Raw genomic sequence first — 57,016 nt, 5'->3', positions numbered from 1 at the left:
TCGCGAGGAAGGCGCGTACTTGGTTCCAATCGAAGGAGATGGCCTGCCAGTTCATTCATGAGCGTATAGCAGGTGGACGGATTTAGGCAATCGACCTTTCATGAGCGCATGGATGATACCGACTGCGAAACGAGATCGGCCTGGTCTCGGCAATTGAAAGCGACACGATGCATTCCGCAGTTTCTTACGACTGGCGCATCCGCGTTGCTTCAAACCTGACATGCAACACGCAAAGGAAACCGACATGACTGCCCAAGCCTTCTGGGACCGGCATGCGCCCAAGTACGCAAGAAAGCCCATCGCCGATGTCAGCGCCTACGAAGAAAAGCTGGAATGCGTCGCTGCGCTTCTTCGATCGACCGATCGCGTTCTTGAAATCGGCTGCGGGACAGGCGGCACGGCGAGCAAGATCGCGCCTGTCGTCGCTCATGTGACCGCAACCGACCTCTCTGTCGAGATGATCCGGATCGCCCGGTCACGATCAGGCGGAGATGCCGCGGGAACACCAGAGTTCCTTCAGGCGGAGGCGGCGCAAGAAATTCCTGGCCAACCATTCGAGGTCATTTGCGCGTTCAACCTGCTTCACCTGGTGGATGACATACCCACCGTGCTGGATGCAGCATTCCACCAAATGAAACCCGGCGGTCACCTCATATCAAAGACGGTTTGTCTGAAGGACGCGCCGCGTTGGATGCGAGCCATGGTTCGCCTGCTCATGGCCGTGCGGATCGCGCCTAATGTGATCATCTTGAGTCGCGCTGAATTGACCCGGCACTTGATCCGGGCCGGGTTCGAAATCGAGCAGACACGGTACTTCGGAAAGAACCGACTGAGCCCCTTTATCGTCGCGCGCAAGCCCACCTGAGGCAGACCGACACCCTTGTTCTGAGAGACCGAAGCATGCACTTTATCAGCCGTCGCGAATGGGCGTTCCTTGCCCTCGTGTTCCTCTACTCTTTCATTCCGGCAGTCGTCGGGCTGGTCCGGCTTCCGGAACTTCTCGGCGCTCCGGCGATCATCCCGCCGAACCCGCGTGCGGTGATCGATCCCCTCCCGATCACGTTGCATATCCTCGGTAGTTCAGTTTTCTGCCTTGTGGGGGCTGTGCAGTTCCTGCCGAGCCTGAGGCGCTACCGCGCCGCCCTGCACAGGACCCTCGGGCGGATCGTGGCGGCAGCGGGATGCGTCAGCGCACTCACCGGTCTCTGGATGACCGTGGCCTTTGCATTTCCCGGCGCCCTGCAGGGACCACTGCTTTACGCGGCAAGGGTCACGCTCAGCCTCGCGATGGTCGCCCTTATCGCATGGGCGATCGTCGCGATCCGGTCGCGAAACGTCGCCGCGCACCGTGCAGCGATGCTGCGCGCCTATGCCATCGGCCAAGGGGCCTCGACGCAGACCGCGCTCTTTCTGGTCGCGATGGCCCTCTTTGAAACCGAACCGCTGGGGTTTTCACGAGACCTCCTGATGGTTGGGGCGTGGGCCTTCAACCTTGCGATTGCGGAACTCCTAATCCGCCGCGCCTTTGCGGCGCGCACATCCGGTGCCGTGATCTGAACCCGACCGTGCTCCCGGCCTGATACCGGCAAACTCCAGAAACAAAGAAAGAAGAAACCGAAATGAGACGGCTCGATCGCCATATTCTTCTGTCGGCTCTGTGGCTGTTCATACTGCTCAACATCATCTTTCGCGACATTCACCAGTTTGTCCTCGCGTCCCATATCGAGATGCTGCTGACAGGCCATTACAACGGCATCGAGATCACTGAAGGGCTGATGCTTTTGGGCGGTTTCCTCGTCCAAGTGCCGATTGCGATGGTGCTCTTTTCGCTCCTGCTAACCCGCAGGATCGGCCGCCCTGTCACCTTTCTTGCAGCTATCGTCATGGCGGGTACGCTCCTTTCCTCGCCCCCCACCGACATGGATGACACCTTTCACCTCGTCATCGAGATCGTGGCCCTAGTGGCAATTCTCTGGACCGCATGGATGTGGCCCGAGCACGAACACACCGCGCCGCAATCCGACGCAAGTTCTTCGTAAAAAACGTGTGCGCACCGCGGACACTATGAATGAGCAATAGGACCAAAGAGATGTTGGCAGAAACGCCTATAAGCGATGCGGTTGATCTTTATGACAAACTCGCACCTCGTTATGACAAACTTCATCATCGCTGGCTGCGTCATGCAGGCGGTGAGGCGCAGGCCGCTCTGGAAGGCCTGGTGCGTGCACTTGCGACGCCGAATTCGAAGTTTTTGGATGCTGGCTGCGGCACCGGCAATCTGGCACGTGCATTGATTGCCGAGGGTATGCCCCCGAATTTGATGACCCTTCTCGACCCGTCCGCGGCCATGCTTGCGCGCTGCGCCGACATTCCTGTGCCAAAGATACAAGGACGGTTGGAGTCCTTGCCGTTTGAGGATGGCACCTTCGATCTTGTGACCTGTGCTTGGGCTTTGGAAACCGTCCCCGATCCCTATCTGGCTTTGACTGAGCTTTGCAGGGTTGTTCGAGCCGGCGGCGCACTTTGTCTCGCGTTTTGCGCGGATGAGCCTGCCCGTGGCCTTGCCGACGGCCTGATGCGCCAGGCGCATTTGTTTCGCGGGACCGGCCGATTTATGTCCCGCTCCCGATTGATGCAGGCATTCGAGCGTTTCGAAAATTTTGAAGTGCGGGCAATTCCGAGCCATGGTCCGGCCTCGACCTTACTTGCAAGGCGGTCTGGCGCAGCAACCCAGGTGTCTTTGTAGCCGGGCTTAAAGTTGAAAATGACGCCCACAGAATTACGGAGATCAAGCATGATCGGATATGTTACCCTCGGAACCAACAACTTCGAGGCCGCGCTGAAATTCTACGACACCTTGTTTTCGAGCGTGGGCGCAAACCGCCTTTGGAAACACGGCGATATGGCCGCATGGGGCCGCTCAAGGGCCGAGCCTGCGTTATGCCTTGCTTGTCCATTCAATGGGGCACCGGCAAGCGTTGGAAACGGGGTGATGGTCGCTTTGAAAATGACCAACAGAAAAGCCGTCGATACGCTTCACGCCAAGTGCCTCGAACTTGGCGGAACAGATGAGGGACCCCCCGGCACACGCGGAGATCATGGTTTCTACGGAGGGTATTTCCGGGATCTGGATGGCAACAAACTGAATGCGTATGTCCCAGCGTGACAGCAGGCAAAGAGTTGGCTGTTGAAATATCGCGTCCAGCGGACAATGAGCGACGAGCACATCGAAAGACGCCGCAATGAGATCTGAAATAAAATTCGTCCGATTGTCGGAAATCGACCCAGCCGAAATCTTAGCGCACATGTCCGACCCTCGTGTCGCCGAGCATATGCCGCTTCTGAGATTTACTTGGAATGCCGAGACAGTGGCGCGGTTTGTCGCCAAAAAGGAAGAGTGTTGGCACCGTGACGGACTTGGACATTGGGCATTCTTGTCCGATGACCGATATGTCGGCTGGGGTGGATTTCAAAAAGAAGGAGCCGAGTGGGATTTCGGACTGGTCTTGCGGCCCGACACGTTTGGCCTCGGGCCGCGCATCTCGCGAAAGGCGATCGACTTTGCAATTTCCGATGAACGCATCCCGTATGTGACCTTCCTTTTACCACCGTCACGCACGAACCTGCGGGCACTCGACAGACTTGGTGCTTGGCGGGTTGGCGAAGTCGACTATGACGGGGCGACCTTCCTCAAATTTCAACTTGCGACAGAATGACAGAATTGTCCGATTTCTGGCACATCGCCAGCTTCAGAGTGTGTCGTAACTCGCGACCCAGACCGGACATTCATCGCAGCCATTGGCGCCGCGGTGCGGTATCCCAAGAGCGGACCTTCATTCATAGCGTAGCATTATCGGGTCGTTATCTTGCAAGATCAGATTCATTTAACTCTAGCCGATGCTCTTTACCGCCTACAGCAAGTGGGCGGGCGTCCATCGGAAGAGGCTTTTCTCATATTCAGTGATTGATTTCGAAAGCCATTTCACGAACAGCTTTGCCGCTGGTCGAACCGGACCGGGCAGCGTGACAAGGTAATAGCCGATCTGCGGTATTGGATCATCAAACAGTGCCACGAGTTGTCCGGACTTCAACTCGTCAGAGACAAAGGCCGGTACCGTCGCTCCGATCCCGTCACCTCGGCGGATGCCATCCAGCAGCATGTTGCCCGGCATGCGGACAACTCTCCGGTCGGCGTCGGGCGGAATTCCGACCTTTTCCAACCACAGGTCAAACTCGACTGACGCTTGTTCCTGAAGAAGAGTGAAATCAAGCAATTCTGCCGGATTCGTGAGCACCCGGTTTCCGATTAGTTCGCGGGACGCGACGACCGTCAGACAGCCTGGCAGCAGCATCTGCGAGACAAGCCCATTCCAGCGACCTGTTCCGTATCGGATGGCCATATCAATTCCGCCCGGCTTGAGGTCGACAGCCTGGATCGTTGAATCGATCCTCAATTCGATATTGGGGAATTCGTCAATAAACGTCGACAGACGCGGCATGAGGAACGCGCTTGAAAACATCGGAGTCGCGCTGACCACCAACGGTCGAACCGCCTCCGCACTCGATACGCTCTCGGTCACGGAGGCCATTTCAGCGAAGGCTTCAAGCAGGCCAGCCGACAGGAATTCACCTTGCGATGTCAGAGAAATGCCGTGCCGGGTGCGGGTGATAAGCCGGGTGCCGAGATGTTGTTCGAGCCCGCGGATTTGCTGGCTGACTGCAGAATGGGTCACGTTCAGTGCCTCTGCCGCCCGGGTCAGATTTCGAAACTTGGCAGCGGCGGCGAAGGCTCTGAGAGATGTCAAAGAGGGAAGCGTGCGCCAATCCATAAGTTAGATCATCTAACAATATAGAAAAATTTACAACTATGTGATCCCCCGATGCCGGCGCATGCTGGAGCAGGAATTTATTGGCGGGCACAGGAGACTAACATCATGAAACTTGCTGTATTGGGACTGGGAAACATGGGGGCAGCGCTGGCGCATTGCCTGCTCAAGGCAGGCCACGATGTCAGCGTTTGGAACCGCACGTCGGAAAAGGCAGAGGTTTTTGCTGAGGCTGGCGCCACGATCTGCTCTTCACCGGATGATGCCATTGCGGCGTCTGATTTTGTCATCATCTGTATCAAGAGCCACAAGGAAACTGTTGAACTGGTCAACGGGCTGAGTGTTTCGCTAAAGGGTAAGACCATCTGCGACATGAGCACGGGCGATACTTCGGATGCCGATAGACTGGTCGCAATCCTGGAGAAACAGGGGACTGGCTACATGCTGGGCATGATCAATGCCTACCCTTCCGGCATTGGCGGTGACGAAACCACAATCCTCACGGTGGGCAGTGCCGGAACCTGGGACTGTTATGGCAACATCATCAGTGAATTGGGTGGAAAGTCCGCCCATGTTGGAGAGAAACCAGCGGCACTTGCCGCGCTCTTTGCCGGCCTCTTCGCGGTTCGGCAGGGGTTCATGTTTGGAATGATCTACGGTGCACTTGTCTGCCAGAAAGCGGGCATCCCGATGCAGGTTTATGCAGACCAACTCCCTGCCACGATCAAATTGGTCAATGACTACCATGATCTCTTTGCCAGAACTGTTCCGACCGAAGACTACGACAATGCCGAAGCCTCGTTGAAAGTCTACGCATTGGCGCAAGAGGATGCGCTGAAGACTTTCCAGTCTGTAAATGCTCCAGCCGAGTTCATCCGGTTGATGCATGACCGCACCAAGTCGGCTTGGGACGATGGTTATCGTGACAGACAACTGACCTCACTGGTTCAGCATATGACGGATGCCTGATGTGATGGGGCTCTGAGCAGGCATTTGCCGCATCATTCGACCCCCATGATATTCTTTCCTGTCAACGTCGGGTTGTCGTTGTGGGAGGGCGTGGCGGATCGGAGGATCAATCATGGAAATACCAAACTTGCCTGCCATTCGTGCGCTCAGACCCGCCTGGAACAAAGGCCGCATTGTCGGCCAGAAACGTCCGCTCAAACCGAAGCATGTTTGGGCGATCCGCGTTCGACTTGAATTGGCGAAAAACCATCGGGACCTCGCGCTATTCAATCTGGCCATCGACAGCAAGTTGCGAGGCTGCGACCTGGTCAAAATGAAAGTTGTGGACGTCATGGCGACTGGTCAGATCAAAGAACGAGCATCCGTCCTTCAGAGCAAAACCAATAAGCCAGTTCGTTTCGAGATCATGGAGGGAACGCGGACATCGCTAGAACGCTGGATGGAAGATCCGCTGATGGTCGGGTCCGAATTTCTCTGGCCAGGACGGTTTCATGAGCGGCTTCACATCTCGACACGGCAATATGCACGGATTGTCAGGGATTGGGTTACGTCCATTGGACTAGAGGCTACTGCATACGGCACGCATTCGATGCGCCGGACGAAGGTCACCCAGATATACAAGAAAACCGGCAATTTGAGAGCAGTTCAGCTTCTACTTGGCCACACCAAGATGGACAGTACCGTCCAGTATCTGGGCGTCGAATTGGAAGATGCGCTAGCCATCGCAGAAGCCATCGAAATCTAAAGGGCTGGGCCGCCCGACAAGGGCGGCCCAAACCGGACATCAAAATGTACAATCACATGCTGCGTTGCAGCTGATCAAGAGCCGACGTTCGTACTAATCTCAGATTTTGGTCAACCTGAAATTCGGCCAATCCTACAAATCGTGCTCGAGATCTCTCGACTATTCAATGCAGCTACGCTGCTCCAGGATTGGACTTCAGCGGGCACTCTCAATTCCCACTGTATGTGTTGCACTCATCTGTTTGCTCCTGAATTCGAGCGTCTCCAGCGTAGTCGTTTAGTCCGAAGAAAAGGTAGATTTATATTCAGATTGGATTGAGTGTTAGGGTGCAGTCACAACAATGTACCCGCACCTTCAAGCAAAGGTGCTCTTGGATTTTGGGGGAGCGAGTGATCGAATTTTACAAATCTATCTTGAGAACTACGGGACATCGTCAGGTGGTCAACATTTTGCTGTCGCTGGCCATTGCCGCCCTGGCGGCGTTTCCACTGAACTACCAGAAGGAAATCGTGAATGGTCTGACCGAAAAGAACATAAGCCCCGGAGGCTTGCTGTGGCTTGGTACCGCTATGGGCGCGGTGATAACCCTGAGTCTCGCGCTGAAATGGGTGCTGGGGTATCTTTCGAGCGTCCTTGGCGAGGACATGATCCGCAAGCTGCGCAAGCGTATTTGCAATCTGTCTCGCGAAAACCCAGGGGGTTCCGAGAAAGTTGCCTATGGTGCCAAAGCAACAATGGTGTCGGCCGAAGCGGAACAAGTAGGAAAATTCTCTGGTAGCGCTCTGTCTGAACCCATCGTACAAGCCGGAACCCTTGTTGTGATTGTTGGGTATATTGCGGCCAATCAACCCTCTCTGGGGCTGATTGCAATTGGCATGATTATCCCTCAGGTGTTTATTGTTCTTCTCGTTCAGACGCGCGTGAACTCCCTTGTGTCAGACAGGGTTCACACATTGCGCAAAGCCACCAACTGGCTTGTTGACCCTGATCGCTCGGCCGCGGAGATCATTCCCAAATTTGACGAGATCTACGATACCCGTTCCCGGATATTCGTCTGGAAGCTGTCTTCGAAATTTGTACTAAGCGCCATTAACGGAGCCGGGACGGTGGGGGTTCTTGTCGTGGGCGGTTGGCAGGTCCTGGAAGGCAATACGGATGTCGGCACAGTCGTCGCCGCCACCGTAGGTTTGACACGTCTTCAGGGCCCGACGCGGCAGCTGATTGCCTTTTATCGACAGGTCAGTGCAACAGCTGTGAAGTTTGAACTGCTGCGGGAAGCAGGCGTGGATATGGCTGACGCGACCACCTGAAATTTGCACGCATGGATGGACGCCCTATCGTTTGAAGGGGGTAGTATAATGACGAATGAAGCCGGATTTGTGTTCGCTCTGATTGCCGTCGCGGGTGTGCTGATGGCAAGCAACCGTGTTCGCTATGACTTCGTTGCCTTGATAGTTGTTCTTGCGCTTGCCCTCAGCGGCACGCTGACAATTGGGGAGAGCCTATCGGGCTTTGGGAACAGCGTTGTAATCCTTGTCGCCTGCCTTCTTGTGCTGGGCGAAATGTTGGATAGAACCGGCGTTGCTCGCGCAGTAGGGGACGCCATCATGCGGCACGGTGGTCGTGGTGAAACTGGATTGCTGGTGCTTATCATGATCAGCACGGCGCTTCTGGGGAGCGTTATGAGCTCGACAGCCGTCGTAGCAATTTTCATACCGGTCATTCTGCGAATTGCTCAAGAAACGGCAAACGACAAGGCTCGTTTTTTGATGCCGATGTCCTATGCCGCGTTGATAAGTGGCATGCTGACCCTGATCGCCACGCCTCCGAACCTTGTCGTCAGTGATGAGTTGGTGGCGCAGGGATACCAGCCTTTCGGTCTGTTCTCCTTCTTTCTGATCGGTGCGTCGGTTCTGGTTGTTGCAGTCCTGTTTGTCTTGTTTTGGGGCCGCTACCGGTTGAAGACCAAGTCGACCCCTGATGAACAGGAGTTCGCAATTTCCGGAACGACGCTTGCAGGTATGTGGGAAACCTTTGGATTGGATGTACATTCCGCGACTTTCAGGGTCACTGGCAAGGTACTCTCAGAGGACGTTGACAAGCTGGCGGGAAGTGGCACGGCAATACTCGTTCGACTGAGGCCTGGCGCCAAAGGAAAGTACCTTGCAGCCATGTTTCGTGAAGGTATGGAACTGCTACCGGGTGACATAGTTTTCATTCGAGGAGCCCAAGACGCACTGGCGGAGTTATCAACCAATGCGTTGTTTGCCAAAACTTTGGGTTTTCAGAAATCAAGCGCTGTTTGGATCGATCAGTTGGGTCTTGCGGATGTATTGATCCACCCCGAGGCTAATGTGATTGGTCGACAAATGCATGATGCACCCGGGTTCGAATCCAAAGGGATTGAGATTGTTGGCCTGGTGAGAAACAGCGAGCCCGTCGAACACCCCAACACTACAGTTTTGCAATCAGGCGATCGTCTTATGCTTGCCGGATCATGGGAAGACTTGGATCGTGCGGTTGAAAGGCATGATATGTTGGTGCTTCTGTCCTTCCCAAATGAGCGGACATCCGTCCCACCGGCAGCTACGGGTTTTTGGGCTGCGATTGCCATCATGGTCACGATGGTTGCTCTAACGGTCTCAGAACTCGTCTCAATAACTACTGCAGTACTGATGGCCGCGGTAGCGGCAGTCTTGCTTCGCACTCTTTCCGCCGAAGACGCCTATCGCGCCGTAAAACTTCCAAGCCTCGTTCTTATCGCCGGGATGTTGCCACTTGCTGACGCGCTGCAGGCTACGGGCGGATCGGACATAATCGTTGACCAACTTCTTTACATTGTCGGAGAAGCCAGTCCGCGCGCAGTCATGGCGGCGATCTTTGTTTTAACGGCCCTATTGGGCTTAGTCCTATCCAATACTGCCTCTGCGGTACTTGTTGCGCCGATTGCTATTTCAGCCGCCGAAGCACTTGGGATTTCACCATACCCAGTTGCGCTGTGTGTTCTGATCGCTGCATCCGCGTCATTTTCGACTCCGATCTCAACACCTGTGGTCACATTGGTCGTTGCACCTGGGGGGTATAGTTTTGCTGACTTCCTCAAACTCGGTGTGCCACTCACAATTTTGACCGGCACTGTCGCGGTGGTCATCGCTCCAATGCTGTTCCCTTATTAACGGTTTACTCCCTAATTTATGTCGTTGTTTTAGTTGACACTTCGGGGGAAAAGTGAAGTCAATTGTTTACACACCCATACTGGAATCCAACATCGCAGTGAGCAACGAGGCGTTCTGTGTCTTTTTCAGTCCAGTTCTCGGGTGCAGTAACCTGTACCCACGGACCTATGTAATCCTCGGCAAAGTAGGCATGCCCATGTCCAGGTGGTGTCCCGAAAGATAATGCCATATCGAGCGCCAACTGAAACTTGGTCACAACCGGTATAAATGTAAGGTGTTCTGAAACATCTTCCGCGGGCGGTTCTTTCATCCATGGAGGAGCGCGCCAGAAGGAAAACGGATCGTAAAAGACAATTGGATCACTTGAATACTGCAAGAAGACAATTCGCATCTGGCCCCAATCAGCCGCAGCCTCAGACGCATCCGCAAAGTGGGAAGCGTAGCGAACAATCGAACCATCACCAATTGTAGGCAAAACCCAAGGGCTGCCCGGTTGTCGGGAATTCTGCACACGCTGCCAAAAGTCTGAAGGAAATGGCGGCCCCGCCCAGAACGCTCCGTCGATAGGATCACCAACCAGACGAAACAGGTTGGTTGCATACATCGACGACCAGGCCCCGAGACTTAGTCCGTGCGCATATAACCTGGGGCGGTCTTCTTTCGGGAGGGTTCGCCAATAGTCATGCACAACTTCCATAAGAGCGGTCGCCTGATCCAGGCCAGTGCGGGTTTCAAGAACCAAAGCAAGTGGTGATTGCATATAGGAATACTGGACGCTTACGGTCGCTATATCACCGTTGTGCATGTATTCGACGGGATCATGCGATCCCGGATCCATCCAACCGGTTCCGGTGGGGCTTGTAACAATCAGGATCTTTCGTTCAAATGCACCAAGGCGTTTCAGCTCCGCCAAGGCCAATTCCGCCCGCTCCATTGGTGTGTCGGCATTTGCCCGACCCACATAAACCCTTATTGGGTCCAAAGCGGGTCTGCCAGAAAATTTTGAAATAACTTCCGCATCCGGCCCGGTCTCGACAAAGTCGCGGCCCGGCTTGCCCATAGCCGCCCAATCGATGAGCGAGGCAGACGACCCGGTTTTGTTTGGATTGGCAGGCTTTGGTGGCGCGGTGTCAAAAAGTTCCTGAGCCGCCTCGTAACTTTCGTCGAGCGTAGCGACTACCCGATCGAAAACGCCATCTCGAGTTACGATAAACAGTACTGTGAACACTGTTAAAGCGCCGAGGATGTTGGCCCGCCTTGGCGGCATGAAGCGATAGAACTTAGCGCGCGTCCATCGAAACATGCCTTCAATCAATTTGCCGATCAGATAGGCGGCGGAAAATGTGAGCAAGGCGATGGGTAGCATTGTCATCAGGTATTGGGTTTCGGCCTCTGCAAGCCCCATCTTGCTACGCAAATCGTTCTGCCACTCAAGGTTAAGGGTGATCGACCAGACCGCGAGTGTCAGTACTGTACCCGTAAGCAACACATCACGCAGAACAGCCAGCTTACGTGGAATTACAGGCAGGTCGGCTGCAAGCCAGATCAAGCCAATCACTTTCCCTATCAAGTATCCAAGCGACATGACCAGGCCACCAAGAACGCCTTGCGCCATCGGCCCTCGGGGGATCATGGACGGTGTCAGTGACGCCGCAAACAAAATCAGACCAAGCAGAAAACAAGGAATGGACAATCCAGCAATAAAAGCGCGCAACCGAACCATTTCCCTAATCCTTCCTAATCGTACGGCTTGAGTCCGCCCTGCTTCAGCTAAGAAATTTGCGAAGTTTGCGGCGCGAGCCAGGAACGTTGTTGACTAACTGACCCGTCACAAAATTCACGACAAAACCTAAGCATATTGATATTCTTACATATAGAATACATTATCTTTTTGTTGCCGAGTGCCAGTCTTTGCATCGGCACGTGTTGTGTCCGTGCGACCTATCACGCGGTGCAATCGGGGATTTGGAAACAATGATCATTCGGGGGGAAGATCAACATGTCGTCAAACAACACCGATCCAAACGACAAGAATGAACGGCATCGGGCACCGCTTTTTGGTATGGCCGGCGTCGTAGGCTTTGTCGCAATCCTTTTTGTCCTGTTCATGGTCTATCTATTCACTCGTTCAGAGGGCCCGACCCGGATCGCTCCCGTCGGCGGTGATGCAACCCAAAGCGAATAAACTATCCAACCTTCACGGATCGGTTCTGTTCAGGAATCTCTCATTACAATCAGGAGCAATTTGATCATGCCCAGCGAACGGCCACATTTTCATGCCAAAGGCAATCCTCCGTCACAGCACACCAAATCCGTTCTGGAGGCCGCACACGATGCCTTGCCTTTCGACGATACCCGCGACTTCGACGAATGCGAACGCGGTCTGATCGCAAAAATGGAGCATCCTAAAATCATGGCGGATGCAGGCAACGTTGCGTGGGACATGGGGCAGTTCGATTTCATTGACGAGGCGGATAGCTACGAAAGCATTCACCCGTCGCTGTTTCGTCAGGCAAAGCTGAACCAGGACTACGGACTATATGAGGTCGTCGAGGGTATTTATCAAATCCGCGGTTTCGATCTGTCCCAGATGTCTTTTGTTCGCGGGAAAACTGGTTGGATCGTTTTCGACGTGATGGTGTCAGCGGAAACCGCACGCGCCGGGTTGGAACTGTTTCGATCACATATTGGCGGAGAGCTTCCCATTACCGCTGTGATCTACTCGCACAATCATGTGGATCATTGGGGCGGGATAAAGGGTATCATATCGGAAGAAGATGTGGCGGCCGGCAAAGTTGAAATCATCGCTCCCGTTGGCTTCATGGACAATACGGTGTCCGAAAACGTTTATGCTGGTAACGCTATGAATCGCAGGGCTTATTACCAGTACGGTATTCTACTACCCGTTGATCCACATGGCTATGTCACACAGGGTCTGGGGCAGGCTGCATCACGTGGCGCTGTGACACTGATTGCCCCTACGCGGATCGTCTCAAAAGACTATGAGGAATTCGAGGTGGATGGCATTCCGATGGTCTTCCAAAACACGCCGGATACTGAGGCGCCGTCGGAAATGAACACCTACATTCCCGGCATGAAGGCTTTGTGGATGGCCGAAAATGTCACCCACTGCTTGCACAATATCTATACCCTTCGCGGCGCTCCAGTACGCGACGCGTTGGTTTGGTCAAAGTACATAGCGCAGGCCTTGTACCGATTTGGTCAAGAGGCCGAAGTTATGTTCGCCGCGCACCACTGGCCGCGATGGGGAAATGCGAGGATTCAAGAGGTGCTGCGGGCGCAGCGCGATATCTACGCGAATATGAACAATCAGGTTCTTCATCACGCAAACAACGGCGTCACAATCAACCAAATCCATAACGTCTACAAAGTCCCCGAGGGTCTTCAGAAACACTGGCACGCTCGCGGTTACCATGGCTCACCTGAGCATAACAGCCGTGGTGTAATCCAGCGATACCTCGGATTTTGGGACTGTAATCCCGCAACACTGATTCCGCCTTCACCGGAAAACTCAGCGCCGGTTTACGTCCGAATGATGGGCGGGGCCGAGGCAATTGTCGCCAATTGCCGCGAAATGTACGACGCTGGTGACTATTTGATGGTTGCTGAAATTCTGAACAAGGTTGCGCTTGCCGAACCCGAAAACGAAGTCGCTCGTGATCTTCTCGCGGATGCCTTCGAGCAAATCGGTTATCAGCAGGAAAACCCTGGGCTTCGCAACTCATTCTTGGCGGGCGCTTTTGAATTGCGATCCGGTATCCCTTCCGGGCAGGCCGTCAAAACAACCAATCCTGACGTTATGCGCGCCATGTCGACTGAGCTGTTTCTGAACTTCCTCGGAATCCGGCTCGATAGCGAAAAAGCTAAGGGGCTGAGGTTTATGATCAATCTGAGAACTCCGGATAATGGAGAGGAATTTATTGTCGAACTGGAAAACGCGACGTTAACGAACACAAAGGGGTATCAGGCTGAAACTGCTGACCTGACGCTGGCGATTGACCGCGCAAAGCTGGAAGAAACTCTGGCCGGAGAGAAGAGTTTTGAACAACACATTGCCGAAGGGTCCGCGCAGATCACGGGTGACCCTTCCATTCTGAAAACACTGGCCAGTCTGCTGGTGGATTTCGACCCAAAATACGAAGTCTTTCCGGGCACACGCGCCAGTGATGAACAATCCATTGAACACGACCCCTATGACGCGGAAGAACTGAAGGGCGTGGTGCCTGAGTGATGTGGTGCTCCCGCGCCAAATACCCAAAATATACTGGATCGCGGCCGCATGCTTGACGGGTTGAAGATTGATCGCAGGAACGTGGTTTCAGATCTTGTCGCAGGTGCCACGTTCGCAATCGTCAACGTTCCGCAAGGAATGGCCAATGCTGTTCTTGCGACCGTCAACCCTGTCGCTGGTCTTTACGCGCTAATGGTCGCCATGCCCGTCGGCGCAATCTTCACCAGTTCCGTTTTTATGAATGTATCAACGACTGGCGCACTATCGGTCGCCGTCGGTGAGGCATTGTATGGGGTTGAGGACGATAGAAAGATCGGCGCATTGATCGGCCTGGTTATGATGATTGGGATGGTGCAGTTGATTTTTGGGCTGCTGCGTATGGGGCGGCTGGTCCGATATGTATCCAACTCGGTGATGACAGGATTTATTACCGGGATTGCAGCTCTGATCATTCTTGGCTCTATTCCTGATATCACTCGGTTTGAGAGCGCACAGCCAAATCATTTGTTGCGCCTTTCCGATACCGCATTGAACTGGCGTAGTTTCGATACCGCTTCGGTTACTATCGGCGTGGCCACAATTGTCCTTATTTTTCTGATCCAGCAAACGCGATTAAGTAAGTTCTCGCTGATCCTTGCTCTGGGTGCGACAACCGGGTTGGCCACGCTGTTTCAAGGCGGCTCGATCGTGCTGGTGAAAGATGTCGCGATCATTCCCCGAAGCTTGCCCACGCCAATGCTGCCGGACTTAAGCTACTTTCCAGAACTGATCTTGCCCGCCATTGCCATCGCAGTGATCGGGTTGGTACAGGGCGCCGGTGTTGGTCAAAGCTATCCGAACCCCGATGGGCGGTTTCCAGATACTTCGCGTGATTTCGTCGGCCAAGGCGCAGCCAATCTCACAGCAAGCGTGTTTGGTTCGATCCCTTCAGGTGGGTCAATGTCGGGAACGGCTGTCAGTGTTCAGGCCGGAGCGTGTTCGCGCTGGTCAAACATCTTTGCGGGCGTAACAGTGGTATTGATCGTCTTTTTGTTCGTGGACATGGTCAAACTTGTTCCGATGGCCGGTCTGGGTGGGCTTTTGTTCGTGGTGGGCGTGCAGAATGTCCAACCCAAGTCTATTGCTGTCATTTGGCGGACCGGAACGATGGCCCGTGCTGGTTTTACTGCGACGCTGGTGGCAACGCTGTTATTGCCGCTGCAGTTTGCAATCCTGTTGGGCATCGCAATTTCTTTCGTTCTTCAAATTCTGCGCTCCGCTAACCAAATCGAAGTTAGGCAGATCTCCTTGGTCGAAGGGGGATTCCCAATAGAGCGGCCGGGTGCGACCGCTCTTGAGGAAGGCGAAATCACGGTTCTTCGCATTCGCGGAGAACTGTTCTTTGCGTCGGCGCAGGCTCTTGAAGCTCAGTTGCCCGAAGCAGATACGGGACGCCATTCAGTAGTATTATTGGTGCTTCGTGACGTTGACGACTTGGGAAGCACGATCATTCGATTGCTAAGCCGATACTCTAAAGAGCTTGAACATCACGACAGCAAGCTGGTTTTGACCGGTGTGAACAACAAGTTGCAAGGGCAATTGAAACGAACCGGGCTGCTGAAGCGATTGTCGCAAGAGAACGTCTTTGAGGAGCAAGCTGAAATCGGGGCGGCACTTAATGATGCCATGGAACAGTCCCGTATTTGGATCGATGCGAAACGCAATCAGTCATCCAGCACTTTGGGATCAGAAGGACGCAAATAGATGCCCGAAGTCGTATTGGTTTTTACAGGTGTTGTCGTTTTTGCTCAGATGTATGGGCTGGGAACCCGGCAAGAAGTTGGAAGCATTCGTGCGCTGTTGTCCGATACTTCGCTTTTGTTTCGTTCCCTGATTTCAGTTCTCGTCGCGATGCCTTTGGCAACACTCGTCATAATTTTTTTGCTTCCCGTGCGTCCTGAGGTTGCTCTGGGTTTGGTCATTTTGGCCGCCGCGCCCGGAGCGCCTCTCACAACGCGCCGGTCCGAAACCGCAGCCGCCGATTTCAACTATGTTGCGTCATTGCAGTTGCTTCTTGCTCTGTTGGCAGTGGTTTATACGCCGTTTGTGCTGTTCTTATTTAGTCATTTGCCCCAGGTCGCGGTTACTCCTGTTTCGTTGGATACTGTGGCCGCTCAGGTCGGGCTGGTGACTTTTCTACCGGCAGTGCTTGGATGGGCATCGGCGCGCGCGGTGCCGCGATTGCGAAATCGCCACAACAAGGTGGTGGCGATTGTGTCCAAGGGACTTTATCTCTTGTTCCTTGCCGCTCTTTTGGCTGCGCTGGCGCTTTTGCCAGACCTACGGCAATCACTTGCAATTGGGTGGACCACTGCGTTTTCGGTCGTCATACTTTGTGCCGTCGCGTTAGCGAGTGGCTACACGCTTGGGGGCCCGGTCAGATCGAAAAGAGCGGGCCTTGCCATCGCAACAATTGCGAGGAATATAGGATTGTCTCTTTACATTGCTGAGCAGTCAGAATTGTCTTACCCGGCAATCCCTACTATCCTGCTTTTTGCTCTGATCGGGGTTTGTATGGCTTTACCGGCCTCTGTTGTTTTTAAGCGGTTTTTGGGTGGCACATAGCACTGCTTTTAGCCATGCTCTTTAATTTCGCAAGGTTTCGTTAAGGCAGGTGTACTGCGTACTCAGACATCATTTCCTCCCAGAGAACGAGAGATCAAGAAAACGATACGCAAAGAAATCGCTACAACAAGCAGCTCAGCGGTTAGCGTCAAAAGTAGAGTCATGATGCTGACTGCATCGACCGCCGAAATCGTGTAGGGGCTGGCACCAGTTTCAGCTGCGGATATCTGCAAGCCGACTTGAGGGTTGGCCAGCATTGTGACCAGAAGCGCAAATGCGGCTCCGAACAGTGACACGATTGTCAGAACAGCGCCGATCGTTCCGACCCAAACGCCGATCCACACGCGACTTTGAAGCCGCGCGGCTGAGGGGTCATCTCCAGTCTCTTTCAGCTTTCGTCCCAAAGACAAATAATGCCAACACCAAAATGTGGTGAAAGCGGGCAGGATCAAACCCAAGAAGGACAACACGTTGCCCACGCCTGCGCCACCTCCGACAACGCCAAGGACAACGCCGCCCAGAACAACCACAATGATCAAAAAAATCAGTTGAACCCAGAAACCGATCTGGCCAAGCTTGACGAGCGCATCTGCAACGCGCCAGGAATTTTCGTCATGCCAATTAACTGATTCTTCTGCCATATTGCTGTGCTCCCAACCAAAGCCCTATGATTTGAAGAAGGTCGTCCACACTTTGGCTTGGCGACCGATCTCTATCAAAAAATCACTGGCTATGCGCAGCGGCGAGCGCTTCGCGGAGTTTGTCTTCTTGTTCCTGCGATAGGGACGTCTGAAGTATCCTCGGGTCGTATTGTTCGATCTCGGCGATCACTTTGTCCGGTGTGGCCTTGGCGACAAGCAGAAACAGAGCCGATGAATTTGGTTGGATGCTCTCGCCCAGTTCTTTGATGAAATCATCATTGATGCCGTAATCGGAAAGGGACCCTCCAAGCGCTCCCATTGCCGCCCCGGCCAAACCTCCCACTGCCATGCCGGCGAGTGGGTTGAGAACAAGAATACCGGCCAACATACCAACTATTGCACCGGTGCTCAGGCCCGTACTGGCGCCAATTCGGGTCATGTTCACTGACTGCTTAATGTGTATGTCTCCCTCTTCGGGTCGCACAACGACGCAGGCGTCCAGCAGGTCGATCAATTCCTGTTTTTTGAGCTGTCGTAGTTTTGTCAAAACAGCATCTGCACTGTCGACACCATCAAATGAAAGAACAACAAGATCAGCCATTGAAGTCTCCTCGGGTTATTTGGATTACATCGTCAAAATCGTATTGGAGTGTAAAAGTGGGTAACGCGGGTCCGAAGGGACCCGCGCAAAACATCATTCGATTACGACCTGACCGGTCACCGCCTGCAACGGCTCGGCCTCTGCTACCTCAGTTGGACCGGTACTTGTGCCAGGCAAAACTTCGAACAGAGGATCGAACTCAACCATGGCTCCAGCGAGTTTGATCAGAACGCTGACGTCACCATCGGCCGTTGCGCGACCGTCGGCCAGCAAATCCTCGAAATCAGCCTCTCCGGTCATCACAAGTTCCAAATCGGATCGGTTCAAGGTCAGAGTCAGATCTGGCTCATCGAAAGCGAAACCTTCGACATTTGTGAGTGTTGCCTTGGCCAGCTCGATCGCAAACATCTCACCATTGTCGGGTGTGCTTAGGTTCATCGTAAACTCGATGCCTTCGGCCTTGCGGCTGTCCATTTTGATCGCAAGGAAATCAAGGAACAGCTCAGTCGACATCGCGCGTATCACCTCTGGGCTGGACGTGTCGGCCGTTTCACCGGTGGGGATGCCGGAACGAAGCTCATAGGCACCGGACAGGAAACTGTTCCGCAAGCCCGGGTTCTCTTGCTGGTAGCCAAGCTGTTCGTAAACGTCTGCTAACAAATCTTTTACTTCCTGATCTGATGGATCCGACAGGAACAGTTTGTTCAGAATCTCGGACGCTTCGAAGTATTGCCCTGCATTGTGTAGTTCCAGGCCCTTGGCCATAATTGGATCTTTGCCGCCCATCATCTCGACGTAGAGCGGAGCTGAAGCTTCTGGTTCTAACGGTATCAGGGTCGCGGGATTGCAATCCCAGAATCCAAGGAACCGCTGAACAACGCCGCGCGAATTGTGCTGAGGTGAGCCGTGATAGCCACGTGTATGCCATGTCTGCTGCAAACCCTGTGACGGCTCATAGTGGTGATGTATCTGGTTAATCGTCACGCCCTGATTGGCCAGATGCAGGGTCTGGTTATTCATATGGGCATAAAGGTCGCGCTGATCTCTCAGAACCTGCTGCACGCGGTCATTGCCCCAGCGCGGCCAATGGTGCGAAGCGAACATGACGTCTGCCTCTTGCCCGAACAGGAACAGGGCACGAGAGATGTATTTTGACCATCGAAGGGCATCACGTACCGGCGCGCCGCGCAATGTATAAATGTTGTGCAACGTGGCCGTCACGTTTTCTGCCATCCACAGGGCCTTCATGTCTGGGATGTAAGTATTCATCTCAGACGGCGCTTCAGTGTTAGGTGTGTTCTGGAAGATCATCCGCACGCCGTCGACCTCGAACTCTTCGATGTCGTTCTCGACAATCCGGGTTGGCGCGATCAGGCCAGTGGCACCTGCTGAAACGCGCTTGCCGAGACCCTGATTGACGAACCCATGCGGGGCCACGGGCAACAACAGACCATATTGGTAAAATAGCCGGCGGTTCATTGCGTTGCCCGCGAACACGTTTTCGGAAATTGTGTGTTCCATGAAATCGCGCGGAGCAATGATTTCGACATTCCCGGAATCGACGTCCTCCTGCGAAACGATGCCGCGAACGCCTGCCCAGTGATCGCCATGGGAATGTGAATAGATCACGGCTGTAATCGGCAACCCTTCGCCTTTGTGTTCCGAGAACAATTCCCATGCGGCTCGCGCCGTTTCGGCCGAAACCAGCGGGTCAATGGCGATCCAACCCGTTTTACCGCGCACGAATGAGATGTCGGACAAATCAAACCCGCGCACCTGATAGATGCCGGGTATTACCTCGTACAGACCATAGTTCTGATTCAGCTTACTGATGCGCATCAATGACGGGTGGATACTGTCGTACTCGTCTTGCTCGTCGATGAAATCAAATGCGCCCCGGTCCCAGGCGACATTGCCCGCGTCTGCCATGATTTGAGGTTCCGGCATCTGGGCAATGAAACCCTTGGCAACTTCGTCAAAGTCCTGAGTGTCTGAGAAAGGCAGTGTTTCTTTCGCTTCGGCCAGGATTTTGAGCGTGTGCTCGGACGGTGCTTTTCCTTTAGGGTGAAAGTGGCCTTCTAATGGCGCGGCTGTCGATGTGGTTTGTGCTGCTGCTTCTTCCGACAAAAAAGTAGGACTTACCGCAAACGCGGCCCCAATTGCTGGAACAGTTTTCATGAAGTCGCGCCGATTAGGTGCCATCGTATTTCCCCCCTATTGATAAAATTGTCTGAAAAGCAGTGCCTCACATCCTAACATTTAAATGTCATTGTGGAACGATTAAGATTTAGGCAGTCTTGCACGGCTCATTATCCAGCACGGCTCGCGGATGTATTGAATACCTGAGTGTTTTCTGACGATTGGGCCGTCATAAGTGAGCCCAGCAACAAAGGACGCGATTTAAAAATAGGTGGATCATAGATCAGGGGGAGACACGATGGCAGTTACCTGCAACGCCTCTTTGTCGAGGCGAGATTTTATTAACCTGGCTGCTGCTGCTTGTCTTTGTTGCATCTCAAGTTGCGCCCCGTTCGACCGCAGTAGTGCGATCAGCGACATAAATTCTGAGCTTGCAGCTGCGTTGGAACGGATACCTTCTGATGATGGCTCAGATCTGGTTCAGGTCGCCCGGGAGATTGAGGCGAATTCAACACAGATGATCCAGGCGCACGCGGCCTTTATTGAAGAATTCAACCGGTTGTCCGCCAACCGCTCTGTAAAACGTTCCAAGTTGGTAGCTGTTTCAGACAGATATGACACCGAACGCCGTTCGCAACGCGATAACCTGCTGGTATTGCAGGGGCAATTGCAGGCAGCAGTCCCGGAAGACTACTGGCCGGAAGTTGCTGAAATTTTGTACGAAAAGGCAGACTTAGTCGCTTTGGGAACCAGCTTGGAGTTATGATATGCCAGTAATTGCGACGATAACGGCGGTCACTTTCTTTTTGGACGGATCGTCTGATTTAGCACCATCATTTCTGGAGCCCAATACGCTGAGACCCGCCTTGGATAAGGCTATTTCGCCCGCAGACAGCGATGTCCGGACCGCGGCCTTGAAAATTGTGAGCGACTTGGAAGTTGCCGTTGATCGGTTCCGTGCCGCGGTCGAAGGTTCTGCGGACAATGCCATTCTCGGTTCCACGGACAAATCAGCATCGGCATCGTCCACAAGAGCCATTTTTAGTGAACTGGATCGGGAAAGAGATCGAGCGATAAGCGCGGTAATCGACTCACGTGATCAACTCGTTTCGCTTTTGGATCAGGAGACCTGGTCGCGAGTATTCGATGGGTAATGTCTATTGAGAAAGGGGGCAATGTCCACCCTGTCGTCGCTGCAACGCTGTCCCTAAAGTCGGCGAATACGTTTGTTTGGTGAATTGGATGATGATGCATCCCATGAGGCGTGCTCAAAGTTCTTGCAGACGATGCCGCTACTTTTTGTCTTTTTCCTTTTTTTGGTCATTTGAGGGCGCTCGCCAAAATGAGGCCGCGCCCCAAATCACCAGAACAACCGTAACTATGCCACCCACAATAAATTCCATATCAAGATGATAGCCACACGAGCTTGTTGGCGCAACTTTTCAACACCGCGAAATAGACAAAGGGACGTTCAGCCTTCCCTTTCAATTTCGGACAAACCCTCTGCATTGTCCATTTTGGGTCAAGTTTTTAAGGGCGTTGCGGATACCAAAAAAGAACTACCTCTCAGACCGCTCGCTTGGACGTTCGGGTGTAAGGCTAAGTTTGGCTGCCTACAGGTAAGGGGAAAGTAGCCGGGCGAAACCGTTGCGCAATTTGGCCAAAAGCGGGAGATCATTGATCTCTTCGAGGCTGATTTCTCGAGCGCCAAGTGCTTTTGAGTCAAGTATGGCATGGAGTTTTTCCGACAGCTCTCGATGATAGCATTCAACATTGAACTCAAAATTCAATCGCAGGCTTCTGGGATCCCAATTTGTGCTTCCAACAAGAGCCCAAACGTCGTCCACGAGCATGAGTTTCGTATGATCGAACGGTGGCTTGATGAAGAAAACCCGGCAACCATGTTCCAAAATTTGCCCGATCTGCCCCATAGCTGCCCACTCGACAACCTTAACGTTGTTGTTGGATGGCAGGTAGATTTCGACCCTGATGCCACAGAGCGCCGCCACTGAAAGCGCTTCTATCAGCCGAGAATCCGGTAGAAAATATGGGCTGACGATACGCACCCGTTCCCGCGCGGCCGACAGCGCTGCGAAAATGAGTTTGCTGAGCGTCTCGAAATCCTCGTCTGGTCCGTGCGAAATCCCCCGCGACCAGACCGTGCCATGGCGGGTAAGCTCTGGAAACCATGCCGGGCCGCTCAACCGTTCACCTGTGGTGAAGGCCCAGTCCGTGACAAACACTTGTTTGAAGTGGCTTACAACCGGCCCCTCGAATTTGAAGTGCAGGCATTGTGTCGGCGCCTCAGGATCGAGGTTCAGGCAATGCGCTTCACGAATATTGGTGCCGCCTGTGAAGCCAATGCAGCCATCCACAACAAGGATTTTTCTGTGATTTCTGAGGTTTGAAAAGCGGCGTGAGGAGAACCCGCTCGTAGGAAGAAAACTCGCGGCTTCAATGCCCACCTCTTCCAAACGAGTAACCATATTTTCTTTGCTGTAGCGCGCGCCAACGCAGTCGATAAGAACGCGCACTACCACGCCGCGATCCTTGGCGCGGACGAGCGCATTCAAGAATTCTTCTCCTGCTCGGTCGCTGTCAAAAATATAGCTCAACAATCCAACCGATAATTTGGCACTATCTATGGCCGCGATCATCTCCGGAAAGGCCTCATCACCATCTCGCAGGCAATCGACCGTGTTTCCCGGCAAGAGTGGCTTTGCGCTAAGAGCTTCCCCGGCACGGGCTAATCCGGCCAAGTGAGGTAGTTGGATATTAGCCTCTTCAAACAACACTCTCTCACTTTCCGAGAGAGAGAAACCTGGAATTCGGCGCATGGTGTCTGACAGGCCCATCCGTGTACCAGCCCGGTTGATCCGATTGACGCCCAGTATGATGTACGCCAAGGAGCCAACAAACGGCGCAAGCCAAGCAAGGGCTGACCAGCCAATGACCGCGCGCGTATCGCGCTTTCTCAGAACAGCATGTACAGTGACTCCGAAGGCTAAAGACATCTGCACAAGCGTGACGAGAAATGCCAATAGGTAGACGAGGCTCAAAATTCGATCCCCCAAATGCAGCTACACCACTTGAAGCCTCACCTTATCTTTTTTGACTAACAAGGGTGCAAAAAGTTTGGTTTTGAAATGCTTGGATCCAGCCGTTCTACCACTGACATCACGCTTGGCGCACCTCATAAGCCGTCTCCGAGCCTAACCAACGCCTGCTTATCGCCATTCTGCGGACCTCGACGAACGGTGCAGCGAAGGTCTGCTTCCCGCCCTCATTTCAGAAATCTAACGATCGAACAGCAGAGTAGGTTCGGTTGCTTGCCCGCCCCTACTCTGCCCGTTTGATGCCACCAATTTTAAACTCCCGGTTTCAGTAATCCGCGCCCTGCCGGGTATCCCATAGGCGCAGAATTTCTATCTGGGTGGGCATTACACGATAGATCAGCGTGAATGGGGTTCGCGGTACTGAAAGCTCTCGTATGTCTTGGCGTGTGTCACTTGAGTGACCTGCATAAGGGTTGGCTGCAAGAGTAAGCTGAATGGCTTTGAGCTGAGCTCGTGCCCTTTCGCTGCCTTCAGGAAAAACTGACGTGTAGTAGTAACGGAACCATTGAATGTCCCGGGCCGTATCTTCGAGAAATACAATCTTCATTGGCTATTGGATTGCCCGCTTGCTACCGGAGCCGAAAGTTCATTCTCGGTATCCCAGCTGTCTATCCAGGCATTCATTTCGTCTGCCGTGATGAACTTGCCTTGGTCTGCTTTTTCAACAGCCGCATCAATGGCTGCACGTTTAGCGGCCTTGGATTCTAACATCATTCTAATTGCCCGAACGGCGAGTTGTGCAGGCGGTCGATCTTCGATCGCAGCTTCCCGTTCCAGGGTCTTTCTCAAGTCTTCATCGAGACGGATTGAATATGGGCTGGTACTCATCGCTATCACCTGTTTCCGTTTGTAGTACAATGTAATACATTGGCATTCAATTCACAATAGACCGATGGCATGTACCGCATCTATTGTTCTGAACTCATGAGCGTGAGGAGATATCATGGGTATGGCCTGCACTTTCGCGGATTTTTGAACTATGCACCAACAATGCGGTTGGTTGCATATCTCCCCGATCGATTTTCGAGATCAGCGAGATCAAATAGGCTTGGTGAGATTTTATATTCTCAGCACGTTGAAAAATATATCCGAGCACCATGAAACGGAGAGCTGGGCCATATGTCGATTTCATAGCATACCAGGTCTGACCAAATCGTAAGTACTCGGCGATATCGTCCATAAGCCGGTCACAATGCGACTGATCCCGGGCAAAGCGAAGTTCCGAGCACAAACGTGGAAAACTGCGCTCCATTTGATCTGGAGAAACTTTAACCTGAGAATGTTTTTCTTTCTTAACTATCGGATTCAAAGAGTCCTCTTTGTGCCCCTCAATTTCATGGTCATTGGCCCTCATTTTTTCGGTATGAGCCTGTTTTATCTGGGAGATTTCCACAGAGATCTCCGCCAGAAGTTCGCCTAGTACATTTGCTTCTGGTTTTCGACGCAGAGCATTGCGCACGGTGGCCATCAAATCTGAGATCGCGGTGTCGTCTGCTACGAGCTCTCTGAGGCGCGCCAGAGCGGCCGATACCTTGTCGCGGAGTACAGTGAACTCGAGAACTCGATCAGCGTGCCTCTGGGCTTCCTGGATGAACTCAGAGTGCCGTTCAGATAAAGGCATCAAGGACAGTCCAGTTGCAGTGACCACCCTGCCCTGTCGGTTCCGACGTGCCCAACGTTTACCGTTCGCGCTCATGACGCGACGGATAAGCCCAAGCTCAACCAGCGCTGAGATATGACGTTCAACAGTCTGCACGCTGACATGAGTTCGTTTGGCGATCGCTACGTTGGAAGCGAAGCAGATATGATGATCATCCTGATCCGCAGAAATCTGATCCCCACTCATAAAGGAAATCATTGCTCTCAGGACATTGAGAGTTGTGGATTTTACCCCAAGAGGTTCTCTGGCTTCCTCGACGGCTCGAAGAAGCATCCATTTTTTAGGCGTACTAACCCCCTGCCCTGCCGTTCCCGGCAAGGTCGCTCCGTTTGGAGCCAATGCTTTAAGTGTTTTCATTAGTTTATGTCAGCAGACAAAGAAAACCTGTTCACCCAGAGGCGTTTTTTGTTGTCTCGTGATTCGCGGGCTGTTAGGGTTTAGGTGTCAAATCTATAACCACTAGTTGGTTTTTAGCCCTCGGAGCCTTAGGTTTCGGGGGTTTCTTTTTTGCTTCCTCCTTTTGCTCGTTGCCTCATGTAGAGTTAACAGTTGTTAACTCGCTTTTTCCTCGGCGCCTTCTTTGAAACGCTCGTAGGATTCCTGAATAAATTGACGAAGGTTTTCCTCAAGCCAACGCGTATAGGCTTCATTCTCTCCTGATCTTTTGATCGTCATGTTCACTGTGGAATTGCTGGTCTTGATGACAACGTCTGGTGCCGGTCGGATTTCTTGTGCTTCTTTCTTAGGGGTTAAGCTACCTAAGAGCCCGTTCAATCGATCATCGGAATCAGATGCGTTGAGCTTTTCCAGAATTTTCTTTGCACTAACCGCTGTTATTGCCTTCTTTCGCAATGCTTCAGCGAGAGCAGTCCATTTCGGGCGACCAGACTTTGGTGCCGGCCCAATCATATCCCCGAGATCGTTAGGAATGTCGTTGGTGATCCGCTCCAATTGCGACAGCGTATTCTTGGATATCGCAAGTGCTGTGATCGCTTCCGAACGGTCATATCCCTGGTTGAGAATTTCGCGGGCGAATCGTGCCCTTTCATAATAACTGAGATCAACACGAGAAGAGTTTTCCAGACCTTTCGCCTGAAGCGCCTCTTTGTCATCGAGAGTCCGTACAAGCGCGCGTACAGGCTGGTTTAGATGCTGACAGGCCAGAATGCGACGGCGGCCGTAAATAACCTCGAAGTGACCATCTACCTCCTCGGAAGGGCGCAAGAGGACCGGAACCTGTTGGCCGCCTGCTTCATTGATGCTTTCGGCTAGTTCTAGAACAGCTGCATCGACGTTCGGCTCGGCTTTCGAGTTAACAGGTGTTAACTCGACTCCAAGCCTGTCCTTCGGACCCCAAGGCAATATGAGCGAGGTATCGATTTCTTGGATTCCGCCGGCGCCAACACGGACGGAAGCTATGGTGCCTCGTGGAAGCGCGGCATTGGCACGCTCGGTTTTCGTAGGCGGAATGGGCGGGTTCCCGGCTGCCGCCGCAATCGCTGCAGCCATGCTGGTTTTGTTTTGTTTAAGTGCCATTTCAACGGCCCCACGCGGTTTGAATCATGTTTGAGACTTCGTGCCCGACGGCATCCATGCTTGATCGGGCGCGGTCATAGGTTGAACGTGTCATTTCTGATCGAACAACTTCGTACATTGTCATTTTCAGCATCGCGGCATCGGCAATCGCAGTGCTTCGCAGCGCAGTTGCTCCGATCACCCGATCCTGAAACAGCGCCCGCATCAGACTTACAATTTGCTGCGATGGGGTATCCGAGGGGTCGTCCCGTGTTATGAGGAACCGGAAATTGTCATGGACAATCGGAATCCCGGAGTTCTCAAACTCTTCCAGGTATGCCGAAGTCATTTCAAGAAACTGCTGCGTGGAGGCCACGTCCAACATGCTCGGTGTCAGCGGCACGATCACGGATGTTGCCGCGAACAATCCTGCCAGCGTCAAGAAACCCAAAGAAGGCGGGCTATCGATAATGATTACGTCATAGTTTGCTTCGACTTTTTCGATTGCGCTGGCAAGCCGATTATAGAAGGGAACGCCTTTTCGGGCGTAGACAGCGGTTTCCGTTTCAAACTCTGACAGGATCAACTGGGCGGGGGAAAGATCCAAGCCAGGGAAGTAAGTGGTCCGGATGCACTCGGACATCGGGACCGGATCCTCGTAGCGCAGAGCATCATAGATCGAATTCCCCTCAAACTCGATTTCTGGCTGAATTCCGCAGAATCCGGTCAAGCTGCCTTGTGGGTCAAGGTCGATAGCCAGAACGCGATAACCTTGAAGCGCAAGATAGTGGCAAAGGTGAATGGCTGAAGTGGATTTTGCACTACCACCCTTGAAGTTCATGAGTTGAATAACCTGAAGCTGGTCGGCATCGCGACGGCCGGGAAGGTATTTTCCGGGCTTTCTGGAACTGCCTTCAAGGATCTGGCGCATCGCTTTGATTTCGGCTCCGGAGTAAAAGCGACGGCCGTTCTTGTTGACTTCCGGCTCTGGAAGAGAGCCCTCAGCATGGCCCTTTCGCAAGAACTGTCCGGTTGTGCCAAACAGGTCGGCAACCTCTGTCGCGCTGAAGAGTCTGAGGGTCTTTGACAGCTCAGGAGAATACGCCTGAGTCAAGTGGGTCGTCAGTGCAACTTGTAGACGATCAGAGATTTCACGTGTAACGTGAGACTGCGTCGTCGCAGCAATTGGTGTGGTCTGTAGCATAGTTGCAGTTTTCCTGCTCATTTTTGTTTGGTTGCGCAACTTGAGTACATTTAGGCACTCGTATTCCGATTCATGTCAAGAGAAAAATCAATAACTTGTGGGTCGCTACGAAGCCTGCACAAGCATTTTGAAGTTAACAGCTGTTAACTCACGTCTCCATTGGGTACTTAAGAGGCGCTTGGAGGTTGCATGGTTGCAGTAAAAGTTTGGCTTCGAAGTTTCAGTTCAGAGGGTTACCTGACGTCGACTACTTTGTCCTTACAGCCAAGCGAAATCCTGTCAGAAATACTGCGATGCGCTCAGTTTGCTCAAGTTGCAGATGACTAAATCAATTGAGTGTTGAGCCTCACGCCGCTCAAAAACCGAATTGGTGGGTGTTCTTGATAGGTGCCGGCAAGTTCACTGACTTGCCAGGGCGGGGTGCCGTCCAGCGCGGCTTGGGTCAGGAAACCCTAACGCAGCCAATGCGGTGAGGTATAATCCTTCGTAGTCCTGTCACCTTCAGTCGGTGTTTGACGATCTGGGCGATGGCGTCCAGGTTGAGGCGGCGTTTCCTCATCCAGCCAGATTTCGAGACCGAGTGAAACAGGGGGTTGTCCTCGATCTGACCCACTTTGCTCCAATGCACCAACGGCTTCGCTGCGCGGCCCTTGCGCACCAGCCGTGGAGTCTTGTCTTTTTGGGTGGTCTCAACTACCAGCAGCGACAACTAAATCATGTAATTCTCGTTGAATTCCTTCAGCGACACATCCCCCAAAAAGATCCCGCCGATCACCGAACGCTGCCATCTACCCGAGGTCAGCCCAGTAACAGGATGATCCGGTCACGGCTGTCCCGGCACGATCCTTGAATGGTGACCATCTGCTGTTCGAGAATATCACCGGTAATCGGATGGGCGGTGTTCGGGGCAAGGAGGTCGGCCCTGTGTTTGGAATTTGCGAAAGCGTAGGGCGATGGTTAACCCTGCCACGGCGGTGAGCACTTATTTGCTCTGTCAGGCCGGCAATAAGAACGGCTTGATTAAACTACCGGGTGTGGAAACTTCAATTGTTGAACAAGTACCTTCGTTGGCATATATTGCCAATCAGGAGGCTTAAGCCATGGTAACACGCAATGTCGTACTTACTGAATCGCAGGATCAATTGGTGCAGAATCTGGTTGCATCCGGTCGCTATCAGAACGCCAGTGAAGCGTTGCGCGCTGGTCTTCGTCTTCTGGAGCGGGAAGAGGCGGGACTGGTGTCTCTCAGGCAAGGCCTGCAGGAGGGCGTAGCCCAGGCTCAGGCAGGAGATCTGGCAGAAGGCGGCGGTACGGATGCGATCCGTCGTGCCTTTGTAAGGGCACGAACCAAAGCGTGACCAAACCCTTTCGACTGACACGCCGTGCTGAAGCCAGCCTGGTGGAAATTGCCCGATGGACCATCGACAAGTTTGGACGGCATCAAGCCGATCTTTATGAACAAGAACTGATAGCGCGCTGTCTGGCCATCACGGAGGGCAGGGCGGCCAGCCGCAGCTGTTCTATATTGGTAGAGGAGGCAGCTGATCTCAGATATGTACGGGCGGGAGAGCACTTCCTAGTTTACCTGGATCAGCCGGACGCGGTGATCATTGTTGATATCCTGCATTCCCGCTGCGACCTGCCGCGACATGTTTCCGCGCTGGCCACGTTAACGGATGCGACAGGAAACAAGACATAGGCACAGCAGTCGGAGTTTCCCTCAAGCTGGGAATTCTTTAAGTAGTCAGTATGTGCTCACCCCAATAGATCAGTCGCCGGGTTATCCGCGATGTCCACATCGTCGTAATATTTTTGCGCCTGGGCCATCGAACGGTGCAACGAGAGGCGCATGGCGGCCTGGATCGGGGCACCGTCCAAAGCGGCCTGAGTCAGAAACCCCGAGCGCAGCCCATGGGGCGAGGCAAAATCCTCCGGCAGTCCCGTCAGTGCCAGCCGGTGTCTAATAATCTGGTAGATCGAATCCGGGCTGAGACGACGCTTCAACACATTGTCTGCCTTGGAGACGGGGCGGAACAGCGGCCCGTTCGTGATCTGTCCAACCTCGATCCAATGCACCAATGCTTGCGCGGCGCGACCCTTCAGCACCAGCCGTGGGGTTTCACCTTTCCGGGTGGTCTTGGTCTCCAGCAGTGAGAGCCAGACCACGCCGGTCTTGTCGAATTCCTTGAGAGAGACATCCTCCCGCATCAGCCCGGTGATCTCGGACCGGCGCCGGCCTCCCGAGGCCCAGCCCAGCATCAGGATCGCCCGGTCGCGGCAATCGCGCCGCGACCCGTGACAGGTGGCCAGCAACTGCTCGAGAATGTCGCGGGTGATCGGGTGCTGCGACTTCGGGGCAGGGGGCCGGGCAGCGGCGCGGCGCGCTTTGGATCGAGCCTGTTTGACTTGAGGTGTGCCAAACGGGGATGCGAGGTTCTTCATCCGATGAAAGGCCAGCCAGGACGCGATACGCCGGTCCAGTGTTGACGGGGCCGGGCAGGCCAGTGACTTGCGCAGCCCCTGTGCGATCAGCGCCTCTGCCACCTGTCGCGCACGGTCTTCAGGCGGCGCGTCGTTGAGATCCCGGGCGTGATCGAGAATGAAGGCCAGCGCTGTCGCTTCCGCTTCCGGCCAGCGCAGCGCCAGATCGAACCGGGCGGCTTTCCAGGCGGTGATGTAGAGCAGGTCGCGCTCATAGGCCCGCAGCGTGTTGGCGGGCGTGCCGCGGAAATAGAGGTCGGTCAGCGCCTCCTGATCTGCCTGCGACAGGGCAGGGGAGGCGGCGGGGAGATATGCGGCTGGCGGCTTCATGTACCCATTCTGCGCCCATTTCCCCGCAAAATCAAATATTCCTGATAAGGGATACTTATCAAATTTAATATCGATTTGAGTGTGTCTTCAGGGTAAGGCGCAAAAGTTTTGGATTATGAGCGTAAAGAGGGCAGGGTACCAAAGATCACTACCCTTTGAAGGGGATGTGTCGCAAACTCTGAGGTATAGTTGACGAGCCTGGGTGATCTGAGTTTTTTGTACTAGTCGATTAATTTTCGAACAGGTTATTTGAGCATGATCTCGTTAAAGGGCTGTCATTTCCCTAAGGATGCAGTTTTGTACGCTGTTTACTTCTATCTGCGGTACACGGTGTCCTATCGTGACTTGGAAGAGATCATGGCTGAGCGCGGTGTGCGAGTTGATCATGCCACATTGAATAGGTGGGTTGTGAAATACTCGCCGATCGTCGCTGCTCGTGCGCAGTCAAAGAAGCGTCCAACACTGAGTTCATGGCGCATGGACGAGACCTATATTCGTGTTCGCGGCAATTGGGTGTACCTCTATCGGGCCGTCGACAAAGCTGGGAATACTCTTGATTTCATGCTGTCTGAGCGCAGGAACCGTCCAGCAGCAGCAAGGTTCTTTGGCAAAGCGCTATCGCGAATGGAATCCCGAGCAAGATCGTCATCGACAAAAGCGGCGCCAACGCGGCGGGCATTCGAGAGGTGAACAGGATCCTGAAGCGGTTCGGCTGCCTAGCCAAAATCCAAACGGTCAGGTCCAAGTATCTGAATAACCTGATCGAACAAGATCATCGGTTTATCAAGCGTCGCATACGGCACATGTGCGGGTTCAAATCGTTCAGATCCGCATCAGCTACTTTGGACGGTATCGAAGTCGCCAACATGATCCGGAAGCGGCAATTCTCAAGCGATAAGACTTCCGGCTTTCAGCTATTCGCCGAGATCGCAGGATAGGTGTATCCAGTAAGTCGCTGACTTTGGCCTTTCCAAATGTTTGCGACACATCCGTATCAAGGCTTGTATCGTGTGTACTCGAAGTCCATATACACAGGGCTTACGTTTTTCTTTTTCGACCTGCTGTCTCCCAAACTCGGCGTTCAGTCTTTCGATTCAGACCGACCACGCCGAGTCGCCGCAATAATGCGGGCGGCAAGTATTAGGAGACTTCCACCATGGCAAATGGCACAGTAAAATGGTTCAACTCGACCAAAGGTTTTGGCTTTATCGAACCTGAAGATGGCAAGCGCGATGTGTTCGTGCATATCTCAGCACTTGAGCGTTCCGGCATCAGCGAATTGAAGGACGGCCAGAAGGTCACTTTTGACGTCGAAGCTGGCCGTGACGGGCGCGACAGCGCCGCCAATCTGGCACTGGCCTGACCTTTTACGGGCACCCTTATGGGGTGCCCGTTTGCACAATGGGCAACTATAAGCCGTTGGAGAACAAGTAAGTTGCAACCAAAAGACTGGACGCGGGCGCTCGCGCAATACCGTGTGCCCGATGCGAAGCGCAGTATTTATGAAATTGCGATCACCGTTGTCCCCTTATTCGCGCTATGGGCTCTAGCGTGGTTTGCGTTATCATTTAGCGTCTGGATCGCAATATTGCTGGCCGTCCTGAATGCCGCATTTCTGGTCCGTATCTTCATCATTATGCATGATTGTGGTCATGGATCTTTCTTCAGAAACCGCAACGCATGCAATTGGACCGGCCGGGTTCTAGGTGTTCTTACTGTGACACCCTATGACGTTTGGCGGCAAAGCCATGCGATTCACCATGCCTCAACCGGTAACCTTGATCGGCGTGGTATGGGTGATATCCCTACATTGACCATTGAGGAATACCTGAAACGGAATTGGTTCGGGCGTGCCGCGTATCGTCTGACCCGGAACCCAGTCGTCCTGTTCGGTGTTGCGCCGATCTATACGTTCTTTATTCAATACCGCTTACCTGTTGGTTTCATGCGGTCGGGCTGGCTGTACTGGGCAAGTGCGATGGGAACAAACGCCGCAATTGCAGGGTTATTGGCTCTGATTTTATGGGCCGGAGGCTTTGAGGTGTTGGCGTGTGTTTTCCTGCCAACCGTGATTGTCGCATCATCCATTGGTATTTGGCTTTTCTACATTCAACACCAGTTCGAACACACGACTTGGGATCGGGAAGAGGGCTGGAACCTTCAGAACGCCGCGTTCTATGGCAGTTCTCACTATGCCCTGCCAGGCATCCTGCGGTGGATCTCTGGCAACATTGGTGTGCACCATGTTCACCATCTCGCCAGCCGCATACCGTTTTATCGGCTAAACGAGGTTTTGCGTGACCATTCTGAGTTGGAAGATTGCCAGCGTATTACTTTATTTGAGAGCCTTCATTGCGCACGGTTGCATCTTTGGGATGAAAAAAGTCAACGTCTGCTGACATTTTCCGAGGCTTTGTCGAACGCCAATTCCAATAGGTATTTAGTGTAGTCTGGCGCGGACCAAGTAGGCTTCGACGGTATCACCTCCTAGGGCGCGGATGGCTTCTAGTCGGTGAAGGCCTTCAATCAGCACGAACCTTTTGTTGTCAGCGCGTATCTGGATCGGGGTCTTCTGGCCGTTCTTCAGGATATCTTCGGCCAGTGTCAGGACTTTTTGCTGATCAAGTGTTTTTGCACGTTTCATAGGTACATAGATCAATTCTAGCGGATATGGTCTTTTCTCCAACATAAGCTACGTAGGTAACCTTTCGTGCATTTGTTCCGGTTCAGAGTTCGCTACAAAAGCGGGGGCTGGAACGTACGTCATAGAACCGAACGAACAGCATCGCGCAGTTCCTGATGCATAATCCAAGTTGCTGGCTCATCGACACTTTCGATGTGAGAAAATGCCAGGACCTGAGCGGCGCTATCATTCTGTACCGATCCGGCTTCGGGTAGGTCTAGTTCCAGGTATTCTGCGATCAATAGTCCGATTTTCTTGAAAACTTTGATGGAGGCCTCGCGCGATTTGTAACCGGCTGCCTGAGACAAGTGACCAATGGTCAGACCGTCCTTGCCTGCGATTGTAAGTGCTTTGAGCATTGTGACCTGCGCAGGGGTCAGCCTGATTTGTCGCAGTGCCTCGGCATATTCTCTTTCGCTGGGAACGAGGGTGCCGGAATTTCCCTCCAAACGGCGTTGACCGCTACGTTTCCTGTCTCGTTCACCGAGAATTTCTTTTAATGCTTCGATGGCCAATGCTGGTGTTTCACCGACTGCATCAGCAATCATTGTCTGCGTTTTAGCCGGTGGCTTAGGGAATGCGCGCGCAACGCTGTTACCGCTCAGGATGCCAGCCTTAATCAAGTACTTTCCAAATTCTTCTTCAATCACTCCTGCTACGTCAGCGTTCCGCGGCTCACGAACACTGCGGTCCTGAAATGCTCTTTGTTCCAGACCACGAGCTGACATCTTTGAACCGGGAAGGGTTACTTGAGGGGCATTTTTGCGCATCAGAGAAACACCACCACAATTATGGCCGCAACAAACACCAATAACGCGATAAACATCTTCGCTCTGTAGGACCAGCGATGCGCCCTTTCGGCCTTGAGCATTTTGCCCAGGTTTTCGTCAATCGAGTTATGGTTCACGGCTTGGTCCTTCCGGATTTGTCAGGCGATATTGATTTCCAGCAACCTATTTTCACGGCAAATTTTCGGCGCACTTATCGTTCTGTCTTGTGAACGGTCGATTACATTCCCAACCATCACCTCTTCGATTCAAATGAGCGTTGGAAGGGATAAGGATCGCAACGCACCTGTCCTGGTTTGAGCGAAAGCCACGTTCACATTTCCATCCAGAGTAGGTTTCAGGTGCAAGGTATGCATGCTGTGGAATTGCCACCGGTTCGCAACCGCTCTCCGTTTCTCTGAAACCTCTGAGGCACACCCAACCATCCGCGCTGTTTTTGTCAGTCAGGCGGCCGTTGCTCGGGACACTAATCGCAACACAATCCTGGTCTTCCTTACGAAATCCCCAGTCACAGTGTACTTCCTGTGCGCCAAACCGGGTTTCGACGTACCCATTTTGAGGCGCAATCAATTCTTCGCATTTTTCTCCGACTCGTCGGAAGAGCCGATTGCACTCCCATCGATCTCCAGTCGATGCAAGATATGCGTTTTTAGGAACTGCTATTTCCTCACAAAGATCTCCAACACGCTGGAATCCATGGTTGCATTCCCAAACTGGACCATAGGAACTGCCGGTCAAATGCGCATTTTGAGGTGCGTTTGCTCTTTGACACGATCCGTTCTTGTTTTCGAAACCTTCGTCACAAACCGATCCGTCGGCATTGCCTGCGACTTGGGCAGGAAGCTGCGTTCCTGAGAGCAACACCAAGAGTGTCGGGATCAGGCAAAGAACGCGGCGCAAAAACACGATGAATGACTGAATGAAGCGGAGCCTGAGACCTGATCTATCGGGCATCAAGCACGCAATTTATGAGCCATGTGCTGTTCATACGGCGCCTTCTTTAATTGGTCACCCGATGACTGGGGCTTGTCAGGTGACAGTTGCGAATGCTTGCGAGGAACGAGCTCATAGCGAAGACCCCAGCGAAACCCGTTCCTATGCTGGGGCACATGCTACAGTTATTCTGAAGGCCATTGGATCATCGAAGCCGGCAGCATCGCGGCGACGAGTAACTTTCACCAATGCACTTTTGTGGTCCTTAGCCAGAATAGAGTCAAGGAAGTTTCCCTTGTCGCAATGCAAGTACCGCCAGGGCAGGTAGTTTTTGAAACTGCCGGTGACCAAGATCCTTGGTGAACTACCGAAAGAAATTGTCTGGCCTGAGTGCGGCGAAAGAGGAGTATGTGATCAAGGCTTCCCCGTGACTATGAATGACTGGCCTGATAACATTGGCTGCAACGCAGCGATTTTCGCGCCGCTTCTGCACAAGTACTCGCGGCGTGATCAAATGGCCGCTCGGTCCCGCACCCTGTAAATTGCGCCTGAGCCGAGAAAACTGTGCTGCGAGCGTACGCAACAAGATTTTGACACTTCCGCTCAGGGCACGCTACGCCCCACTCCTGCGTAAAAGAACTAGAACCACTATGGATTGGCGACCGACAGCGCCGCTCGCCAAACTGTCTCAGATGTCTATGCGCTCTGCAATGCTTAGCGCGTCTTCCAATTCAACGCCCAGGTATCGCACGGTGCTATCGACCTTTGTGTGCCCAAGCAGAAGTTGGACCGCGCGGAGATTTCCTGTCTTGCGGTAGATCTCAGCTACTTTGGTTCGGCGAAGCGAATGCGTGCCATATCCGCTCGGTTCCAATCCGATTGCGGTCACCCAGTCTCGAACCAGCCTGCCATACTGGCGCGTCGAGATGTGTGGTCGATCATGGAATCGGCTTGGAAACATGAACCGGCTAGCAAACATTTCCGGTGATTTTACCCATACCAATACAGTTTCTCGCGTGTTTTCCGTCAGTTCGAATTGAACAGATCGCTTGGTTTTGCTCTGGATCACCGAAACACGCTCACGGACGCGATCGTCTTTGACAAGATCGGTCACAGCGAGTTTGACCAGATCGCAGCCGCGTAGCTTGCTATCAATCGCGACGTTGAACATTGTGAGATCACGCAGATTTCCAGAAAGTTCGAGCCGGGCACGGATCGCCCAGACCTGTTTTGGGAGTAGCGGTCGTTTCTGACCGATGATCCGCCCCTTGTTCCAAGCTCTGGGTTTTGGGGTGACTGCAGGTAGTTGGACTCTTGGCATATTTTGCACTCCGATCCACCCTCCGCACCCAAGCAACAGCACCGCGCTGACCACCGAATAGTACAAGCGGCGTGAATGCCTGCTGTCCGATTATGAATACTGGCATGGTTTAAGTGTGTGCATTAGGCGGCTTGAGCCCATATCACTACGCATAAGAACGGTTCGAGTCCAAACCGCGCGTACGCTTCGTCTTCAGCACCGATTACCGATCGGGTTCCACGTTAAAAGGCCCGGGTCAGCACCAATAAGATAAAATGAGATATGATCAGAAAAGCTGGTAAGACCGGCGTCAGGTTATCAGCGACGCCGAGCTAACCCAGGGCTTACTGATACGCCATTTCGCCACGCGCTCAACCCCTTGCAGCGTCGACAAATCCGCTCTCCGAACCCTTCGCTCCAGAATGGCGTTCTGCAACGAAGACACGGGCGTTCTTGCGGCACGTCATTGTGGGCGCGAGCCATGATCGTATCTGCTTCGTTGTCGGAGTCTTCCATCAGTTCTTAGCCTCGATTTCTGTTTTGGTTTATACAGCGACTGGAAAAGAAAGTTCCGAGCCCTAAGCCTTGAGATTGAAGGAGCTGCCTGGTTCAGACTGTCCGATGGGACGGCCTGTAATCCGAGGGGTTTTAATAGGACGAACTGGCATTCCTTCGTTCTCAGCAGCTTGGACAGCGAAAGCATACCGAGAACCGCTTGCGCATCCTCGTGGTATGGCTCGTTGATCTGATGATCCGTCGTCTGCCTCAGAAATGAGCGACTCCGAGTAGAGGTGCCGAAGTTGAGTCTCAGACACACCATCCGCTTCCATGATCAGTTGCACCATCGGATCGGCCAAAAGTTGGTCGAGCAAGAATTGTGACAACTCTTTCGCAGACAATTTATCTATTGCGCGTGCTCTGTCCAAATCAGCAAGAGAAACGGTCAAGGTTCGCGCCAGACCGGGGTGAGATTTCCGTGGATGCAGAGAGATTAGCACTGATGCTTTCCAGGCTTCTGGATCCAAATAATCTGGTGGTGCGGAAAGCTCAGTTTCTATGTCGTATTCGCCCGCCGGGAGTAATTCGTCAAAGCCAGGGAAAGTAAACGGCCTGGAAAAGACTGCGATTGTCTTGCTGGTTATCTGGTTCATTTGGGTAGTTCTCCTTTGCTGATAGCGCTCGGAGATGCAGACAAAAACAAGCCACCCTCTCCCGGCAGGGTATTATGAACTTTGAGGTTTCGGCTTTGGTTTTTCGGGGACGGTGTCAGGCGCTTCAGACGTAACTTCTTTTTTCGGCGCGTCCGCATCGTTTTCCTTCAGTGCGGCAGCCGCTCTGGTCGTCAAGTCCTTGAAAGACATCATTTTGATCCTTTGATTGTCCGCACCACCCACGAGCCGAGATGGGGTGTGAAAAGTGAATGCGGATACCACCAATATAGGTATTGGTGGCCCAATTTACTACGTAAAGCCGTAGAATAAGACGGGTGGCTGAAGCAGAACCGAGGCGGCGGCAACCCTGGCGCGCTACTTTCGCTTCGAATATGGGCGATCAGTGTTCGCTGCGGTGCAGTCAACCAATGCGCCATCACCATGGAAGACTTTTGCTACATCGGGTGCAGCCATGCCGCGCGAGAGCGCGCTATAGTTCAATTTCAGCTTCACCTCGCCACCAGGGCGAAGCAGACAACTGGTGTTTTCAACAACGATATGATCACTGGTGGCTCCGACGAACGTGACGCCAGCAGGGAATATTAGACCCGCCGCATCGGTGTCCTGGAGTCCAATCGCAAGGATCGACCGAGTATTCGAAGGACTGTCTAAAGTCACACACTGCATTGAAGGTATAGGATAATTCATTTGCAAGGGATTTGGATTTGATTTGGCTTTCGTTTCGACCACTTCCGCCCAAAGCGTAAAAGCATCTGTGTAAAGCCCGCCGATCGCGTGCCCCGATACGGGATCGGTACCCAACAGGATAGCCTCACCCAGACGCAGGTTGTTGATCTTTCCGGTCGCACCCTTGCCAAGCGCCCATGGCAAACTGGCGGAGCCGCCGCCTGACACTGTTTCAAGAGCGGGTCCAAACGCGCGCTCGGTGTCGATGGCAAGCGACGAAAGCAATGCCATTGCTTCTGCAGAGGGTGCCACATGACCCAGACAGGCAAAATTTGCGCCAATCCCCTTCAGAGAAATACCTTCCATTCTAAGAATTTGAAACACAGTGCTTTCAAGGTGTTCAGGCGGGATTCCTTCCCGCATATCCCCCATTTCCACCATCAGGATAATGTTGTGAGTAATGTTCTTTCCCAGCGCACTCATGGCCAGGCTTGCGATAATGTCCATCTTTGTGTTGAAGCTTACATCGCAGTAATCAACAACTTGCGCGACCTGGCTCAGCATGGGTGTTCGGATCAAGGATATGGAGCACGAGATTCCAGCATCGCGCATACGCATGATATTGCTGATCCGCGCGTCCGCCAGCCCTGTCGCGCCGCCTTCAAGCATAGCATTCGCAATCTTAGGGTGACCGCACACGGCTTTTGTCACGCCTGTAACCGTAATTCCACGGGGTCTAAGGCGATCGACAAGGAACCGTGTGTTGTAAAGAATTTTGCTCAGATCAATGTCGATACACAGCTTGCTCATTCAATCGTCGTTACAGGTACGTGCTGTAAACGCGGAAAGGCAGAAAGAACCATGTTCACCAAGTTTGATGAAGGACGGTTCAGAGCGTCAGTGACCGGGAGGTACAATTTGCAGTTATAATCTGTGATGGCCTTTGAAATCTCAACATCATTCATTCCTTCATGGTTGATCGTCATGCCAATTACCTCTGTGTTCGCAAAAGCCTCGATCAGGGTGATTTCATCGCAAGGGTCGGGCATAGTCATGTTGGGGAAATCACATCGACGTTTTCGTTTAGGCGCGTGTTGAAGAATAACTGCATGTGGCTGACTGCCTCGCAGAATGAATGCTGATGTGCAAAAGGCCGGATGGCTTAGCGCGCCCTGGCCCTCGATCACTATGACATCCGGGTGTTCATCTTCAGATGCTGCAACAACAGCGCGCTCAAGCTCGCCACAGCAAAATTGCGGCGGCACCGAATCCATCGCGACACCATACTTGGCGCCCTGCATCAATCCTGTCTGGCCGGTACCGACCAAAACTGTTTTGATCCCATGCCCGTTAAGGGCACATGTCAGGATTGTCGCGGTTGTACGCTTTCCAATTGCACAATCGGTGCCGAACACCGCGATGCGGATCGCCTGGACGTCTCCAATACTGCCATCTAACAGGCGCAGGTCGGGATTGGGCCGCGGCTTGCGAATGTCGCGTATCGTGACATCGTGAATTTTGGCAAATCCGGCGAGCTCTTTATCATCACTAAGAAATTCATGCAGTCCACTCACGATGTTCATTCCGAGCGTTATCGCATCCACGACAACTTCGCGATCCTCAAGGGACATTCTGCCGCTGGCCGGCGCCATTCCGTAAATAAACGTGTCGGGGATCGTAGCTTCATTAGCGACGGCGGCATCAAGATCATCGAAGATGGGAACCTGATTTGCGACATTATCAAGCACTTTGCCACTGTCACGACCGCCATACGTGCTGTCGATCACCGAAAGAACGCGATAGGCCTGTGAATGTCGAACGAGACCATTAGCCGTCTTGCCATCGATCTTTGCGAAGTTTCCTTCGCAATACACAATTGCAGTCGGTGTATCTGTCACAAGTGTCTTGCGGTGAAGCTCTGGAAAAACTGCTTGTTCAGGCGGCAGCTTTTGCGCATCGCTGGCAATGAACTGCTTGGCATCCGACGCAATGGGTACGGGTTTCATATTTGTTCCTTTTTGGAGTGTGAAACGCGCGTCCTTGGTAAGGACGGGCAAAAATTGTGAAGTTTGGGAAAGTGGGCTTTCTGTCTGAATTCTCACTGGTTCAGAACACACAGCCCTTCTGATCGATGATAGTTTTTGTGGCATTGCCACCCATTGCCGGATCGGTCGATATGGGCATTTGCCGGTAGCTCGATTGCATTGCAGCGATCACCGGACGCCTCGTAGCCACGTTCGCATTTCCATCCAACTCCATGGATCGCGTCATCGTAGAAAGCATTTTCAGGCACAAAGACGGCATCGCACCTTCCGTCGCGCTCAAAATACCCACGCTCGCACGTCCAGGGACGCCCGCTGGTTGATGCGTTCAGAAAAGCGTTTTCCGGCACCGCTACTGCCACGCATGCTTCTCCGTCTATTTCGTAGCCACGGTTGCAACGCCATGCAGATCCATAAGTGCTATTCGTCAGGTAAGCATTATCCGGCACCACGATTTTCTGGCAGCTATCGTCTACTCTTGTGTATCCACGCAGGCACCGCCACCTCTCACCTGATGGATCGAGATATCCACCCTCAGGCACAATCACTTCAGTGCATGTGGTGCCGCCAACTGCAACAAAGCCGTGCATACATGCCCACCCTGAGCCGTAGGTTCTGTTTGTGGGGTAGGCATTTCCCGGCACGACAATGGCCACGCATTCTTCGCCTTCCAACCGATAGGACAAATCGCATTCCCAACCGTCGCCATACTTTTTGGGATGCGCGTTATCCGGGATCGAATTTGTTTCGGCCGATGCGGGACTTGATGAGATAAAGGAGCCCACCAAGCAGCTGAAAACGGCAACAAACAACGCAGTCATGAAGTGAGAGCAAAACCAGTGCTGATTTTTTCTATTTGTCCTGGTGCAAACGGCGTCGTCCGAAAGTTGAGTTGTTGAGTTACGATTCATCCAGGTTCAGCCCCTCAATACAGGCCTGCGCCAGATCTTTGTTTGGAGTTTGGGATCCTGGTACCGTTGCCCAGCCAGCGGCCATGACGGCATCCTTCTGCTTGAAAGACGAAGCTTCTTTGATTGTCGTCAGTTTTTCGGCGCGTTGGGCGTCAGTTCTCGCCATGTCGACGCAGACCGGAACCAACGCAGCGATTACATTGTCGCGGGACATGGCGTTGGCCATCTTGTCCGCGCTACCGCCGGTCATCCATCCACCCCAAGAAAATCCAACGACGCCTACGAAAACCCCTCCGATCAGGGCACCGTAGATTCCGGGTTTAAGCCATTCGGGCGTGTTCATAATCTATTCCTCCTGCGGGGAAAGCGCCGCATCGCTGTCATTGTTAGATGTAGCCAAGGTCTGGTCGTGCTTGAGCGCCAGTTCAAAATCTTCTGGGTCAATTGGGCGCATTTCTGTGCGGCCTGGCTTGCTGCCCTTGCCCTGAACGGTCAGGTAGGTTCCGGTTCTTCGATATGCTTCGAAACTCAGGCCCTGGAGTAGTTCTTCTTCAACAACTACTTCATACTCGCCTGCAGGAAGTTCATCCGGGTAGCCGGACAAAGAGAACGGATTTGAAAACGTCACCAAAGAACTGGACGATCTCGTGCTCACCTTGGTCCTCCATATAGTTTGTTGGATCTTCCCCGCGCAGTCTGCCGCGGTACACGCTCGTAAGCACCGCGGTAGTACTGGCGTTGTAATTTAGAATAATGTGCAAATGGCAGACGCGCGCTGATCGATGTTAGTCTGCGGCCAATGACCTGAGATTTTATTGGAATCTCAAATGCATTTGGTGCCCGAGGATCAGGTACTGCCAAAAATTGACTAACCTGCGTCAGTGCAACGATGTTTGGATTCCGGCAACGTGATGTGTGTTGGCGGGATATTTGCTGGCGTGTTCTTAACGAGTATTTGAGAAGCGCAGGAAATCCAGTACCGCAATCGGACTGTATTTATCTTGCGCTTCTTTTTCAGTGAAATCCCAAATCTGCCGAAGCGAATGGCGTCTCTAACCAGGCAACTATCGTCAAAATCCCGGCATCGCCGAAGGGGTGAACCTATTGTTTCAACAGTGGCCCGACCTGATCCAGATAAGTGGGGTCAAAACCGGCCAACGTCACCAGTCCGTCATAATCATCAAATGCCACTTGCCCGGATTGAAAAGTAACCAGCCCCTTCTCCCGCAGTTGCCGTAGGACACGATTAACATGTACAGCACTCAGTCCCAGCGCATCGGCAAGATGGTATTGTGTCAGTGGGCAGGTATATCCCATCTTGGTTGCCATCCCGACCTGAGTCAGCCTCACACCAAGTTCCAAAAGAAAATGCGCCATGCGCTCACTCGCATCTCGCCGTCCTATGTTGACCAGGTGCTCAACCACCATCGCTTCATCTCTAGAGACCGCCCAAAGGATTGCTGTCGCCAGCCGGGGCGTTTGCGCAAATGCTTCCAGGAGATCATCCACTACTACCTCAATGGCTTGGATTTCCATGATTGGTTCTATGCTGTGATCCGAGGTGTGCAGCAGAACGCTCCGCAAGCCCAGAAAGTCACCCGGTACTTGGAAGTCGACGATCTGACGCGAACCGTCTGTCTGGGTTTTGTAGGAACAAACCCAGCCCGAGGACAGAACGTAGGCAGCCTGCTCTGATTGCCCTTGATGCACAAGGTCACGTCCCGCTTCAAAGGTCCTGCGACGCTTGTGCAGGCGCGCTAATACCGCAAGTTCAACCTCAGTCAGAGAGACGAAGTTTGAGAGCTTTCGGGTGAGGGGGCTGTTATTGATAGTGGGCAAATATTCTTCCTTCATCAATGAGCCGTCCGCAAAACTATACCACGCAAAGACTGCTTTCGATCAGTTAAGTATACTGCAATCCATGCCAGAATGGTGCAATTCATCGTGGCGCTTCCTTGCTTGGACGCCTGTCAAAAAAGGACGTCTACCATGGCCGACCGGCAAGACTACTCAGGAATAGCCGCACTCTCAATCTGTGAAGCGCTTTTGCTTGCAATTAAAGATCGTGAGCTCCTCCCCGAACATGAGATTGTGGGAGTTCTGCGTGACGCAGCCGCTGCCCACGAAGCAGCGGTTGGCAACAAGGAAGAAAAGGATATGCACCAGGCCGCCGCTGTTCTGATAAACCAGATCATTGCTTCCGGCTATCGCGTTCGGCAGTAACGTTAATTTCTGTGTCAGAAAAACAAGATTACACTCGTCAAAAAAGCATAACAACAAATAGAAGTACTATTGGTGCCTCGTTCCCGATCAATTCAAACACGAAGCAAGAACCGAAGTTCCAATCTCTGCAATATCTCGACTTAATGAAAAATTCCACGACCGCGACTTACTCCCTCTTCCCCGCCGACCTGCATGAGCCACAACGAGAATTTGCTTACTGGCTGAAGGCCCGCATGGCCTGTCCTGCTGCACTGCCTGCGACAACGCAAACGTTGGCTTTGTTCGGCGTCTAAGTTGCTGATCCTATGTGCAGCGAAACTACAGTTTGATAGTATCGCATCATCATAGCTTTGAATGACCGGTCTGGCGACAACAGCTGCAACGCAGCGATGAATGTGCTGCTACAGCAAATCAATGCTGCGTCAGCAATTGCCGCAATCGCACAAGTCCGGTTTGTCCGCAGAGCGGTCATTGCTGCACTGCGCACCGAATGACTGCTTCGAGTCCACTTTGACCGATGCTGCTCGACGCCCCAATGACAGCAATGCGCAGAAAGCGGACTTTGCAAAGTCTTGGGTACAGATCGTAATAGAAGTCTATTTTCTCAGAACTCTGGGCCTAAGCATCGCTGGCTGGGGATTAGAAGCGCGAACGACGGATTCAGTTTCAAGGTTCAAATCCATCTTAGCGGATCGTCCAGAGACTGTTGATCTTCCCCGAGTTCAGAGCGAAGTAGACAGATAGAATGATGCGGCGTGACGCCAATTTATTTCCTACCGACCCGAAGCGGGCAGGGATTGGCTCAAGGCAGTTCCAGGAAGGGTCAAGATAGACGCAGAAAACAAATGGCTGAACAGAGTTCTGGACTGTGACATAGATGATCTTCGCCGAGGTTGGGTGTGGGTGAACTAGTAGTTGAAACGCAAACCTAAGCCGGCACCTTTATCGTAGGGGCGGTCGGAACCTATACCGATGAGGAAATCAGCATAAATTGCGATGCCAGGACTGAGGTTCTTGCCAATCTGGAACTCAGCGGTCGCTGGCCAAGCATCATTCTCCCAGTCATATGGTGCTTTGATATCAGCCTTGGCCCAGTACCCATCGCCAAACGGTTGTAGCGCAATCAACCGCATCGCGGTTTGGTTTATGTCCGTCGGGCCATTGTATGAAGCAAAATGCTGGAGCAGTGGGATCAGCGTCAGCCCTGATTTTGTGTTTGCAAAGGCGAACCCGCCAAAAGGCGCAATTTGATCGGACCCGGTTCCGATCCCTTTTTCCGGGTCGCCAAAGTCCAGTATCCACTCCAGGCCAATGGCCGACTTGATGGCCCACGTTTCGTTGAGCGGTCTCTGAGAAGGGAAATAGATCGCTTTGAGGCTCAATTTCTCAAAGTCAGTGAACCGAGTTCCAGTCACATCCGTTGAGTTGTAGTGCAACTCATATTTCAGTTTCAGATCAGGCCGCAGCATGTATGCGCCATCTATAAAGGCGTCCTGCTTTTCAGCACCGTTGCCCAAATCAAAATACTGATACCGGATGTCCGTGTTATTGACTGCGGCCAAAGGGTTTGAAGCGTTTTCATCGGCGATTGCTGGGGCCGCAACAATGCCAGTCGCCAATGCAAGGACAAGCGCTTGGATTTTCATATTGTTTCCAGAATTTTTGTTGTGGATGCCAAGCCCCACATCAAGCATATCATTATCTGATGCGGGGCTTGCATTACTCTTATCAGCTTCACCTTTTAGTCGGGCTGAATGTCCCGCTTGGCGACAAAGGCATCCACCGCTGCGACGGTTTCAGGACGAAGGTTCACGATACCTTCATAGGGACGTCCAGTCGCGGCCGGTTGATCGGGGTACATTTCCTTGAATTTCAGGTGGCGGGCAATAATGCGGTTAAACTCATGTCCAGCCCATGCTCCGATCTCGGTCGATACGCTCTGTTCTTCGCGGGGGTCGCGGAACAGGTTGTAGAACTTGGCCACGATAGCATTTTCACCTTTGGCCGGAACTTTGAGTTTGATGTGTTCCTTTACCACCTCTTTCAGCGAATTGATCGAGTAGATCAGTACATGATCCCTGCGCCCATGCGTATCGCCAATAAACATCAGGGACGTCTGATCGACACCGTCAATGATCCGGTCGCGGGGGATGGCATCCATCGCTCCGCCGATACGCGCAATTGAAGTGAACAAATCAGAGATATGAATAATGTCAGATACAATCGAGTCTCCCTCGATCAAGCCGGGCAGGCGGGCAAACGCGTCCACCCGAACGCCTCCTTCAGACGTATCGGCCTTGCCGCCGCGGAAGACCAGCGGCGAAAACCCACTGCCGGGGGCATATTTGGTGAAGTGACCGTTGTCGCCCATCAAAACGATCAGGGTATTGTCCCTGAGCCCCAGCGCATCGACTTCGTTCAGAATGACCCCTATCCATTCATCCAGCTCTTCCATGCTTTCAACGAATGTACCGCCGTTGGGTGTCGTGAACGCCTCTCTCGTCGTGCGCGTTGTCGACAGAGGGACAAGCGGCCAGTATTGCAGGAAGAACGGTTCATCCCGTTCTGCTAGCAGGCGCAACTGTTCCATCGCCTGTGCCTGATAGCGGATGTTCATTTCATTATATTTGTCCTGGGTCCATTTCTCACCCGGTTCCATATGGACTTCGCGGACCTCCCCGCCAATAACAGCTTCAAGGCCGGTAATCATGTGTCCCGGATCAGGGCGAAACCAATCATCCAGCGTGTATTTGGAGTTGTAGTTGTCTTCCCCTATGGCCATGGTGATTTCTTCCTTGGCTGCATCTTCGTTGAAGATGGCCAACTGGCCCTGCTGATGGATGGGGAACGCGGCGTAGTCAAAGCCCTGATAAGTAGGCCAGGATTCCTGAATGTCGCCCATGTGCCATTTGCCAACATGCGAGGTGTTGTAGCCTACGGATTTCAGAACTTCGGCAATTGTGACTTCTTCATCGGCAAGGCCAAAACCTGAAATATCGACGGCGGTATCGCCCATCCCATTGCGATACGGCTGGCGACCCGTCATGAAGGCGACCCGCGACGGTGTGCAGGACGGCTCGGTATACATGCGCGCAAACCGCATGCTTTCCTCTGCGAGCGCGTTGATATTGGGCGTCGAATACCCGCGTATCGCGTTCATCTCGGGCATACCCATGTCGCCAAAACCCATATCGTCAATAAGGATGTAGAAGATGTTTGGAGGGTTCCCTCCGTTTTTCTCACGAAAATCGGCCAGCAGTTGGTCAACCTGTGCGTCGTTCTCGACCCAAACGGCTTCGTTTTGCTGCTTCAGCACATAGTATTCCGCATCATGCACGATATTGCTGTCCTGAGCTGCCGCCGTGATAGCGGAGCCGGCAAAGACCAGCGCGGAGAGGAACAGTTTTGATTTCATGAGATACCCCTGTTTCATGATTTACTTGTTTTCAGACCTTCAAGGATCAGATGATGGCAAAAGGTTGAAAGGGAGAGTTCGCTGTCTTCAGCCTGGGAGCGCAACAACTCTTTTTCGCTTTTGGTTAGCAGCGTTACGACGCGTTCGGTGCGCGCAGTATCGTCAGGCAACGATGGGCGTCCGAATCTCTTCCCTCTCGATTTGTCTGCTTTGTCTTGCAATTGTCCACGCCTACATATTCGAATAACATTTCATGAAAACTACCTGCGGGGCGGAATGGACGACATCAAAAAACGATCAGCCCCCAAAAAAACCTGCGCCCCAAACACACTTTTTTTGCAGGACCCTTCGCAATTCCGCAAGCTGTCCCAATGGGATGTCGAGCTACGCCAAATTGAAGAGGGAACTATGAACTCTTCGGTATCCGTTTGGGCAGGTCTTGACCTTCAAATGATTGATTTGTCGTTTGATAAGGCTGTGTACCAAACCGGTGTTTCTCGCCCTGACATTCTAGCGTTTGGCTTACCAGACAAAGGGAGTGTACGGACTTGGCTTAACGGCTCACCCTCAGACACCGCTCTGATGAATTTTGGTAGCGGAGACCCTTTTGAAGGCGTGAGCAATTCAACGCTCACAGGCCTGACCTTTGGCATCGACATCCGAAGGGCTCAACGGATCGCCGACGATTGCGGTCTTGATATCAGCACCGTGCGAAATGACGCTATAAGATCTTTCGTTAGCGACGCTGGCAAGCTTCATTCCTTAGTCAAAAACAAAGCGCGCTTTCTAATTGGATCAGCGGCCGGACCAAGCTCTGATAGTGAAGAGAGTGATATGATCTTAGAGCTTCTGGAAATGCTGGTGGTAGGCGAAAAATGGAGTGATCGGCGAAACAGTAAAAATAGAACCCGTTTAGCACAACAAGCCGTTGAGTTCATGCGGGCCCATTTGATGGATAACGTGTCAATCGGTGAAGTATGTGCAGATATTCAGGTATCCGCATGCACTCTTCGTCGCGCGTTTCAGGAAACATATGGGGTGAGCCCCAAGCAGTTTTATCTAAGAGCCCGTCTCGGTGCTGTGCGCCATGAACTGGTATCCTGCTCGCCAGAGGAGAGTATATCGGACATCGCAAACGCTTACGGATTTTGGCACATGGGTCAGTTCGCGCGAGACTACAGAGCACTCTTTGGACAACTGCCGACACAAACGTTGTCAGGCAAAATGAACTGAAACAGAGCTTGGCAACAGTCTTTGGCGCAAAGTTTGTGTTAAGCAATTGTAGTTGCGGAGCCACTGTCAGAGTTCAGTGGCTAGCGACGCTGAGACCTTGGCAGTACGCGGCCTAACTTGTCCGCAACACGAGAATTGCAAAGTCGCATTTTGAAGGTCCGCTTTGGGCTGCCTGTGGTCATCCACCCTCAACAGGTGAGTGACAGTATTGTCCGCAAGGCGGACGTTAGCTTTTTTCAACGCTCGGTCTGCTATCTGTCACTTAGCGGACATGCCCAGCAACAGTGCCATCGTCGCCATCAACCAGAACCGGGTTTGTGAACCCGAACTTTCGGATCAACGCTGCGATCTGGTCGATCTGATTCTTAGAATGCGTCCGGGTGCTGCTTTTTTCATTGAGCCAGAGACTTGAACACAAGCTTAGCTTCAAGCGTTTGCCTTTAAATTCAAATGGGCTCTAAGATAATTTCTCGCGGGCTGATCCGATGCCAAGGATCAGGTCGGCGCATCGCTCGCCCAACATCATGGCAGGTGCGTTTGTGTTGCCTGCGTTTATATCGGGCACGGCGGACATGTCGCACACCCGCAAGCTCTCGATCCCGCGTACGCGCATCCTGGCGTCCAGAACGGCCGTTTCGTCGCCGTCCCGGCCCATTTTGGCTGTGCCGGCAGGGTGATAGTTGGTTTTTACGAACCTCTTGCAATGTGCTCGTAGCGTCTCGTCGTCGTCCGCTATCGGAATGACGATTTCGCGGATTCTTTGTGCAAGCGGGCCCGACGTGAATGCCTGGCGAAAGAACCGCTGCCCCCGGATCATCTCCTGCATGTCGTCTTCATGCTTCAGAAGGTTGGGCGAAACCACCGGCATCGCGTGAGGATCGCCCGAGCGAAGCCGAACCTCTCCGCGTGATTTTGGTTTGACTACGACGGTCGTAATGGTCAGGCCAAAGTCATCTTGAACTTCGTCCAGCGCGTCGCGATCCAGATAGACGATGGGGACGCAAAAAGCCTGAATTGTCGGCTCTCCGTCAGGGTTCGACGGATTGACAAAGGCGCCGGCTTCGACCCCGGCCGAAGTCACCGGGCCGTTCCCGAACAGTTTGAACTGGATGCCGTTTCGCAGCATCCGCCAGCCTTCACCTTGTTTGAAATATCCGTATGGACCGTTGGCAAAGGCGGTGATTGGAACTTCGGGGTGGTCGATCAAGTTCTGGCCGACCCCAGGCATTGAGCAGACCACGGGAATATTGTGTTCGGCAAGATGTGCATCCGGTCCGATACCCGACAGCATTAGGATTTTCGGCGTGACCAGAGCGCCCGCCGCAAGGACAACCTCACCATCACACCGAACGATGTGGGATCCGCGTTTGTCGCGATACTGCACCCCGACTGCCCTGTCGTTTTCGATGATGACTTTGCTGACCTTTGCGCCAAGCCGGATGGTCAAGTTTGGGTTTGTCTCAAGTGGGGCGAGGAAAGCATAGGCTGACGAGCTACGTTTTCCGGCACGATTGGTGAATTGATAGAACCCGACACCGCGCTGCGTTGCGCCGTTGAAGTCCGTGTTGAATGGTTCGCCAAGGGCCTGCACCGACTGAACGAACCAACGTGACATGTCGTCGATATGCCCCGGGTCCGAGACTTGCACCGGACCGTCGCTGCCATGCAGGTCATTGTGAAGCCTGTTGTTGTCTTCCATCCTGCGGAAATAGGGCAGCACATCGTCCCATCCCCAGCCGACTCCGTCGTTGGTCTGTCGTAGCAGGTCGTTCCACGCGTCATAGTCAGAAGGGCGGCCGCGCATATAGACCTGCGCATTCACTGACGACCCGCCGCCCAGTACGTTGGCCTGCGGAATGTCATGCACGCGGCCGTCCAGGTGGTCTTGCGGTTCGGTCCGGTGGTAGGTCATGAACTTGGACCCGTTGATCATCTTGAAAATACCCGGTGGCATGTCCAGCAACGGATGGCGATGCGAATGCCCGGCCTCCAGCACCAGAACCCTGCACTTGCCTTGGTTGACCAGTCGCGCTGCAGCAGCGGCACCGGCAGAGCCGCCGCCGATGACGATGTGATCGAAGGTTTCCGTCATGATTTCACCTTCAGATCCGGCTTTTGGGTTCGCTGATCGAGTCTCGCTCGACCAGTTCGCATTCAAGCTTGACGAGTGGGTGCCTCTGACCATCCGTCGGTCCGTGGAATAGCTGTTCCACGACCCAGCGTCCCATTGCGCGGGTGGGAAGGATCATTGAGGTCAGGGGCGGCGACAGGTGTCGCGCGGTTTCATCGTCGTCAAATCCGATGACCGAGATGTCCTCGGGAATGGACAGGCCAAGTTCCTTGAGCGCCTCATAGCAGCCGATTGCCATGCGGTCATTCTGACAAAAAATTGCGGTTGGCGGAGAGGGCAGATCCATCAATTCACGCGTGGCAGCATATCCGGCGCTAGGCAGCCAATTGCCTTCTATGACCAAGTCCTCGTCAAATGGAATGTCGGCGGAAGCCAAAGCGTTTCTATACCCTGTCGTTCGTCCTGCGGCGCATTCCATGAACGGCTCGCCGGTGATGGTGGCGATTCGTTTGTGCCCGGCCTTGATCAGGGCGTTGGTCGCCGTATGTCCAGCAGCGACTTCGCCGGGAATCACCGCAGGCAAGGAGAGGTCGTCGCAAAAGCAGTTCAGCAGTAGAACCGGGGTTGCCGTCTGCCTTAGGAGTTCCGGAACGACCACCCGCCGGGTGAAAACGGTCGCGTAAATAATGCCTGCAACCTGTTGGTCGAGGAAAAACTTAAGCGTTCTTGGTTCGACTTCGGGGTCGTTTTGGGTTTCTGCCAGCAATACAAGATTTCCGGTGTCCCGAACGGCCTGTTTCACGCCGTTGAACGCGTTTACCATTTCGGGGCTCGACGCTAGATCGTCCACAACAAAAGCGATGGTGCCGTCTAGTGCCGAGGGTCGACGCGCGCTGTCCTGGGGTTTCCTAAGTTGAGAGGGCATGGCGTATCCAAGCGTGTTGGCGGCATCTAGGACTCGTTGTTTTGTGTCCTCGGAGATTTTGACGGAATCATTGTTGTTTAGAACCAGCGACACCGTCGTTTGCGAGCATCCGGCGACGCGGGCAATGTCGTGCATCGTTACGCGCTGCCGGCCCGCGACTCGTCCCACTCCCCTGTGCTGCCCGGCATTTTTCGCTTGATCGTTCATCTTTCAACCTTTTTGTGCGCGTTCTTTTTATCGATTAAGCGGGCAGCGCGCAACTAATATTAGCAACAACAAGTTAATATTAGTGTTGACGAACTAATACTATTAGTGCTTTGATCAGCGGTGCGGTCGCCATTGTGGTCTGGCCGGGAACGTGCGGGAGGCGAAATTGCGGTCTGTAGTGGGGGAGTTGGGTCAAATCGTACGTCACTCGATGTTCATCGATGGCCGCTTTACCGACTTCGATGCGGCCGAGGTTTGCGTCGAAAACCCTGCTAATGAAGAGATCGTAGCGCGAGTTCTAGATGGCGCCGCCGCTCATGCGGATGCGGCCGTCGAGGCGGCCCATCGGGCTTTTGGCCCTTGGTCCTCGCGCCCGGCAATCGAGCGAGCGCGGCTGGTCCTGAAGCTCGCCGAGGCCATCAGGGTGGACGCCGGTCGTTTGGCTGCCCTGATCACAGCCGAGCAAGGCAAGCCGATCTCGCAAGCCCGCGGTGAAGTGGATGCCGCCGTTACCTTTCTTTGCCATGCGGCTGAAGAGGCCCGGCGGATTTCAGGTGACATAGTGGCATCGGACAACAAGTCTGAGGAAATCCAGATCCGGCGTCATCCTTATGGCGTTGTTGTAGCGTTGACGGCCTGGAACTATCCATTGGCATTGGCCGCCAGGAAAATCGGGCCTGCGCTGGTCGCAGGCAACACCATTGTTCTGTTGGGGCACGAAATCACGCCGCTTTCCGGTCTTGCTATCGCCGAGCTCGCTGACAGAGTTGGGTTTCCGCCCGGTGTGCTGAATGTTCTGACAGGCAAGGGGCCGGTGGTAGGGAAGCGGTTGGTCGAACACCCCGATACGTCACTAATAACGATGACCGGCAGCACACGCGCCGGGAAAGAGATTTTTCGCGCCGCGGCCGACCGGATCAAGGTTGTCCGGCTCGAGCTTGGCGGTAAGGCGCCATTCATCGTGATGGAGGATGCGGATATTGACGCCGCCGTTTCGGCTGCCATTGCAGCCCGGTTTGCCAATTGCGGCCAGATTTGCACCTGTAACGAGCGTATGTATCTGCATCGCGGGATTGCGGATCAGTTTCTTGAAAAATTCGTGTCTGCCGCCCGTGCTTTGTCGATCGGGAATCCGATGGAAGACTGCGATCTGGGTCCCAAAGTCAGCAAAGCCGAAGTGACCAAGGTCGCCGAGGTTATCCAGCGCAGCATCGCCGAAGGTGCAGCGGTTCATCTTGCAGGCGGGACCCTGACCGACGGCGCTCACCACAAGGGGCACTGGATGTCACCGACGGTTCTTGAGGTCTCAGACAACGGCAATGCCGCGATGCAAGAGGAGGTTTTTGGCCCTGTGGCGACAGCAATGCGAGTCGAGGATTTTGATCAAGCGATAGACTTTGCGAATGACACATCATTCGGACTGTCTGCATATCTCTTTACGGCGTCACACCGGCGATTGATGGAGGCCCCGAACCGTTTGAAGTTCGGCGAACTGTACCTGAACCGTTCCAACGGCGAGGCGGTGCAGGGATTTCACACCGGTTGGGGATTGTCCGGGGTTGGGGGCGAAGACGGCGCTTATGGTTTCGACGGCTATCTGAGGAAACAGACGACTTACATGAATTGGGCATGACCTAAAACTCGCGGTCAAAACGGAGGCGACCGCACCAATGGAGGAGGAATAATCATGAAACGCAGAACTCTTTTGATCTCGACGGTTGTCGCGGGTGCACTCCTGGGCACTGCGGTGATCGCACAGGATCTACCACCGCTTGAACAGAAGGATCGCTACAAGGTCGGCTTTGCGCAGATGGAGTCAAACAACCCGTGGCGCATTGCCGAGACTAAATCCTTCCATGACACGGCCGAGGCTTGCGGCTGGGACCTTATCGCGACGGATGCAGCCGGATCTGCGGCCAAGCAGGTTGCGGATGTGGACAGCATGATCGCCCAAGGCATCGACGTTCTGTTCCTCCCCCCGAGGGAAGAAAAGCCACTGATTCCGGCTGTTATGAAAGCACGTGCCGCCGGAATTCCTACTTTTCTGGTGGACCGCTCGGTTGATCCGGCCGTCGCCAAGCCAGGCGAGCATTTCGTAGCGTTCCTTGGGTCGGATTTTATTGATCAGGGCAATCGGGCCGCACAATGGCTGATGGAGAATTTTGACGGCGACAAGGGTGTCATCGTCCAATTGGAAGGCACGACTGGTTCATCACCTGCAAATGACCGCAAAAAGGGTTTCGACGACGCGATTGCAGCGGATGACCGCTTTGAGATCGTGGCTTCTCAGACTGGTGACTTTGCGCGCGACTTGGGTCGTCAGGTGATGGAGACCCTGTTGCAGGCGCATCCCGACGTGAACGTTGTCTACGCCCACAATGACGAAATGGCGATCGGCGCGATCCAGGCTCTGGAACTGGCCGGCCGCAAGCCTGGTGAGGACGTGACTATAGTTTCGATCGACGGGACACGCGATGCGCTTCAGGCTATCATCGATGGCAAGATGGGCGTCACAGTAGAAAGCTCGCCCTTCTTCGGTCCTCTGGCTTGTGAAGTCATGAAGAAATACGCAGCAGGCGAGACGATCCCGGAATGGGTGAAAGTCGAAGATCGGATCTTTACCAAGGATAATGCGGCCGATCACATCGACGAAGCCTATTGATTCTCCCTGGTGGGTGGTGCTGGCCTGCGGTCGGCGCCGCCTGCAAGCAATCGGAGGAAGACATCTCATGAATGCGCTCGTCTCGATGTCGGGAATTGAAAAGTCCTTTGCCGGTGTACCGGCACTGAGCCAGGCCAGTCTGGAGATCGCACCTGGCGAGGTTCATGCGCTGATTGGCCAGAACGGTGCCGGCAAATCGACGATGATCAAAGTTCTGACCGGAGTTTACGATCGGGATGCCGGGGACGTCCATTTGGCGCGTGGGCCTAGCCGCATTTCCACCCCGCGGGAAGCGCAGGAATCTGGAATTGCCACGATCTATCAAGAGCTCAACCTGGTGCCGCTGCGGTCAGTGACCGAGAACATCATCATGGGTTACGAGCCCAAGCGCCTCGGCTTTCTGGTTGACTGGCGCGAGGGCAACAGGCGCGCACGCGAGGTTCTTGGGCGTTTTGGCATAGATATCGACGTGACCGAGCCACTGGGAAACTTCTCGACAGCGATCCAGCAGCTGGTTGCGATCGCGCGGGCCGTTTCGCTGGACGCAAAGCTGGTCATCATGGACGAACCCACATCGTCGCTGGATGCCAGTGAGGTAGAGGTTTTGTTCGGTGTGGTGCGCGAGTTGAAAAAACAGGGCGTGTCCGTTCTCTATGTCTCGCATTTCCTCGATGAGCTGTTCCAGATCTGCGATCGGGTCACAACGATGCGAGACGGCCGCACCGTCAGCACGCGCAACGTCCAGGACACGACCAAACTGGAAATGATCGCGGACATGCTTGGCCGCAACAAGGACGAGATCGCGGCAGACGGGCTCACCGACTTTGCAGGTGCCAAGGCCAAGAAAGGAGATATCGTTTTGCGGGCTGACTCTGTTTCGACAGGCCCGCGACTGACGCATTTCGACCTCACGCTCCACCGCGGAGAGATCGTTGGGCTGGGCGGGTTGCTGGGCTCTGGTCGGACCGAGGCGGCGCGCGCCTTGTTCGGAGTGGACGGTGCCCGCAGCGGCGCGATCGAGTTGCACGGCGCGGTCGGGCAACCGTCGGGACCGGGTGACGCGATCGCAACCGGGGTTGGTTTTCTAACCGAAGATCGCAAGGCCGAAGGGATCATTCCTGACATGTCCGTGCGCGAGAATATGACGCTAGCCCTGCTGCCGAAACTTGCCAGTCGTGGTCAAATCGACTTTGACCGCGAGCGCGAGATCGTTCATGCCTTCATCGACGATCTGGGCATCAAGGCGGCGCATATGGACCAACCCATTCGTGAGTTGTCCGGCGGCAACCAGCAAAAGGTGCTTCTTGCCCGTTGGCTGGCGACACAGCCCGACATCCTGATACTCGACGAGCCGACCCGAGGCGTGGATGTCGGCGCCAAACGAGAGATCCAATCGTTCATTCGGTCTTATGTCGAGAAGGGGTTTGGCGTTGTCCTCATCAGTTCGGAATTCGAAGAATTGGTGGAAGGCGCCGACCGCATCGTGGTCATGCACGAGGGGCGCTCGGTCAAGGAACTGACCAACCCCGGGATTACCGAGAACATACTGGTGGGCGCGCTTGCGCATCATGAAGAAGGAATTGGTTCATGGACCGCGCAATGAAGTTGCCGCAACGGGTCGCGTCGATGCCCTTCCGCTTTCACGGCGGTATCGCCGCGTTGGTCGCCCTGCTGGTGTTCAACGCGTTTTTCACTCCCAATTTCCTGCAACTGCAGACCCTGTTTGTGAATATCAGCCAGGTTGCCACGATCGCCATCGTGGCCATCGGCATGACGCTGGTAATCGCCACGGGTGGCATCGATCTGTCGGTTGGTGCGGTCATGGCACTGGCGGGGGCGCTGGCCCCGCTGATCTTTCTGTCGGATCTGGGCGCCGCCAATCCGATGCTGGGCGTCACTTTGGCCATTGTCCTGCCGCTGTTCGTCGCGGGGTTATGCGGAGTGTTCAACGGCGTAATGGTTGCCATATTGAACGTGCAGCCCATTGTGGCAACGCTCATTCTCTTCATCTCTGGTCGCGGTATTGCCCAGGTTTTGACGAATGGGAACCTGCAGACATTTTCAAACCCGTCATTCAGTTATCTTGGAACCGGCAAGGTGCTTGGCTTGCCGTTCCAGGGTTGGCTGGCGCTGGCCATTGCCTGTGTTCTGTACTGGGTGATCACTAGAACCACATGGGGCCGCTACTTACTGGCGATTGGTGGCAATGAACGCGCTGCCTATCTGTCGGGTGGTCCCGTACGAAGGGTCAAGATCGGGGCCTATGTCGTCTGCGCGGTGCTTGCGGGGCTGGCCGGTCTGATTGTGGTTGCGATCAACTCGGCCTCGGACGCCGCGCGCAACGGCAATCTGATGGAGCTTGATGCCATCGCAGCCGCGGTTGTTGGCGGAGCTCTTTTGCAAGGCGGGCGGGCGCCGATCTTTGGTGCCATACTGGGTGCTGTCATCATCCAATTGGTCAAATATACACTATTGGCTAACGGGGTAGAAGACGAAGTCGCACTAATCGCCAAAGCCGCCATCATTATCCTGGCCGTTTGGGTCCAACAGTTCCGGAGGGCTTGATTGATGTTGGATGAAACGGCTTTTGACCTGCGAAAGTACCTTCGGCGCAATTCGGCTTCGGTGACGGTGTGGCTCGCACTGCTGGCTTTGATCCTGTTCGGGTTGATGCGCTATGAAAACTTTGGCAGCGCCTACAATTTCTCGTCTTTCCTGAATTACAACGCGATGTTCATCGCGATTGCACTGGGCATGTGTTTCGTGATCATGACCGGCGGGATTGATCTGTCGGTAGGATCCGTTGCGGCCTTTACGTCGGTTGTTGCGGCCTATCTCAGCCCATACGGGATTCAGGTTGCGTTGCCGGGGGCCGTTCTTGCCGGGGTTGGTTTCGGGGCGATCAACGCCTTTTGCATAATCATCCTTCGAATCCCGCCCTTCATCGCCACACTGGCGACCATGTTGGCCGCCAAAGGCGGGGCATTGGTGATTTCGGACGCCCAGACAATTTCGGTCGATTGGGGGTCGAACTTCACCAAACTTGGCATGGGGCAGGCGTTCGGCCTGTTTCCATGGGCTATCGTTATCGTCGCCGGACTGACGCTGACACTTTGGCTAGTGTTGGAAAGAACAACTATCGGGCGGACTGTCTTGGCGATCGGTGGCAGCGAGGATGCCTCGAACCTAATGGGACTGAAGGTCAATCGCGCCAAGGCTTTCGTCTACCTGCTGTCAGGTGGCTGTGCGGGGCTGGCCGGCGTCTTTCTGGCCTCGGGCTTCGGAGCCGGACAACCCCTTGAGGGCATCGGCTGGGAATTGTCGGCCATCGCGTCCGTCGTGGTGGGCGGCACTTTGTTGACGGGTGGGATGGGTTCGATCCCTGCGACGGTGGCAGGTGCGTTGTTGCTGGGGCTGGTCTTCAACGTTCTAAATTTTGAAAACGGTCAGGGCACCATCAGTTTCAGTGCCTATTGGCAGATGGTCATACGTGGAGGCTTTCTATTTGCGGTCATCCTTTTACAGT

At 53.7% G+C, this 57,016-nt stretch carries 56 protein-coding genes (1 of these 56 cut by a window edge); 28 read left to right on the top strand and 28 right to left on the bottom strand.

Features of this window, described 5'->3' with window-relative positions; genetic code table 11:
* Nucleotides 1-55 carry the start of a LysR family transcriptional regulator gene (locus ACR0IP_RS20035; protein WP_480527508.1) on the bottom strand. The gene continues 914 nt to the left of window position 1, outside the view, so the window shows 55 of its 969 coding nt (coding positions 1-55); the start codon lies at nt 53-55; the stop codon falls past the left edge of the window.
* A 189-nt stretch (nt 56-244) separates the two neighbouring features.
* Here ACR0IP_RS20035 and ACR0IP_RS20030 point away from each other — a divergent pair, with 189 nt between their 5' ends.
* The 6 genes from ACR0IP_RS20030 to ACR0IP_RS20005 all read left to right on the top strand — a co-directional run bounded on the left by ACR0IP_RS20030 (nt 245) and on the right by ACR0IP_RS20005 (nt 3,716).
* Nucleotides 245-865, top strand: coding sequence for a class I SAM-dependent methyltransferase (locus ACR0IP_RS20030; RefSeq protein ID WP_170621328.1), 621 nt, complete (start codon nt 245-247; stop codon nt 863-865).
* Nucleotides 866-900: 35 nt separating this feature from the next.
* A complete protein-coding gene (locus tag ACR0IP_RS20025; protein ID WP_170621329.1) occupies nt 901-1,557 on the top strand; it encodes a DUF2306 domain-containing protein in 657 nt (218 codons plus the stop codon).
* Nucleotides 1,558-1,619: 62 nt separating this feature from the next.
* The gene (locus tag ACR0IP_RS20020; RefSeq protein ID WP_170621330.1) at nt 1,620-2,039 is read left to right on the top strand and encodes a DUF6326 family protein; all 420 of its coding nucleotides are present in this window, start codon (nt 1,620-1,622) and stop codon (nt 2,037-2,039) included.
* A gap of 29 nt (nt 2,040-2,068) precedes the next feature.
* Nucleotides 2,069-2,746, top strand: coding sequence for a methyltransferase domain-containing protein (locus tag ACR0IP_RS20015; protein ID WP_480527506.1), 678 nt, complete (start codon nt 2,069-2,071; stop codon nt 2,744-2,746).
* Nucleotides 2,747-2,794: 48 nt separating this feature from the next.
* Complete coding sequence (locus ACR0IP_RS20010; protein WP_170621331.1) at nt 2,795-3,166, top strand: VOC family protein; 372 nt, start codon at nt 2,795-2,797, stop codon at nt 3,164-3,166.
* A 76-nt stretch (nt 3,167-3,242) separates the two neighbouring features.
* On the top strand, nt 3,243-3,716 hold the full coding sequence (locus tag ACR0IP_RS20005) for a GNAT family N-acetyltransferase (protein WP_085824869.1): 474 nt from the start codon (nt 3,243-3,245) through the stop codon (nt 3,714-3,716).
* Nucleotides 3,717-3,911: 195 nt separating this feature from the next.
* Here ACR0IP_RS20005 and ACR0IP_RS20000 read toward each other — a convergent pair whose 3' ends face one another.
* Nucleotides 3,912-4,829 carry a LysR family transcriptional regulator gene (locus ACR0IP_RS20000; RefSeq protein ID WP_170621332.1) on the bottom strand — a complete coding sequence of 306 codons (918 nt, stop codon included), beginning with the start codon at nt 4,827-4,829 and terminating at the stop codon, nt 3,912-3,914.
* Nucleotides 4,830-4,880: 51 nt separating this feature from the next.
* Between ACR0IP_RS20000 and ACR0IP_RS19995 the strand changes: the two genes are divergently transcribed.
* From ACR0IP_RS19995 to ACR0IP_RS19980, 4 genes are all read left to right on the top strand, one after another.
* A complete protein-coding gene (locus tag ACR0IP_RS19995; RefSeq protein WP_480527504.1) occupies nt 4,881-5,795 on the top strand; it encodes an NAD(P)-dependent oxidoreductase in 915 nt (304 codons plus the stop codon).
* 112 nt (nt 5,796-5,907) lie between these two features.
* Nucleotides 5,908-6,540: a tyrosine-type recombinase/integrase gene (locus ACR0IP_RS19990; RefSeq protein ID WP_170621334.1), complete on the top strand. Its 633-nt coding sequence runs from the start codon at nt 5,908-5,910 to the stop codon at nt 6,538-6,540.
* A gap of 389 nt (nt 6,541-6,929) precedes the next feature.
* The gene (locus tag ACR0IP_RS19985) at nt 6,930-7,850 is read left to right on the top strand and encodes an ABC transporter ATP-binding protein (RefSeq protein WP_170516980.1); all 921 of its coding nucleotides are present in this window, start codon (nt 6,930-6,932) and stop codon (nt 7,848-7,850) included.
* A gap of 48 nt (nt 7,851-7,898) precedes the next feature.
* Nucleotides 7,899-9,716 carry an SLC13 family permease gene (locus tag ACR0IP_RS19980; RefSeq protein WP_480527502.1) on the top strand — a complete coding sequence of 606 codons (1,818 nt, stop codon included), beginning with the start codon at nt 7,899-7,901 and terminating at the stop codon, nt 9,714-9,716.
* A 58-nt stretch (nt 9,717-9,774) separates the two neighbouring features.
* Here the strand turns inward: ACR0IP_RS19980 and ACR0IP_RS19975 are convergent, their stop codons facing one another.
* On the bottom strand, nt 9,775-11,439 hold the full coding sequence (locus ACR0IP_RS19975) for an alpha/beta hydrolase (RefSeq protein ID WP_480527500.1): 1,665 nt from the start codon (nt 11,437-11,439) through the stop codon (nt 9,775-9,777).
* 276 nt (nt 11,440-11,715) lie between these two features.
* On the opposite strand from ACR0IP_RS19975, the gene ACR0IP_RS19970 reads away from it, so the two are divergent.
* The 4 genes from ACR0IP_RS19970 to ACR0IP_RS19955 all read left to right on the top strand — a co-directional run bounded on the left by ACR0IP_RS19970 (nt 11,716) and on the right by ACR0IP_RS19955 (nt 16,572).
* On the top strand, nt 11,716-11,901 hold the full coding sequence (locus ACR0IP_RS19970; RefSeq protein ID WP_058284053.1) for a hypothetical protein: 186 nt from the start codon (nt 11,716-11,718) through the stop codon (nt 11,899-11,901).
* A gap of 66 nt (nt 11,902-11,967) precedes the next feature.
* The gene (locus tag ACR0IP_RS19965) at nt 11,968-13,968 is read left to right on the top strand and encodes an alkyl/aryl-sulfatase (RefSeq protein ID WP_480527499.1); all 2,001 of its coding nucleotides are present in this window, start codon (nt 11,968-11,970) and stop codon (nt 13,966-13,968) included.
* Nucleotides 13,969-14,016: 48 nt separating this feature from the next.
* Nucleotides 14,017-15,711: a SulP family inorganic anion transporter gene (locus ACR0IP_RS19960; RefSeq protein WP_480527498.1), complete on the top strand. Its 1,695-nt coding sequence runs from the start codon at nt 14,017-14,019 to the stop codon at nt 15,709-15,711.
* Nucleotides 15,712-16,572, top strand: a complete 861-nt coding sequence (locus ACR0IP_RS19955) for a hypothetical protein (protein WP_480527496.1) — start codon at nt 15,712-15,714, stop codon at nt 16,570-16,572. It abuts the gene before it with no gap.
* Nucleotides 16,573-16,634: 62 nt separating this feature from the next.
* Here ACR0IP_RS19955 and ACR0IP_RS19950 read toward each other — a convergent pair whose 3' ends face one another.
* From ACR0IP_RS19950 to ACR0IP_RS19940, 3 genes are all read right to left on the bottom strand, one after another.
* Entirely contained in the window at nt 16,635-17,213 is a 579-nt protein-coding gene (locus ACR0IP_RS19950) for a DUF3611 family protein (RefSeq protein WP_480527494.1), read from the bottom strand.
* Nucleotides 17,214-17,295: 82 nt separating this feature from the next.
* The gene (locus ACR0IP_RS19945; protein ID WP_480527492.1) at nt 17,296-17,814 is read right to left on the bottom strand and encodes a DUF1269 domain-containing protein; all 519 of its coding nucleotides are present in this window, start codon (nt 17,812-17,814) and stop codon (nt 17,296-17,298) included.
* Nucleotides 17,815-17,907: 93 nt separating this feature from the next.
* Complete coding sequence (locus tag ACR0IP_RS19940; protein WP_480527490.1) at nt 17,908-19,992, bottom strand: alkyl/aryl-sulfatase; 2,085 nt, start codon at nt 19,990-19,992, stop codon at nt 17,908-17,910.
* A 259-nt stretch (nt 19,993-20,251) separates the two neighbouring features.
* Between ACR0IP_RS19940 and ACR0IP_RS19935 the strand changes: the two genes are divergently transcribed.
* Nucleotides 20,252-20,719 (top strand): hypothetical protein, encoded by a 468-nt coding sequence (locus ACR0IP_RS19935; RefSeq protein WP_480527488.1) that lies wholly within the window; start codon nt 20,252-20,254, stop codon nt 20,717-20,719.
* 1 nt (nt 20,720) lies between these two features.
* Nucleotides 20,721-21,107, top strand: coding sequence for a hypothetical protein (locus ACR0IP_RS19930; RefSeq protein ID WP_170644150.1), 387 nt, complete (start codon nt 20,721-20,723; stop codon nt 21,105-21,107).
* A gap of 459 nt (nt 21,108-21,566) precedes the next feature.
* Here the strand turns inward: ACR0IP_RS19930 and ACR0IP_RS19925 are convergent, their stop codons facing one another.
* The 6 genes from ACR0IP_RS19925 to repA all read right to left on the bottom strand — a co-directional run bounded on the left by ACR0IP_RS19925 (nt 21,567) and on the right by repA (nt 27,448).
* Nucleotides 21,567-23,012: a phospholipase D-like domain-containing protein gene (locus ACR0IP_RS19925; protein ID WP_480527485.1), complete on the bottom strand. Its 1,446-nt coding sequence runs from the start codon at nt 23,010-23,012 to the stop codon at nt 21,567-21,569.
* Nucleotides 23,013-23,334: 322 nt separating this feature from the next.
* The gene (locus ACR0IP_RS19920; RefSeq protein ID WP_170555473.1) at nt 23,335-23,616 is read right to left on the bottom strand and encodes a type II toxin-antitoxin system RelE/ParE family toxin; all 282 of its coding nucleotides are present in this window, start codon (nt 23,614-23,616) and stop codon (nt 23,335-23,337) included.
* Complete coding sequence (locus ACR0IP_RS19915; RefSeq protein ID WP_170555471.1) at nt 23,613-23,897, bottom strand: CopG family ribbon-helix-helix protein; 285 nt, start codon at nt 23,895-23,897, stop codon at nt 23,613-23,615. The genes ACR0IP_RS19920 and ACR0IP_RS19915 overlap by 4 nt, the downstream gene beginning before the upstream one ends.
* A gap of 94 nt (nt 23,898-23,991) precedes the next feature.
* Nucleotides 23,992-25,086: a helix-turn-helix domain-containing protein gene (locus ACR0IP_RS19910; protein ID WP_480527483.1), complete on the bottom strand. Its 1,095-nt coding sequence runs from the start codon at nt 25,084-25,086 to the stop codon at nt 23,992-23,994.
* Nucleotides 25,087-25,281: 195 nt separating this feature from the next.
* Complete coding sequence (repB, locus tag ACR0IP_RS19905; RefSeq protein WP_170555467.1) at nt 25,282-26,265, bottom strand: plasmid partitioning protein RepB; 984 nt, start codon at nt 26,263-26,265, stop codon at nt 25,282-25,284.
* A 1-nt stretch (nt 26,266) separates the two neighbouring features.
* On the bottom strand, nt 26,267-27,448 hold the full coding sequence (gene repA / locus ACR0IP_RS19900) for a plasmid partitioning protein RepA (RefSeq protein ID WP_480527480.1): 1,182 nt from the start codon (nt 27,446-27,448) through the stop codon (nt 26,267-26,269).
* 1,100 nt (nt 27,449-28,548) lie between these two features.
* Between repA and ACR0IP_RS19895 the strand changes: the two genes are divergently transcribed.
* Both ACR0IP_RS19895 and ACR0IP_RS19890 read left to right on the top strand, forming a co-directional pair.
* A complete protein-coding gene (locus tag ACR0IP_RS19895) occupies nt 28,549-28,806 on the top strand; it encodes a type II toxin-antitoxin system ParD family antitoxin (RefSeq protein ID WP_170555463.1) in 258 nt (85 codons plus the stop codon).
* A complete protein-coding gene (locus tag ACR0IP_RS19890; RefSeq protein WP_170486510.1) occupies nt 28,803-29,147 on the top strand; it encodes a type II toxin-antitoxin system RelE/ParE family toxin in 345 nt (114 codons plus the stop codon). The genes ACR0IP_RS19895 and ACR0IP_RS19890 overlap by 4 nt, the downstream gene beginning before the upstream one ends.
* Before the next feature lie 56 nt (nt 29,148-29,203).
* On the opposite strand, the gene ACR0IP_RS19885 is transcribed toward ACR0IP_RS19890, so the two are convergent.
* Entirely contained in the window at nt 29,204-30,259 is a 1,056-nt protein-coding gene (locus ACR0IP_RS19885; protein ID WP_170723124.1) for a tyrosine-type recombinase/integrase, read from the bottom strand.
* 255 nt (nt 30,260-30,514) lie between these two features.
* Here ACR0IP_RS19885 and ACR0IP_RS19880 point away from each other — a divergent pair.
* The 3 genes from ACR0IP_RS19880 (at nt 30,515) to ACR0IP_RS19870 (ending at nt 32,708) form a co-directional block, all read left to right on the top strand.
* Nucleotides 30,515-31,197 (top strand): IS6 family transposase gene (locus ACR0IP_RS19880; RefSeq protein ID WP_480527477.1). Its coding sequence is split into 2 segments (ribosomal slippage): nt 30,515-30,884 and nt 30,884-31,197, totalling 684 coding nucleotides; the frame shifts between segments, so codons are not numbered across the junction.
* Nucleotides 31,198-31,415: 218 nt separating this feature from the next.
* Nucleotides 31,416-31,622, top strand: coding sequence for a cold-shock protein (locus ACR0IP_RS19875; protein ID WP_170430361.1), 207 nt, complete (start codon nt 31,416-31,418; stop codon nt 31,620-31,622).
* A 72-nt stretch (nt 31,623-31,694) separates the two neighbouring features.
* Entirely contained in the window at nt 31,695-32,708 is a 1,014-nt protein-coding gene (locus ACR0IP_RS19870) for a fatty acid desaturase (RefSeq protein WP_480527475.1), read from the top strand.
* Here the strand turns inward: ACR0IP_RS19870 and ACR0IP_RS19865 are convergent.
* From ACR0IP_RS19865 to ACR0IP_RS19820, 10 genes are all read right to left on the bottom strand, one after another.
* Nucleotides 32,700-32,903, bottom strand: a complete 204-nt coding sequence (locus ACR0IP_RS19865) for a ParB N-terminal domain-containing protein (protein WP_367647162.1) — start codon at nt 32,901-32,903, stop codon at nt 32,700-32,702. The two genes, ACR0IP_RS19870 and ACR0IP_RS19865, sit on opposite strands and share 9 nt — an antisense overlap.
* A gap of 119 nt (nt 32,904-33,022) precedes the next feature.
* Nucleotides 33,023-33,712, bottom strand: coding sequence for a hypothetical protein (locus ACR0IP_RS19860; RefSeq protein WP_480527473.1), 690 nt, complete (start codon nt 33,710-33,712; stop codon nt 33,023-33,025).
* Nucleotides 33,713-35,351: 1,639 nt separating this feature from the next.
* Nucleotides 35,352-35,984 (bottom strand): tyrosine-type recombinase/integrase, encoded by a 633-nt coding sequence (locus ACR0IP_RS19855; protein ID WP_170403722.1) that lies wholly within the window; start codon nt 35,982-35,984, stop codon nt 35,352-35,354.
* Between the two features lie 557 nt (nt 35,985-36,541).
* Complete coding sequence (locus ACR0IP_RS19850; RefSeq protein WP_170720314.1) at nt 36,542-37,114, bottom strand: hypothetical protein; 573 nt, start codon at nt 37,112-37,114, stop codon at nt 36,542-36,544.
* Nucleotides 37,115-37,489: 375 nt separating this feature from the next.
* Complete coding sequence (locus tag ACR0IP_RS19845) at nt 37,490-38,611, bottom strand: alanine/ornithine racemase family PLP-dependent enzyme (protein ID WP_480527471.1); 1,122 nt, start codon at nt 38,609-38,611, stop codon at nt 37,490-37,492.
* Complete coding sequence (locus ACR0IP_RS19840) at nt 38,608-39,807, bottom strand: N-acetyltransferase DgcN family protein (protein WP_480527469.1); 1,200 nt, start codon at nt 39,805-39,807, stop codon at nt 38,608-38,610. The genes ACR0IP_RS19845 and ACR0IP_RS19840 overlap by 4 nt, the downstream gene beginning before the upstream one ends.
* A 92-nt stretch (nt 39,808-39,899) precedes the next feature.
* Nucleotides 39,900-40,754, bottom strand: coding sequence for a hypothetical protein (locus ACR0IP_RS19835; RefSeq protein WP_170545366.1), 855 nt, complete (start codon nt 40,752-40,754; stop codon nt 39,900-39,902).
* Nucleotides 40,744-41,097, bottom strand: coding sequence for a hypothetical protein (locus tag ACR0IP_RS19830; RefSeq protein WP_170336655.1), 354 nt, complete (start codon nt 41,095-41,097; stop codon nt 40,744-40,746). Before ACR0IP_RS19830 ends, ACR0IP_RS19835 begins: the two co-directional genes overlap by 11 nt.
* Before the next feature lie 3 nt (nt 41,098-41,100).
* The gene (locus tag ACR0IP_RS19825; RefSeq protein ID WP_170336653.1) at nt 41,101-41,409 is read right to left on the bottom strand and encodes a hypothetical protein; all 309 of its coding nucleotides are present in this window, start codon (nt 41,407-41,409) and stop codon (nt 41,101-41,103) included.
* A 446-nt stretch (nt 41,410-41,855) separates the two neighbouring features.
* Entirely contained in the window at nt 41,856-42,608 is a 753-nt protein-coding gene (locus ACR0IP_RS19820) for a Crp/Fnr family transcriptional regulator (RefSeq protein WP_170545368.1), read from the bottom strand.
* Between the two features lie 135 nt (nt 42,609-42,743).
* Here ACR0IP_RS19820 and ACR0IP_RS19815 point away from each other — a divergent pair, with 135 nt between their 5' ends.
* Nucleotides 42,744-42,977 (top strand): hypothetical protein, encoded by a 234-nt coding sequence (locus tag ACR0IP_RS19815; RefSeq protein WP_170619842.1) that lies wholly within the window; start codon nt 42,744-42,746, stop codon nt 42,975-42,977.
* Between the two features lie 908 nt (nt 42,978-43,885).
* Here the strand turns inward: ACR0IP_RS19815 and ACR0IP_RS19810 are convergent.
* From ACR0IP_RS19810 to ACR0IP_RS19800, 3 genes are read right to left on the bottom strand one after another with little or no spacing between them, the layout of a single operon-like run.
* The gene (locus ACR0IP_RS19810; RefSeq protein ID WP_480527466.1) at nt 43,886-44,671 is read right to left on the bottom strand and encodes a hypothetical protein; all 786 of its coding nucleotides are present in this window, start codon (nt 44,669-44,671) and stop codon (nt 43,886-43,888) included.
* Between the two features lie 47 nt (nt 44,672-44,718).
* The gene (locus ACR0IP_RS19805; protein WP_170386664.1) at nt 44,719-46,392 is read right to left on the bottom strand and encodes a sulfatase-like hydrolase/transferase; all 1,674 of its coding nucleotides are present in this window, start codon (nt 46,390-46,392) and stop codon (nt 44,719-44,721) included.
* Nucleotides 46,393-46,406: 14 nt separating this feature from the next.
* Nucleotides 46,407-46,562: a hypothetical protein gene (locus ACR0IP_RS19800; RefSeq protein WP_170380012.1), complete on the bottom strand. Its 156-nt coding sequence runs from the start codon at nt 46,560-46,562 to the stop codon at nt 46,407-46,409.
* 106 nt (nt 46,563-46,668) lie between these two features.
* Here ACR0IP_RS19800 and ACR0IP_RS19795 point away from each other — a divergent pair, with 106 nt between their 5' ends.
* Nucleotides 46,669-47,625 carry a helix-turn-helix domain-containing protein gene (locus ACR0IP_RS19795; protein WP_170768940.1) on the top strand — a complete coding sequence of 319 codons (957 nt, stop codon included), beginning with the start codon at nt 46,669-46,671 and terminating at the stop codon, nt 47,623-47,625.
* 457 nt (nt 47,626-48,082) lie between these two features.
* On the opposite strand, the gene ACR0IP_RS19790 is transcribed toward ACR0IP_RS19795, so the two are convergent.
* Together ACR0IP_RS19790 and ACR0IP_RS19785 are read right to left on the bottom strand one after the other, a co-directional pair.
* A complete protein-coding gene (locus ACR0IP_RS19790) occupies nt 48,083-49,717 on the bottom strand; it encodes a GMC family oxidoreductase (RefSeq protein ID WP_480527463.1) in 1,635 nt (544 codons plus the stop codon).
* A gap of 10 nt (nt 49,718-49,727) precedes the next feature.
* A complete protein-coding gene (locus tag ACR0IP_RS19785; protein ID WP_170556655.1) occupies nt 49,728-50,756 on the bottom strand; it encodes a LacI family DNA-binding transcriptional regulator in 1,029 nt (342 codons plus the stop codon).
* A 238-nt stretch (nt 50,757-50,994) separates the two neighbouring features.
* On the opposite strand from ACR0IP_RS19785, the gene ACR0IP_RS19780 reads away from it, so the two are divergent.
* The 5 genes from ACR0IP_RS19780 to ACR0IP_RS19760 form a co-directional block, all read left to right on the top strand.
* Complete coding sequence (locus ACR0IP_RS19780) at nt 50,995-52,461, top strand: aldehyde dehydrogenase family protein (RefSeq protein ID WP_480527461.1); 1,467 nt, start codon at nt 50,995-50,997, stop codon at nt 52,459-52,461.
* A gap of 54 nt (nt 52,462-52,515) precedes the next feature.
* Complete coding sequence (locus tag ACR0IP_RS19775) at nt 52,516-53,490, top strand: ABC transporter substrate-binding protein (RefSeq protein ID WP_170556656.1); 975 nt, start codon at nt 52,516-52,518, stop codon at nt 53,488-53,490.
* A 67-nt stretch (nt 53,491-53,557) separates the two neighbouring features.
* Nucleotides 53,558-55,093, top strand: a complete 1,536-nt coding sequence (locus ACR0IP_RS19770; protein WP_480527460.1) for a sugar ABC transporter ATP-binding protein — start codon at nt 53,558-53,560, stop codon at nt 55,091-55,093.
* Nucleotides 55,078-56,055: an ABC transporter permease gene (locus ACR0IP_RS19765; RefSeq protein ID WP_170556657.1), complete on the top strand. Its 978-nt coding sequence runs from the start codon at nt 55,078-55,080 to the stop codon at nt 56,053-56,055. The genes ACR0IP_RS19770 and ACR0IP_RS19765 overlap by 16 nt, the downstream gene beginning before the upstream one ends.
* Nucleotides 56,056-56,058: 3 nt before the next feature.
* A partial coding sequence (locus tag ACR0IP_RS19760; RefSeq protein WP_480527458.1) for an ABC transporter permease occupies nt 56,059-57,016 on the top strand: 958 nt, incomplete at its 3' end.

It is taken from the genome of Ruegeria sp. AL11 (assembly GCF_056540865.1).
This window is presented reverse-complemented; position numbering and strand designations above follow the sequence as displayed.

Bases quoted from the DNA above. Each gene is read 5' to 3' on its own strand.
- ACR0IP_RS20030 (WP_170621328.1), top strand. From the start codon at position 245: ATGACTGCCCAAGCCTTCTGGGACCGGCATGCGCCCAAGTACGCAAGA.
- ACR0IP_RS20025 (WP_170621329.1), top strand. From the start codon at position 901: ATGCACTTTATCAGCCGTCGCGAATGGGCGTTCCTTGCCCTCGTGTTC.
- ACR0IP_RS20020 (WP_170621330.1), top strand. From the start codon at position 1,620: ATGAGACGGCTCGATCGCCATATTCTTCTGTCGGCTCTGTGGCTGTTC.
- ACR0IP_RS20015 (WP_480527506.1), top strand. From the start codon at position 2,069: ATGAGCAATAGGACCAAAGAGATGTTGGCAGAAACGCCTATAAGCGAT.
- ACR0IP_RS20010 (WP_170621331.1), top strand. From the start codon at position 2,795: ATGATCGGATATGTTACCCTCGGAACCAACAACTTCGAGGCCGCGCTG.
- ACR0IP_RS20005 (WP_085824869.1), top strand. From the start codon at position 3,243: ATGAGATCTGAAATAAAATTCGTCCGATTGTCGGAAATCGACCCAGCC.
- ACR0IP_RS20000 (WP_170621332.1), bottom strand. From the start codon at position 4,829: ATGGATTGGCGCACGCTTCCCTCTTTGACATCTCTCAGAGCCTTCGCC.
- ACR0IP_RS19995 (WP_480527504.1), top strand. From the start codon at position 4,881: ATGCCGGCGCATGCTGGAGCAGGAATTTATTGGCGGGCACAGGAGACT.
- ACR0IP_RS19990 (WP_170621334.1), top strand. From the start codon at position 5,908: ATGGAAATACCAAACTTGCCTGCCATTCGTGCGCTCAGACCCGCCTGG.
- ACR0IP_RS19980 (WP_480527502.1), top strand. From the start codon at position 7,899: ATGACGAATGAAGCCGGATTTGTGTTCGCTCTGATTGCCGTCGCGGGT.
- ACR0IP_RS19975 (WP_480527500.1), bottom strand. From the start codon at position 11,439: ATGGTTCGGTTGCGCGCTTTTATTGCTGGATTGTCCATTCCTTGTTTT.
- ACR0IP_RS19970 (WP_058284053.1), top strand. From the start codon at position 11,716: ATGTCGTCAAACAACACCGATCCAAACGACAAGAATGAACGGCATCGG.
- ACR0IP_RS19965 (WP_480527499.1), top strand. From the start codon at position 11,968: ATGCCCAGCGAACGGCCACATTTTCATGCCAAAGGCAATCCTCCGTCA.
- ACR0IP_RS19960 (WP_480527498.1), top strand. From the start codon at position 14,017: ATGCTTGACGGGTTGAAGATTGATCGCAGGAACGTGGTTTCAGATCTT.
- ACR0IP_RS19955 (WP_480527496.1), top strand. From the start codon at position 15,712: ATGCCCGAAGTCGTATTGGTTTTTACAGGTGTTGTCGTTTTTGCTCAG.
- ACR0IP_RS19950 (WP_480527494.1), bottom strand. From the start codon at position 17,213: ATGGCAGAAGAATCAGTTAATTGGCATGACGAAAATTCCTGGCGCGTT.
- ACR0IP_RS19945 (WP_480527492.1), bottom strand. From the start codon at position 17,814: ATGGCTGATCTTGTTGTTCTTTCATTTGATGGTGTCGACAGTGCAGAT.
- ACR0IP_RS19940 (WP_480527490.1), bottom strand. From the start codon at position 19,992: ATGAAAACTGTTCCAGCAATTGGGGCCGCGTTTGCGGTAAGTCCTACT.
- ACR0IP_RS19935 (WP_480527488.1), top strand. From the start codon at position 20,252: ATGGCAGTTACCTGCAACGCCTCTTTGTCGAGGCGAGATTTTATTAAC.
- ACR0IP_RS19930 (WP_170644150.1), top strand. From the start codon at position 20,721: ATGCCAGTAATTGCGACGATAACGGCGGTCACTTTCTTTTTGGACGGA.
- ACR0IP_RS19920 (WP_170555473.1), bottom strand. From the start codon at position 23,616: ATGAAGATTGTATTTCTCGAAGATACGGCCCGGGACATTCAATGGTTC.
- ACR0IP_RS19915 (WP_170555471.1), bottom strand. From the start codon at position 23,897: ATGAGTACCAGCCCATATTCAATCCGTCTCGATGAAGACTTGAGAAAG.
- ACR0IP_RS19910 (WP_480527483.1), bottom strand. From the start codon at position 25,086: ATGAAAACACTTAAAGCATTGGCTCCAAACGGAGCGACCTTGCCGGGA.
- repB (WP_170555467.1), bottom strand. From the start codon at position 26,265: ATGGCACTTAAACAAAACAAAACCAGCATGGCTGCAGCGATTGCGGCG.
- repA (WP_480527480.1), bottom strand. From the start codon at position 27,448: ATGCTACAGACCACACCAATTGCTGCGACGACGCAGTCTCACGTTACA.
- ACR0IP_RS19895 (WP_170555463.1), top strand. From the start codon at position 28,549: ATGGTAACACGCAATGTCGTACTTACTGAATCGCAGGATCAATTGGTG.
- ACR0IP_RS19885 (WP_170723124.1), bottom strand. From the start codon at position 30,259: ATGAAGCCGCCAGCCGCATATCTCCCCGCCGCCTCCCCTGCCCTGTCG.
- ACR0IP_RS19875 (WP_170430361.1), top strand. From the start codon at position 31,416: ATGGCAAATGGCACAGTAAAATGGTTCAACTCGACCAAAGGTTTTGGC.
- ACR0IP_RS19865 (WP_367647162.1), bottom strand. From the start codon at position 32,903: ATGAAACGTGCAAAAACACTTGATCAGCAAAAAGTCCTGACACTGGCC.
- ACR0IP_RS19860 (WP_480527473.1), bottom strand. From the start codon at position 33,712: ATGCGCAAAAATGCCCCTCAAGTAACCCTTCCCGGTTCAAAGATGTCA.
- ACR0IP_RS19855 (WP_170403722.1), bottom strand. From the start codon at position 35,984: ATGCCAAGAGTCCAACTACCTGCAGTCACCCCAAAACCCAGAGCTTGG.
- ACR0IP_RS19850 (WP_170720314.1), bottom strand. From the start codon at position 37,114: ATGAACCAGATAACCAGCAAGACAATCGCAGTCTTTTCCAGGCCGTTT.
- ACR0IP_RS19845 (WP_480527471.1), bottom strand. From the start codon at position 38,611: ATGAGCAAGCTGTGTATCGACATTGATCTGAGCAAAATTCTTTACAAC.
- ACR0IP_RS19840 (WP_480527469.1), bottom strand. From the start codon at position 39,807: ATGAAACCCGTACCCATTGCGTCGGATGCCAAGCAGTTCATTGCCAGC.
- ACR0IP_RS19835 (WP_170545366.1), bottom strand. From the start codon at position 40,754: ATGAATCGTAACTCAACAACTCAACTTTCGGACGACGCCGTTTGCACC.
- ACR0IP_RS19830 (WP_170336655.1), bottom strand. From the start codon at position 41,097: ATGAACACGCCCGAATGGCTTAAACCCGGAATCTACGGTGCCCTGATC.
- ACR0IP_RS19820 (WP_170545368.1), bottom strand. From the start codon at position 42,608: ATGAAGGAAGAATATTTGCCCACTATCAATAACAGCCCCCTCACCCGA.
- ACR0IP_RS19815 (WP_170619842.1), top strand. From the start codon at position 42,744: ATGGCCGACCGGCAAGACTACTCAGGAATAGCCGCACTCTCAATCTGT.
- ACR0IP_RS19810 (WP_480527466.1), bottom strand. From the start codon at position 44,671: ATGCTTGATGTGGGGCTTGGCATCCACAACAAAAATTCTGGAAACAAT.
- ACR0IP_RS19805 (WP_170386664.1), bottom strand. From the start codon at position 46,392: ATGAAATCAAAACTGTTCCTCTCCGCGCTGGTCTTTGCCGGCTCCGCT.
- ACR0IP_RS19795 (WP_170768940.1), top strand. From the start codon at position 46,669: ATGGACGACATCAAAAAACGATCAGCCCCCAAAAAAACCTGCGCCCCA.
- ACR0IP_RS19790 (WP_480527463.1), bottom strand. From the start codon at position 49,717: ATGACGGAAACCTTCGATCACATCGTCATCGGCGGCGGCTCTGCCGGT.
- ACR0IP_RS19785 (WP_170556655.1), bottom strand. From the start codon at position 50,756: ATGCACGACATTGCCCGCGTCGCCGGATGCTCGCAAACGACGGTGTCG.
- ACR0IP_RS19775 (WP_170556656.1), top strand. From the start codon at position 52,516: ATGAAACGCAGAACTCTTTTGATCTCGACGGTTGTCGCGGGTGCACTC.
- ACR0IP_RS19770 (WP_480527460.1), top strand. From the start codon at position 53,558: ATGAATGCGCTCGTCTCGATGTCGGGAATTGAAAAGTCCTTTGCCGGT.
- ACR0IP_RS19765 (WP_170556657.1), top strand. From the start codon at position 55,078: ATGGACCGCGCAATGAAGTTGCCGCAACGGGTCGCGTCGATGCCCTTC.